This window comes from Embleya sp. NPDC005971 (genome assembly GCF_040629175.1).
Taxonomy (GTDB): Bacteria; Actinomycetota; Actinomycetes; order Streptomycetales; family Streptomycetaceae; genus Embleya.
Window position 1 is genome coordinate 1 of the sequence record NZ_JBEXUX010000074.1, and the last position, 48,067, is coordinate 48,067.

Genomic DNA, 48,067 nt, shown 5'->3' on the forward strand with positions numbered 1-48,067 from the left:
CCGACGCATCCGAACGACGACGCGCCTGGGGCACCGCCGGCGTCGTCGCCATCATCGCCCTGATCGCCTGGAACTTCCTGTACTTCTATCCGATCCTCGCCGGTGAGACCATCGGTCGAAGCGCTTGGCTGGACCGCCTGTGGTTCAGCACCTGGATCTGAACCGGGGAAGTGGTCGCTTCGACCGAGACGGGGCAGCGGCAGCAGCAGGGCAGCGCCCCGGCCGGCAACGCCGGGGCGGGGCAGGGCGGGATCAGCCGTTGCCGGCCTCCCGCGCCACCCGCTCCAGTCGGCTCCGGTGGTTCTCCCACCACGTGCGATCTCCCGGTGGCAGGCCGTTGTTGTCTTTCAGACGCCCGACGGTTCCGTCGATGAGCTCGCGCACGATGTCGGCGTGGCCGGCATGCCGCTGGGTATCGGAGATCACCCGGACCAGGATGTGATGCAGCGTCACCGCCCGCCGCTCCTCGGGCCACCACGGGACATGACCGATCGCGTCGAGCGCCAGCGTCGCGATCGTACGGTCGGAGTGTTGCCACGCCCGGTGGTACAAGCCGACGATTTCCTCGCGCGACTCGTCGGCGGTGGCCCACATGTCCGCGTTGGGTTCCGCGTCCTCCGTGTACCACCAGGGCGGCGGCTCCGCGTCGAAGAACGGTCGCCCGAACGTGTCGCCGAAGTAACCCAGTTCCACGCCGGCGACATGTTTGATCAGGCCGAGCAGGTTCGTGCCGGTCCCGGTCAGCGGGCGGCGGATGTCGTAGTCCGAAAGCCCGTCGAGCTTCCACACCAGGGCGTCACGCCCGTCCTGGAGGTAACGCAGCAGGTCCGCTTTCGGGTTCGGTTCGATCATGTCGACCACTCTTCCACCCGGCACCGACAGCCGGGCTCGCACACCCGGCCGCCGGCCGGGAAATCACCGGGCTCGCAGGCATGCCCTCCCGAGGCGTCCCGCCCCGATCCTCCCGCCGTCAGGCGGCCGTTCCGCCCGCGTTGTGGATCAGCCGTCGGAGCACCTTCAGCGCGGTGACGTAGTCCGCATCGTCGATGCCCTCGTGCAGGACGGCGCGGATCGCCGGGGCGTTGCGGGAGAAGTCGACACGGGCCCGCTCCCCCTCCTCGGTCAGCCACAACCGGTCCTCGGTGTCCCGGGTCAGCCAACCACGCCCCACGAGCACCTCGGCCTCCGCCGCCAGATCGTCCTCGGGCCGGATGTACAAGGTCATCGCCTCCTGCAGCTCGGGCACCGTCATCCCACCGCCGTCGGGGGAGATGTCGTTCGCCGACAGGTTGCGCAGCAACCAGAACTGGGGCTGGGTGTAACCCTTTTCGACCTGCCGGGCCCGGATGTACGCGATGAGCGCCTCATAGGCGACACCCGTCCAGTAGGCGGCGGGCTGTCCGGCGAGTTCGGCGTCGGAGATCTGCTCGGTCGTCATGGGAAGTTCCTCACTCGGTCGGTCGGCGGAGCCCGTTCACCGTTCGGCGCGGGTCATGCCGAAACCATAGAACTTGAAGTCAACTTGAAGTCAAGGAGGTGATCCTCCGGACACCACCCCCACGAACAGCCGCCGCACGACGCCGAGTCGGCCTCGGCGCGGCACCGCCTCGACGTCAAAACCCGGCTCGCATCCGACGCCGCGCCCGGCGCAGCCGCGCCCGCCCCACACACCCACCGCCCACCGCCCACCCCACCGGAGGCCGCCCCCGGAAATCGTTGTCCCGCCCGCCCCGTCACCCCACCGAGCCACCGCAACCCGCCCACCGCCGATCTAAGTTGTTGCTCGAAACATAATCCCTCCACCCACCCCACTCACCCCGCCCACCAGCACCCATGCCTTCCCGCCATCCGAACCCGGGCCATCCCACCCGTACTTCGCGATCCCGGGCCCCGACACCCCTTCCCTCTCCGAACAACCGGTTTTTGGTTCGCCTACGTTTCCCAACCGTTACCGAAGTCGGCATTCATCGGGGGTTCCAGGGTCTGGCGGACGCCCGATCCGGCTATTACGTTGTCGCCCACAACATTTAAGGCGCGGCCGCCTTCCCTTGTTGACCGTGCCGACCGCTTTACCCGTCCGTCCTGCGCAGCTCCGCACGCCGCACCATCCCGCGACGCCTCCACGTCTCCCGCCGGCCCCCACCGGCGCGTGCCCGAAGGGATCCACCATGCGCAAGAGGTTCCTCGTGTCCGTCTCCGCCTGCGCCGTACTGGCCGCCGGCACCCTCTCCGCCTGCTCGGACGACTCCGGCACCGGCTCGTCCGGCGCCACGAACGGCGGTGGCAAGAAGGCGAAGATCGGCGTGATCCTGCCCGACAGCAAGACGTCGGGCCGGTGGGAGACCAACGACCGCAAGTACCTCACCGACGCGTTCAAGGCCGCCGGCGTCGACTACGACATCCAGAACGCGCAGGGCGACAAGTCCCAGTTCCAGACCCTCGCCGACCAGATGATCACCAACGGCGCGACCGTCCTGATCATCGTCAACCTGGACAGCGGCACCGGAAAGGCCGTGCTGGACAAGGCCAAGTCCCAGGGCGTCGCGACCATCGACTACGACCGACTGACCCTGGGCGGCAGCGCGCAGTACTACGTCAGCTTCGACAACGTGAAGGTCGGCACGCTGATGGGCCAGGGCATCGAGAAGTGCCTGTCCGCCGCGAAGGCGCAAAAGCCCACCGTCGCGATGCTCAACGGCTCGGCCACCGACAACAACGCGACGCTGCTCAAGCAGGGCTACGACGCGGTACTCAAGCCGAAGTTCGACTCCGGCGAGTACGTCAAGGGCCCGGACCAGGCCGTCCCGGACTGGAACAACACCGAGGGCGCCAACATGTTCGAGCAGATGCTCACCCAGTCGCCGAACATCTCCGGCGTCGTGGCAGCCAACGACGGCCTGGGCAACGCCGCGATCTCGATCCTGAAGAAGCAGAAGCTCAACGGCAAGGTCCCGGTCACCGGGCAGGACGCGGAGACCACCGCGTTGCAGAACATCCTGGTCGGCGACCAGTGCATGACCGTCTACAAGGCGATCAAGAAGGAGGCCGACGCGGTCTCCGGACTGGCCGTCGCGCTCGCCAAGGGCCAGAAGCCGGCCGTGCCCGCCACCGTCCGCGACCCCGAGGGCAAGCGCGACGTGCCGTCCGTACTGCTGGAGCCGCTGGCCATCTACAAGGAGAACGTCAAGGACGTGGTCGCCGACGGGTACGTCACCAAGGACACCCTGTGCACCGGCGCCTACGCCGCCAAGTGCACCGAGTTCGGCATCAACTAGCCGCCCAGACGCCGCAGTTGCGCCGGAACCGCACCCACGAGGCCGGTTCCGGCCGGCGCGTACCCTGCCGCCACCCCCACGCGAGGAGCCCGCACCGTGGCCCTGTCCCCCACCCCCGCCCCGCCGCCCGCGTCCGATCCCGTGCTCGAACTGCGCGGCATCAACAAGAGCTTCGGCGCCGTGCACGTCCTGCGCGACGTGGACCTGTCCGTCTACGAGGGCCAGGTGACCGCGCTCGTCGGCGACAACGGCGCGGGCAAGTCGACCCTGGTCAAGTGCATCGGCGGCATCCACACCGCCGACTCCGGCGAGTACTTCTTCGACGGTGCGCCGGTCACCGTCAACAGCCCGCGCGACGCGTCCGACCTGGGTGTCGAGATCGTGTACCAGGACCTCGCGCTGTGCGACAACCTCGACATCGTGCAGAACATGTTCCTCGGCCGCGAACGCCGGCGCGGCTGGGTGCTGGACGAGGACAGCATGGAACAGATCGCCGAGGAGACCCTGGCCGGCCTGTCCGTACGCACCGTCTCCTCGATCCGCCAACGCGTCTCCAGCCTCTCCGGCGGCCAGCGCCAGACGGTCGCGATCGCCAAGGCGGTGTTGTGGAACAGCAAGGTCGTGGTGCTCGACGAACCCACCGCGGCGCTCGGCGTCTCGCAGACCGCGCAGGTGCTCGAACTGGTGCGCCGGCTCGCCGACAACGGCCTGGCCGTCGTACTCATCTCGCACAACATGAACGACGTGTTCGCGGTCGCCGACCGGATCGCCGTGCTCTACCTGGGCCGCACCGCCGCACAGGTCAGCACCAGCGAGATCACCCATTCCCAGATCGTCGAACTCATCACGTCGGGGCAGACCGAGGCACTCGGTCCCGGCGCGGGTCGAAACGGAGTGAACCGATGACGAGCAGCGTCCTGCCTCTCGCCGACAAGAGCGAGTCCGATGCGCCCGAGTCGCCGGTGGTCACGCACGTCAAGGACTACCTCGCCCGACTGCGCGGCGGCGACACCGGCGCGATGCCCGCCGTGCTCGGCCTGGTGGTGCTGTGCACCGTCTTCGCGATCATGCGCCCGCGGTTCCTGAGCGCGGGCAACTTCGCCAACCTGTTCACCCAGGGCGCCGCGGTCACCGTGATCGCGATGGGGTTGATCTTCGTCCTGGTGCTGGGCGAGATCGACCTGTCCGCGGGCTTCGCCAGCGGGGTGTGCGCGGCGGTGCTGGCGGTGTTGCTGACCGAACACGGCTGGCCCTGGTATCTGGGCGTACTCGCCGCCCTGGTCGTCGGCATGGTGATCGGGCTGCTGCTCGGGGTCCTGGTGGCCAAGGTCGGCATCCCCTCCTTCGTGGTCACCCTCGGCGCGTTCCTGGCCTTCCAGGGCGTGTCGCTGCTCCTGGTCAAGGGCGGCACCAACGTGCCGGTGCGCGACTCGACCATCCTGGCCATCTCCAACCGCAACCTCGCCCCGATCGTCGGCTGGCTGCTGGCCGCCGCCACCGTGGGCGGCTACGCGGCGCTGCAACTGCGCCGCAACCGCAACCGGTCGCGGCGCGGGCTGAGCGCCGAACCGATCGCGATCACCGGGATCCGGGTCGGCACGCTGGCGATCCTGGTCGGCCTCGCGGTGTACGTGCTCAACCAGGAGCGCAGCCGCAACGTGGTGATCTCCTCGCTGCGCGGCGTGCCGATCGTGGTGCCGGTCCTGGTGGTGCTGCTCCTGCTGGGCACCTTCGTACTGCGCCGCACGCCGTACGGGCTGAGCCTGTACGCGGTCGGCGGCAACCGCGAGGCGGCCCGCCGGGCCGGGATCAACGTGGACCGGGTGCGGATCTCGGCCTTCGTGATCTGTTCCACGATGGCCGCCATCGGCGGCATCGTCGCCGCCTCGCGAGCCAACTCGGTGGACTCCAACACCGGTGGCAGCAATGTGCTGTTGTATGCGGTGGGCGCCGCGGTGATCGGCGGCACCAGCTTGTTCGGCGGCAAGGGTCGGGTGTTGGACGCGGTGCTCGGCGGCGCCGTGGTCGCGGTGATCGACAACGGCATGGGGCTCATGGGGTACAGCGCGGGCGTCAAGTACGTTGTGACCGGCGTCGTGCTGCTCCTCGCCGCCGGGGTCGACGCCCTGTCACGGCGGCGGGCCGAAGCCGCCGGGCTGCGGTGACGCCGCCCTCCCCCTCGATCGACGCCACGGATGAGAAAGGCAGGGTCCGCAGTCCGATGCGCGCAGCGCCCACCCAGGAGGACATCCGCAGGCAGAACCTGGGGGCGCTGCTTCGCCACGTGCACGTACTCGGCCCCACCTCGCGGGCCCGGTTGACCGCGGGCATGGGCCTCAACCGCAGCACCATCGGCGCGCTCACCGCCGACCTGGCGGCGGCCGGCCTGGTCGTGGAGGAGGCCCCGCGGGACACCTCCGGCGGCGGGCGGGGCCGGCCCTCGCTCGTGGTCCGGGCGCAGTCGCAGCGGGTGTACGTGTACGCCTTCACGATCGGCGTGGACCGGGTGGTCGCGGCCCGGGTCGGGCTCGGCGGGGTGATCCTGGATCGCCGCGAAATCCAACGCCCCGGCAGCGGGTTCTCGCCCAAGGAGGTGGCCGAGGCACTCGGCGGGTTCGTCGCGCAGATGCGGCTGAGCGCGCCCCGCGACGGCGTGTGCGTGGGCGCCGGGGTCGCGGTGTGCGCGATGGTGCGCGGGTCGGACGGCACGATCCCCGAGGGGCACACCCCGGATTGGCGCGACGAGCCGCTGGGCGAGCGGTTGTCGACCGCGATCGGCACGGTGGTCATGGTCGGCAACGACGCCGACCTGGGCGTGGTCGCCGAGCACACCCGGGGCGCGGCGGTGGGCTGCGACGACGTGATCTACCTACACGGCGACGTGTGCATCGGCGGCGGCATCCTCTCCGCCGGGCGACCGGTGACCGGCGGCGACGGCTACGCGGGCGAGGTCGGGCACATGGTGGTCAACCCGGACGGCCGGCCGTGTCGGTGCGGGTCGCGCGGATGCTGGGAGACCGAGATCGGCGAGTTCGCGCTCACCCGCGGCACCGCCAAGCACGCGATCGGCGGTCTGGCCGACTCGGCGGCGCGCGGCGATCAGGACGCGGAGGAGGGGCTGCGTCGGGTCGGGGACTGGCTCGGGCTCGGCGTGGCCAACCTGGTCAACATCCTCAACCCGCAGATGGTGGTGTTCGGCGGGACGTTGCGCGAGGTGTATCTGGCCACCGCCGCCCAGGTGCGCAGTCGGCTCAACCGCACCTCGCTGGCGGTCACCCGCGAACACCTCAAACTGCGCACGGCCGCGCTCGGCGACGACGCCCCGCTGTACGGCGCCGCCGAGTTGGCCTTCGCCCGGCTGTTGGACAACCCGTTGGAACCCGGGGTGGAACCGGTGGGTTGAGCGGGCCCGGCCCGCCTCCCGGCGCGCACGACGCAGCGCGATGGGGGCGCGCGGGTGCGCGATCGGGTGGACTCGGCCGTCCGGGTCGGCCGGATGGGTGAGTGGTCGGGCCGATCGGCGCGGCGTTGCGTGTTTCATGGACCGCGTCGGCCGCCGCGTTCGGCAGGTGCATCGCGCCCGAGCACCTGCCGAACGGGGCGGCCGACGCATCGAAGGGGGCAACCACATGTCGACGAGCACCCTCCGGGGCCGCGTCGCCCTCGTCGCCGGCGCCACCCGAGGTGCCGGGCGCGGGGTCGCGGTGCAACTCGGCGCGGCGGGCGCGACCGTGTACGTGAGTGGGCGCAGCACCCGCGAGCGGCGCTCGGAGTACAACCGGCCGGAGACCATCGAGGAGACCGCCGAGTTGGTCACCGCGGCGGGCGGACGGGGCATCGCGGTGCCCACGGACCATCTGGATTCGGACCGGGTACGGGCCCTGGTCGCCCGGATCGAGGCCGAGCAGGGTCGGCTGGACGTGCTCGTCAACGACATCTGGGGCGGCGAGAAGTTGTTCGCGTGGGACACCCCGGTGTGGGAGCACGACCTGGACGACGGATTGCGCCTGCTGCGGCTCGCGGTGGACACGCACGCGATCACCAACCACCACGCGTTGCCCCTGTTGTTGCGTACGCCCGGCGGCCTGGTGGTGGAGATGACCGACGGCACCGAGGAGTACAACCGGGACAACTACCGGGTGTCCTTCTTCTACGACCTGGCCAAGTCGGCGGTGTTGCGGATGGCCTTCGCGCTCGGCCACGAACTGGGTCCGCGCGGCGCCACCGCCGTCGCGCTGACTCCCGGGTGGCTGCGCTCGGAGATGATGCTCGACAACTACGGGGTGACCGAGCGGAATTGGCGGGAGGCGACGCGGATCCAACCGCACTTCGGCATCTCCGAATCCCCCGCCTACGTCGGCCGGGCCGTGGTGGCGCTGGCGGCCGATCCCGAAGTGGCCCGCTGGAACGGCCGATCCCTGTCCAGTGGACAACTCGCGGGCGTGTACGGCTTCACCGACCTGGACGGCAGCCGACCCGACGCGTGGCGCTACCTGGTCGAGGTCCAGGACCCGGGCCTGCCCGCCGACCAGACCGGCTACCGCTGACCCGCATCGGCGCGACCGGCCCGGCGATACCCCCGGCCTCGAACGCCGACTCGCCCGACTCGGGCGGTGGCGTGGCATCGGCCCGCCTGCACCCACGGCGGCTCACGGGTGTGGGCCCGCGACACCGATGCGGTGCAGCGGGCCCACGTCTGCGCGGGGATGTCAGCGCCGGGACTCCAACTCGTCCTCGACGTCGTCGATGTTCCGTCGACCCGACCGGCGGGCCTCTTCCGCGCGCTGCCGCAGCCGCTCCTGTTCGCTCGCCCCGTCCTGCCGGGGCCGTACCCCGTCCGCCCGCTGCCGCAGCCGCTCCTGCTCGCCGGCCCCGTTCAGCCTGGGCTGCGCCGCGTCCGCGCGCTGCCGCAGCCGCTCCTGCTCGCTCGCCCCGTCCTGCCGCGGCTGCGCCTTCTGCTTGGTCTGCCGGGCCTTCGCCTGAATCTCGTCCTTGATGCCCATGAGGGAACTCCGTTCCGAGGGGGGATGGGTTCCCGGCCACGATGGCACGGCGGCGGGCAGGACACCTCGCGGTACGTGTCGATCGGGTGACGCCCCGTGTGGCGTCGAGTGGCGCCCCTGCCCTCCGGGCGGGCCCGGCGTGTCGACCGGGGCCGGGGCGCCCGCGCTACCGCGTGCCCGCCTCCGGGGCGATCGCCGCCAGGTCGTCGACGGTGCCGGACATGATGGTCCGTACGTGTCGGGTGATGTGTTCGATGGGCCAGTCCCACCAGGCCAGTTCGAGCAGGCGGGCGATGTCCTCCGGGCTGTGTCGGGGGCGGATCGGGCGGGCCGGATTGCCGCCGACGATCGTGTAGTCCGGGACGTCGTCCACCACGACCGCGCCGGACGCGATGATCGCGCCGTGGCCGATCCGGACGCCGGGCATCACGGTGGACCGATAGCCGAACCACACGTCGTGGCCGACCACCGTGTCGCCACGCCCCGGCAAGCCGGCGATCAGGTCGAAGTGTTCGGCCCAGGATCCGCCCATGATCGGGAACGGGAACGTCGAGGGCCCGTCCATCCGGTGGTTGGCACCGTTCATGATGAACCGCACGCCCTCGCCCAACGCGCAGAACCGGCCGATCACCAGCCGCTCCGGGCCGTAGTGGTAGAGCACGTTGCGGGTCTCGAACGCGGTCGGATCGTCCGGGTCGTCGTAGTAGGAGAATTCGCCGACCTCGATCAGCGGCGAGGTCACCAACGGCTTGAGCAGGACCACGCGCGGCTGCTCGGGCATCGGGTGCAGCACCGTGGGGTCGGCGGGCGGCAGGGCATTCACAGGTGCGTACTCCAGGAATCTCGGCGGCATTTCACCGGTTCGCCGGCGTCACGAACCCGGTGGTCCGCTGCGCCGGATCGCATCGCCTCGGCTATTCGTAGCGGTACTTGATCGACTCCTCCTCCGCCCGCCGGATGTCGTCGATGGTCAGCCCCGGCATCCGCAACTGGGCCAGCGTCACCTCGGCCGAACTCGGCTGCGCGTCGGCGGGCAGCCAGCCCTCGGGCTTCCAGGCCGAGCTGCGCAGCAGGGCCTTGGGGCAGTGCGGGTAGACCTCGTCCAGCTCCACCACGAGCGCGCTCACCGGCGGCTTGCCCACGGCGGTCAGTTGCGCCAACAACTCGGGTCGCGCGGACACGCACGCGCGGCCGTTCGCGCGCAGCGTCGTGGTCCGGCCGGGGATCACGAACAACAGCCCGACCCGGCCCGTCTCCAGCACGTTGCGCAACGTGTCCAGGCGCTTGTTGCCGGTGGCGTCCGGGATGACCAGCGTGCGATCGTCCAGCACGGTGACGAAGCCGGCCGGCCCGCCGCGCGGGGTCACGTCGCAGCGGCCCCGAGCGTCCACACTGGCCACGAAGACCAGCGACGCACAGCCGACCAGGGCCCGGGTCTGCTCGGTGAGCCGGTCCATCTCCTTGGCGGCCGCCGCCGCGCCGGGTTGCTCGTACAGTTCGCCCAGGCCCGTGAGATCGGTTATCGCGTCCGCGCGCAGCGCGTCGAACAGGCCGGGGTCGAGGGGGTCGTCGATATCGCCGACGTTGCCCGTACCGCCGTTTTCCGTGCTCGTCATGACGCCACCCTAGGAGACGGCATGATCGCCACCGCGGCGCAGTCCCACGAGTCGTAGGGTCGAGGCATGCGCGACGACCTCGACCTCACCGTGTCCGTGCCGGCCGACGTGCGCCGGGTGGTCTCGCTCGTCCCCTCGCTCACCGAGGCGGTCGCGGCGACTGCGCCCGGTCTGCTGGTCGGTGCCACCGACTGGTGCTCGCACCCCGCCGACCTGGACGTGGTCCGGGTCCGCGGCACCAAGAATCCGGACCCGGACACGATCCGCGCGCTCGCCCCGGACCTGGTGCTGGCCAACGAGGAGGAGAATCGCGCGGTCGACCTGGCCGCCCTGCGCGCCGCCGGAATCGCCGTGTGGGTGACCCGGGTTCGTGGTCTGGACGAGGCGTTCACGGCGCTGGAGCGCATGCTCGTGCTCGGTTGCCGGCTGCCCGCCCCGCCGTGGCTCGACCGGTGCCGGGCCGCGTGGACCGCGTTGCCGCCGGCCCGGCCGAGACGGGCGATCATCCCGGTGTGGCGGCGGCCGTGGATGGCGGCGGGTCGGGACACCTTCGCCGCCGACGTCCTCTCCCGCTTCGGCGTCGAGAACGTGCTCGGCACCCACGCGGAGCGCTGGCCCAAGCTCTCCCTGGACGAACTCCTGGCCACCGAGCCGGACTTGGTGGTCCTCCCGGACGAGCCCTACGCGTTCACCGCCGAGGACGGCCCCGAGGCGTTCCCGGGCATCGCGACCGCCCTCGTCAGCGGACGCCACCTCACCTGGTACGGCCCGTCGCTGGCCGAGGCCCCCGCCCTGCTGGCCGCGCAACTGGCCCGCTGACCGGGGCAGTCGCCGAGGGTGGCGGCGATCCGGGAGGGCGCCGGTCAGAGACCGATCTGGTACAGCACGAAGCCCCGATTCAGCCCCACCCGGTCGTAGAGCCGACGGGCGGTGGTGTTGTCCTGGTGCGTCGACCAGTACACCCGCGAGCACTCCCGTTCGCGGGCCCAGTCGGCCACCGCGGCGATCAGTGCCCCGGCCACGCCCCGACCCCGGGCCTCCGGCGCGGTGAACAGGTCCTGGAGGTAGCACACGTCGGGCGTCGTGGTGCTGGCATGGACCAGGAAGTGGGTGATGCCGACCAGTCGGCCGTCCACCTTCGCGCCCAACGCGTGCATCCGGGTGTCCTCCTGGAACGCGGTCCACGCCCGGTCGAACAACTCCGGGGCCAGGGTACGCTCGTAGAAGGTGTTGTAGCCCTCGAACAGAAGCTGCCAGTCCGCCCGGTCCGCCGGTGTGAGCCTGCCGATGTCGACCACGTGCCGCCTCCTTGGATGAGCCGAAAGCCGCACCCTATCCGGGCGTTCGCCCGCGCCGACGGCTCGACCCACACGCCCCCGAACGCACCGCGGCCCGCAGGCGGGTGGGCCTGCGGGCCGGGGCGGCGGCCGAGGCCGCTCGTCGGGTCGTGCGTCGCCGCGTCAGCGCAGTCGAAGCGCCGTGCGCAGCGTGGTGAACAGCTCCGTCTGGTCGGTGACGCCCAGCACCCGGAACGCCTGCGGGCCCTGCGCCGCGATCCTTACCTCGGTGCCGGTGTGCTCCTGCGACTTGCCGGGGGTGTTGGTCGAGTAGTTGACCTTCAACTGCCCACCCTCGTTGGTGACCAGCGTCGAGGACAGGCCCGGCGGGGTGGCCTCCAGCGGCACGATCTGGCTGGTGTGGCCGTGGTCCGCGGTGGTCACCACGAGCGTGTCGGGGTGCTTGGCCGCGTACTCGCGGGCCAGCTTGACCGCCTGGTCGAACGCGACGGTCTCGCCGATCTGGCCGCACGGATCGGCGGCGTGGTCCTGCTTGTCGATCGAGGCACCCTCGACCTGGAGGAAGAAGCCCTTGTCGCGGTCGTGACCGCGGCCGGACTGCCTGGCTTCCAACAGCTCCAGCGCCTTGGTGGTGGACTGCACCAGGCTCGGCGTGCCGGCGGGCCGCGCCGGGTTGGCGGTCACGCAGCGCTGCGGCTCGGTACCGCCCACGGCAGCCGCCTTGCCGGTCCACTCGACCGGCACGTTGACCGGCGCGAACAGGCCGAGTACCGGCTTGCCGGCCTTGGCGGCCTTGAGCGAGTCGGCGTCGGTGACCACCTGGTAGCCCTGGGCCTGGGCCTGCTGGGTGACCGTCTTCCCCGCGAACGGGCCCTGCGTGATCGTCTGGTCGAAGCGCGCCTTGCCGCCGCCCAGGAGCACGTCCACCTTGTGCGCGACGCTTTGCTCGGCGATCGAACCGGGGCCGCCGGCGCCGATCGTGTCGGTGGGGCACTTGGCCATGTCCGCCGGACCCGCGCAGCTTCGGTCCGTGGCGTGCGCGGCCAGCACCGCCGGGGTCGCGTCGGTCAGCTCCGCCGTGGTGACACTGCCGGTGGCGTAGCCGTTGCGCTGGGCCAGTTCCAGGATGGTCGGTATGGCCCGGTCGGTGTCCGGGGTCTTGGAAATGCGCCCGTTGACCGTCTTGCGGCCGGTCGCCCACCCGGTGCCGCTCGCGGCCGAGTCGGTGACGTAGTCGGGGCGGTTCTCCTTGTCCACCGCGTACGTCGTGTACGCGCCGGTCAGCGGGAAGCGGTCCATGTTCAGCCGGCCGGCCGCGCCGACCGAGTAGTTCCGCGCCAGGGTGATCTCGGAGTCGCCCATGCCGTCACCGATGAGCAGGATGACGTTCCTGGCCGGCCCGTCCTTGATCGCGTGCCGTGCTTGATCCGCCTGACCGAACGCCGACGCCGCGCCGGGTACGGCGACGCCGACGGCCAGGACGGCGGCCGCACCCCACACGAGATGACGGCGGGACAAACGCAGATCCGGCATTTCTCCTCCTTCTGGGTCGACGCCTTGCCGACGGAGCAGAGTTCATCAGCCCTGCGCGAACCAGGGGGCGAAGAACGGATGACGTGTCGTGTACGACCGGATGTCCGTTCAACACCCGCGCAGATGCCGAAAAACGCCTCGAATCACCACGCCGATGATCGCCGATGGTAACGGACTCGCCACCGTCCGCCGCCCATTCGGCGCCCGTCGCCGTCCTCGGCCGCCCGACGTCGACGTCAGTCGAGTTCGCGCGGGCCGTACAGGGCGGCCTCCGCGCCGGTGGCCAGCGCCCAGTAGCGGTCGCCGTAGGACCAGTGCCACCACTCGGTGGGGTAGTTGACCAGACCGGCGGCGGTCAGCGCGGCGCCCAGCACGTCGCGGTTGGCCCGCGCGGTGGCGGTGATGTTCGCGGCGCCGGTGTAGCACGCACCGTCGCTCTGCTCGGGGCTGGCGTTCATCGGGGTGCCGAGGTCGAGTTCGCGCCCGTCCGGGTCCACCAGGGTCAGGTCGACCGCCGCCCCGGCGCTGTGCGGGGCGATCTCGGGCGGCGAGACGTAGCGGCTGGCCGCGACGTGGACGCGGTCGGCGGACCAGTCGGGGTTGGCGGCGCGCAGCTCGGCCGCATACTCCTCGAAGTAGTGCCGTTGCAGGGACGGTTTCCGATACCCCTCGACGAACAGCAGTCGCAGCCCGTGCGGCAGCGCCGTCTGGGCCTTGATCAACCGGTCGAGCACGCCCACGCGCAGAAACGAGAACGCCGCGCTGCCTTCCGCCTCGCGCAGGTCCACCGGCAGCGAGCCGTCCGCACGGACGTCCACGAGAGCCTCGGCACAGTCGCGCACCGGGATGGCCGCCACGCGCGGATCGCTCATCAGAATAATCTGGTTCATGCGGTGATCATCTCGCGTCGGGCCCACCGCACTTGCGCGCCCCACCCGTGCCCGGGATCGGCGACGCGACGGCCGAGGAAGGGTTGACTTCAAGTCGGCTTGAAGTTCGATAGTGGTCCCCGTACCCGGCGCTCGCGGACCGTCCGGCCCGCCACCGCCCACCGTCGAACTCGGGAGACACCGTCATGCGCGCGATCCGACTGCACACCTTCGGTCCGGCCGAAAACCTCCGCCTGGAGGAGGTCGCCGACCCGGTGCCCGCCGAGGGGCAGGTACGCATCGACGTTCGGGTGAGCGGCGTGCACCTGATCGAGGCCCGACTCCGGCGCGGGATCGCGGTCGGCCCGCATCGACCGCCGCCGTTGCCGATCACACCCGGTGCCGAAGTGGCCGGTGTGGTGGGGGCGGTCGGCCCCGGGGTGGCCGCGGACTGGCTGGGCCGCCGGGTCGTCGCCCAGGTGGGTGAGGGCGGGTACGCCGAACAGGCGCTCGCCGACGTGGGCGCGCTGTACCCGCTGTCCGAGGAATTGGCCGACGAGGTCGCGGTGGCGGCGATCACCACCGGTGCCACGGCGCAGGGCATCCTCGGCGTGGCCGGGTTGACCGAGCGGGACGTGGTGCTGGTGATGGCCGCCGCCGGCGGCCTGGGCAGCCTGTTCGTGCAGGCCGGGCGGGCCGCGGGCGCGCTGGTGGTGGGGGTCGCGGGCGGCCGGGCGAAGGTGGATCGGGTGCGGACGCTGGGCGCCGATGTCGCGGTGGACTACCGCGTGCCGAACTGGCCCGAGCGGGTGCGCGAGGCCCTGGCCGGGCACGAGGTCGGCGTCGTCCTGGACGGCGTCGGCGGTGCCTTGGGCCGGCAGGCGCTGGAACTGCTCGGGCCCGGCGGGCGGTTCCTGATGTACGGGTGGGCGTCCGGCGAGCCGACCGAGATCGGCACCCGCGACCTGGTCGAGCGGCAACTGAGCGCGACCTGGGCGATCGGCCCGAACATGGTGCCGCCGGGCGGTCGGCGCGCGTTGATCACCCGGGCGCTGGACGAGGCGGCCTCGGGTCGGCTGGTCCCGACCATCACCCGCTTCCCGCTGGCCCGGGCGGCGGACGCGCATGCCGCGCTGGAGAATCGCACGGCGGAGGGGAAGGTGGTGTTGACCGTGTAGCCGGGGCGAAACGCGGCCTGGTCCGCCCGCTCGGCCTCCGGCACCCGGCCCCTGGGCCTGCCCGGCCGTTGCGAGTGGGGAGCGGCGGGTGGACGGGACGGTGGTCCGGGCGTCGATTTCTCGGGTGCGGTCCGGCCCGGCGGCCGTGCGACCGGGGGGTGAAAACGGGCACAATGGTGATATGTCCAATGTTGCGCAAGGCGATATTTCCTGGCTCGGGCCCGGGCTCGCGTCCAGGCTTGCGAGGGGCGACGTCGGGAACGTCCGCGACGACGACGGCACCGTGACGGGGTCGGCGTCGGCGGACCACCCCGTCGGGCGTGAACTCCCCTCGCGGTGGCGGTTGGACTGGGTGACCGGCCCGTGGGCGGCGGCCGACCGTCCCATCGTGTCGGCGGGTGCGTACCCGACCGCTGTCGGCGACCCGGATGCCGTGCCGAGGGTGCGAGCGCTGGTGCCCGAGCAGCCGATCGGCGCGCCGCTGGTCGGACACGACGGGCGGGTGGGCGCGGTGACCACGGCGCGGGTCGGCGGCCGTACGGTCGTGGTCGCGGGCACCGCCGGGTGGGGTGCGACGGTGCGCGTGTTCGACCTCGACGGTGGGCACCAGTTGTGCCGCCCCCTGGTCGGCCGGACCGCGTGGGTGGGCGCGGCCCGGGCCGTGGTGGCGGGCCGCCCGGTCGCGGTGACCGGCGACGCGGCCGGCGTCCGGGTGTGGGATCCGGCCACCGGCCTGCCGGTCGGCGAACCGCTGACCGACGCGGTGTGGGCGGTGGCGACGGCCGTCCTGGACGGGCGCCCGGTCGTGGTGGCCGGCGCGGACGCGGTACGGGTGTTCGACCTGACCACCGGGGCCGAACTCGGCGCACCCCTGACCGGGCACACCGGCGCGGTCACGGGGGTGGCCACGGCCGTCGTGCGGGACCGCCCGGTCGCGGTGACCGGCGGCCGGGACGCGGCGCGGGTGTGGGACCTGGCCACGCGCGAGCCGATCGGCGAACCCCTCGCCGGCCGGGCCTCCGCGGTGGCCACCGGACTGCTCGACGGTCGGCCGGTCGCGGCGATCGGCGGCTCCACCGGCGCCACCGACGAGCGCGGCACGGTCCGCGTGTGGGACCTGGCCGCCCGCGCCCCGCTCGGCCCCTGCCTGCTCTTCCCGCTGCCCGTGGACGCCCTGACCGTGGCCCCCGGCAACCGCCTGGTGACCGCCTTCGGCCGCGAACTCGCCACCCTGCACCACACCTGATCCCCCGGCGGCGACGTGGACCGCGACGGGGCCGTGCCACCGGCTCGGCAGCCGCCGCGGGCCGGTCGGTCACCGGATCCGCAACACCAGCTTTCCGGTGTTCGCGCCGGAGAACAGTCGCAACAACGTCTGGGGAAACGCGGTCACATCGCCCTCGACGACGTCCTCGCGCGAGCGCAACCGACCGTCCGCGAGCCACCCGGCCAGTTCGGCACTCGCCTCGGCGTAGCGATCGGCGTAGTCGAACACCACCATCCCGGTCATCGACGCCCGATTCACCAGCAGGGAAAGGTAGTTGGCCGGCCCCGGAGCGGGTTCGGTGTTGTTGTACTGCGAGATGGCGCCGCAGATCACCACCCGGGCGCCCCGGGCCAACCGGGCGAGCGCCGCGTCCAGGATCTCGCCGCCGACGTTGTCGAAGTAGACGTCCACGCCGTCCGGGCAATGCTTGCGCAGCGCCGCCCCGACGTCCTCGTTCCGATAGTCGATGGCCGCGTCGAAGCCGAACTCCTCGACCAGGACCCGGCATTTGTCCGGGCCGCCCGCGATGCCGACGGTACGGCAACCCTTGAGCGCGGCGAGTTGCCCGACCACGCTGCCCACCGCGCCGGCCGCGCCGGACACCAGCACGGTCTGTCCCGGCTGCGGGTCGCCGATGTCGAACAGCCCGAAGTACGCGGTCAGTCCGGTGACGCCCAGGGCGCCCAGGTAGGTCGACAACGGCGCCACCTGCGGATCCACCCGGCGCAGCCCCTGCCCGTCCGAGTCGGCGTATTCCTGCACGCCGAACGGACCGTACACATGCTCGCCGACGGCGAAGTCCGGATGCCGGGAGGCGAGCACCCGGCCGATCGCGCCGGCTCGCATCACCTCGCCGATCCGCACCGGCGGGATGTACGAACGCACGTCGTTCATCCATCCGCGCATCGCCGGATCGAGCGAGATGTGCGAGACCTCCACCAGCAGCCGGCCGTCCGCCGGTTCGCCCACCGGTTCCGTGACCAGCTCCCAGTCGGTGGGCTTGGGCAGGCCGAACGGGCGTGCGGCCAGCCGGATCTGTCGGTTGCTCAGGTCGGCGGGCAGCGGCTCGCCGGCGGCCATCGTCATTCGGAACGCAACTCCTTCTTGATGATCTTGCCGGATAGGCCCTTGGGCAGTTCGTCCAGGATGCGTACCACGCGCGGGTACTTGTACGCGGCCATGCGTTCGCGGCAGAACGCGATGATCTCCTCCGGCTCGGCCGCCCGGCCGGGACGCAGGGCCACCACCGCGACCACCTCCTCGCCGAGCCGCTCGTCCGCCTTGCCGATCACCGCGGCCTCGGCGATCGCCGGGTGCGTGTACAGCACTTCCTCCACCTCGCGCGGATACACGTTGTAGCCGCCCCGGATCACCAGATCCTTCTTGCGGTCCACGACGAACAGGAAGCCGTCCTCGTCCAGGTACCCGAGGTCGCCGGTGTGGAACCAGCCGTTGCGGAACGCCTCGGTGGTGGCCTCGGGGTTGTCGCGGTAGCGGGTGATGATGTTGTGCCCGCGCAGCAGGATCTCGCCCACGTGCTCGGCGCCGGGCGGCAGCGGCAGGTCGTCCGGGTCCCCGATCCGCAGTTCGACGCCCCAGATCGGCTTGCCCACCGACAACACCCGCCGGTCGTCGACGCTGCGATTGAACGTCGCGGTACTCGCGCTCTCGGAGAGGCCGTAGCCCTCCAGGATCACTATGTCGAACTCCTTCTCGAACTCGCGGATCACCTCGCCGGGCATCGACGCCCCGCCCGAACTGCCCACCCGCAGCCTGGACAGATCCCGCCCGGTGCGGTCGGCGGCCAGCAGCGCGACATACATCGTGGGCACGCCCACGATCACGCTCACCCGGTCGCGGACCATCTGGTCCAGCACCTCCTGCGCCTCGAAGCGCAGCACCAGGGAGACCGTTCCGCCGTAGCGCACACACACGTTCAGCACACTGGACAGGCCGTAGACGTGAAAGAACGGCAGCGCGCCGAGCGAGACGTCGCCGGGCAGCACGTCGAACAGGTCGCCCGAGGTGGTGCAGTTCAAGTAGAGCTGGAAGTGCGTCAGTTCGGCGCCCTTGGGACGGCCGGTGGTGCCGCTCGTGTACAGCAGGACCGCGGTGTCGTCGCCGGCCGTCGGCTCGATGTCGCCCCGGATCGACTCGGCCCGATCCGGCGGGCCGTCCGGCAGCAGCAGGCCGAACGCGTGGGTGTCCTGCGGCACCGGGCCGTCCTCGGCCAGGGTGACGATGTGGACGGTGGTGCCGGGTACGGCTGCCGCGGCGCCCTGGGCCTCGGCGGCGAACACGTCGAAGGCGATCAGCGTCCGGGCGCCGGAGTCGGTGAGGTGGAACTCGATCTCGGTCGCCTTGAGCAGCGGGCTCAGCGGCATCACCGTGACGCCGGCCTTGAGCGCGCCGAAGTAGGCCACCACGAACTCGGGCACGTTGGGCAGGCAGATCGCCACCACGTCGTCGCGACCGAGCCCGCTCGCCCGCAACCCTCGGGCGAACCGGGTGCTGAGGTCGTCGAGTTCGCGGTAGGTGATCGGCCTGCCCTGGTAGATCAGACATGCCGTGTCGGGGGTCGCGAGGCGGGACTCGCGCAGCATGACGGCGAGGTTGAAGCTCACTCGTGATCCTTACCTGGTCGAGGTGCCGGGGTGGCCGGCCGTCGGGGAACGGCGGCCCGGGGACAAGCAGGAAACAACGTTCCGGGGACGAGCGGGAAACGGGTGTTCAGGGAACGAGCAGGGAGAGGGTGTCCGCGACGCACGCGGGCTTGGCGACGCCCTCGATCTCGACGGTGTGCCGCACCGTCAACCGCACACCCTGCGCGGTCTCCGCCACGTCGATCAGCACGGCGTGGTCGCGCACGCGGGCGCCGGCCGGGACCGGCGCGGGGAAACGCACCTTGTCCGAGCCGTAGTTGACGCCCATCCGCACTCCGCGCACGGTGAACAGGTCGGCGGACAACACCGGGATCAGCGACAGGGTCAGGTAGCCGTGCGCGATGGTGGTGCCGAACGGCCCGGCCTTGGCCCGCTCGACGTCCACGTGGATCCACTGGTGGTCCCCGGTGGCCTGGGCGAACGTGTCGATCCGGTCCTGGTCGACGGTCAACCAGGCGCTGGTGCCCAGCGGTTCGCCCCGGGCGGCGAACACCTCGGGGATGGTCTCGAAGACGCGCATGATGCTCCTTCGTGGTGGCGTCGGCGGGATCCGGGGGCGGGTGCGCCGCCCCCGGGCCGGGTCAGGCGGGCAGGTCGACCAACCGGGCGAGGATCGTGCGGTGCCGGTCGGGGGTGCCGAACGCGAGCGCGTCGGCCTTGGCGCGCTTGAGGTAGAGGTGCGGGTGGTGTTCCCAGGTGAAGCCGATGCCGCCGTGCAGTTGCACGCATTCCTCCGCGGCCCGGACGGCGATCTCCGAGCAGTGCGCCTGCGCGACGGCGACGGCGATCGCGCTGTCCGGGTCGTCGGCGGCCACACAGGCCGCAGCGTGCCGGGCCACCGCGCGGGCCTGGGTGATCGACACCCACAGCGCGGCCAGCCGATGCTTGGGCCCCTGGAACGAGCCGACCGGGCGGCCGAACTGTTGCCGGGTCTTCAGGTAGGCGACGGTGCTCTCCAGGCAGTGTTCGGCGAGGCCGAGCTGCTCGGACGCCAACAGCGCGGCGCCGGTGGTGAGCGCCGTCGCGTACGCCGCCGCGGCCCGCTCGCCGCGAGCCAGCACGGTGCCGATCGCGCCGGTGAACACCAGGTCGGTCAGCGGCCGGGTCAGGTCGAGCGAGACCACCGGGCGTCGTTCCACGCCGGCCTGCTCGGCCTCGACCGCGTAGAGCACCGGCCCGTGCGCGGTATCGGCCGGGACGACGAGCACGTCGGCGCCGCCGGCGTCCACGACCGAGGTCGTGGTGCCGGTCAGCACGTTCGCGTCGGCCCGCACCGGGTACGGGAGTTCCGCACCGGGCACGGCGGCGAAGGAGACCGCCAGGGTCGCGCTGCGCCGGCCGCCGGCCAGGTCGGCGAGCAACGCGTCGGCAGGCACCGCCCGCAGCGCCGCGGTCGCCAACACCGCGCTGCCCAGGAACGGGGTCGGCGCGACCGAGCGGCCCAACTCCTCCATGACCACCGCGGCTTCCCGCCAGGAGGCGCCGCTGCCGCCGTGCGCCTCGTCGATCGCGAGCCCGGCGACGCCGATCTGCTCGGTCAACACGCGCCACAACTTCGGGTCGTACGGCTCGTTCGTCTCGATCCGCGCGAGCAGCGCGGTCAGCGTCACCCGCTCGGTGAGCAGATCCCGGACGGCGGAGCGCAGTTCGTTCTCGTCCTCGGTGTAGAGGAGGTGCTCGGTGACGCTCATCGGGGCAGGTCCTTCCACGCGGTGTCCTTGTCCACCCGAGGTTCCGCGGGCAGACCCAGGACGCGCTCGGCGATCACATTGAGCAGGATCTCCGAGGTGCCGCCCTCGATCGAGTTGCCCTTGGCGCGCAGGTAGCGGTAGCCGGGCGAGCGGGTGGTGAAGTCCACCGACGCGGGGCGGCGCATGGTCCACTCGTCGTGGCGCAGGCCCTCCTCGGCCAACAGGTCCAGTTCCAGGCCGGAGATGTCCTGGTTGAGCCGGGCGAAGGCGAGCTTGGCCGCCGAGCCCTCGGGGCCGGGTTCGCCCGCCGCCGACTGCAAACGCAGCCGCTCGCCGGTGAGTCGGGCCGCCTCGGCCTCCACCCACAGCCGCAACAGCCGGTCGTGCAGCCCGGCGCCGCGCAGTTCCGGGCGGGTGCGCCAGGTGTCGGCGACGATGCCGATCATGCCGCCCTCGCGCGGTCCGGCCGCGCCGCCGATGGCCACCCGTTCGTTCATCAGCGTGGTGCGCGCCACGCTCCACCCGTCGCCGACCTCGCCCAGCCGGTGCGCGTCGGGGATGCGCACGCCGGTCAGGAAGACCTCGTTGAACTCGGCTTCGCCGGTGGCCTGGCGCAGCGGACGCACCTCGACGCCGGGCGCGCTCATGTCGCAGACGAAGTAGGTCATCCCCTGGTGCTTGGGCAGTTCGGGGTGGGTTCGGGTGATCAGGATGGCCCAGCGCGCCTCGTGCGCCATCGACGTCCACACCTTCTGGCCGTCCACCACCCACTCGTCGCCGTCCCGGATCGCGCGGGTGCCCAGCGCGGCCAGGTCGGAGCCGGCCCCGGGCTCGCTGAACAGCTGGCACCACACCTCCTCGCCGGTCCACAACGGCCGCAACCAGCGCGCGCGTTGCTCCTCGGTGCCGTACGCGAGCACGGTCGGCGCGGCCATGCCCAGCCCGATGCCGATCCGCCCCGGGTCGTTGCTCGGCGCACCGGCGGCGACGAACCGCGCGTCCACGGCGGCCTGCAAGGCTCGCGGCGCGTCCAGCCCACCCAGCCCGACCGGGTGGTGCACCCAGGCCAGTCCGGCGTCGAAGCGCGCCCGCAAATAGCCGAGCGCGTCGTCGGTGTCCGGGTGAGCTTCGATGAACTCGCCCACCCTCGCGTCCAGTTCGGCCGCCGTCAGCACAGCGGGCCGCCGGCCACGTAGATGACCTGGCCGGACACGAAGCCCGCGCCCTCGCTCGTCAGGAACGCGATGGTGTGCGCGATGTCCTCCGGCCGGCCGACCCGGCGGACCGGAATCTGCTCGGCCGCGGCCTGCTGGAAGGCCTCGAACTCCATACCGACCCGGGCCGCGGTGGCGGCGGTCATGTCGGTGACGATGAACCCGGGTGCCACCGCGTTCGCGGTCACGCCGAACCTGCCCAGCTCGAAGGCCAGCGTCTTGGTGAAGCCCTGGAGTCCGGCCTTGGCCGCCGAGTAGTTCGCCTGGCCGCGGTTGCCCAGCGCGGACGAACTGGAGAGGTTGACGATCCGGCCCCAGCCGGCCGCGGTCATGTGCGCCTGGACCGCACGGCTCATCAGGAACGCGCCGCGCAGGTGTACGTCGATGACCGTGTCCCAGTCGCCGTCGGACATCTTGAACAGCAGGTTGTCGCGGATCACGCCCGCGTTGTTGACGAGCACGGTCGGCGCGCCGAGCGTGTCGGCCACGCGCGCGACGGCGGCGTCCACCTGCTCGCCGACGGTGACGTCCGCGCCGACGGCGAGCGCGTTGCCGCCGGCCGCGACGATCGCGGCCACGGTGTCGGCGCAGGCGGCCTCGTCCAGGTCGAGCACGGCCACGGCCATGCCCTCGGCGGCGAGCCGGCGCGCGGTGGCGGCACCGATGCCGCGCGCGGCGCCGGTCACCACGGCCACTCGCGGTGTGGTCGCGGGCGCGGGGGTTGTCTCGGTCATGGGTGCTGGATCCTCCGGGTCGTCACTGGTCACGAGGTCGGCCGGCGAATACCGCGCCCCACCGTCCGAGGAGCCGACCCGCGCGTCCGATCGACGAAGTGCCGACCGGTCGGTATGTGCATTGCGGCGGAAGCGGCGGAGCGGGATTCTTACTGTGCCTGTCACGGTACCGACCGGTCGGTATCAAGGCTAGAGCGCAACGCGAACTCGTTCGAGTGGTCGCGGCGGGACCGGGGCTACCGCCGCGAGCGAAACGGTGCGGAACCGGGCGGAAGGCTCACAGAACGGCTGCGCGCGACGGCATGGCGCAGCGGCTCTGCGCAGCGCCTTTGCGCGGCGCTCACCGACCCGCCGCGCACCACCCCCTGCTCGGCCTCGGGCGGGCGGCGGGCAACCAGACACCGATTCCCGCCGGAGTCAGACCCTGAGCTTCGCCAACGTCGCCTTGGCACTGGCCACCAGCATGTCGCCGGCCTGCTTGGGCGTGGTTCTCGGTGCGCCGTCGCCTCCGGTGCCGGTACTCACCCACGTGGTCTGGTAGGTCATGCCGCCCTCGCGCACCGCCAGCAACACCCACACCAACCCGGTGTCCCCCTTGCCCGGTTCGGGGACCTGGACCACCAGGTACGCCTCGCTGCCCAGGTTGCGCACCCGGTCGATCGTGTAGTGCGTCTGTTCCGTCTTCTGCGCCTCGAAGGAGCGCAGGGACGGGCCGAACTCGGCCTTGGGATCGGTCTTCTTGTGCAGCGTCACCGTCTCGGTGATCCAAGCCGTCGGGCTGGAGGCGCCGACCGCGTCCTTCGGATCGAACGGAAGGCTGCAGCCCATGGTTTCGAGGTTGGGCTCCCGTATGCCAGTGGCCTTCGGCTTGGGATCGTCGGTCACCACGTAACCGGTGAAGACCTCCGCATCGGTCGCCGCGCACAGGTCCGCGGTATAGCGGTAGCCGGCCTGACCGGGCCCGTCGTCCCCACCCCCGAATCCACCGGTGGCGAACAGCGTGCCCGCCCACACCGCCGACGCGACCCCCGCTCCGGCCAGGGCCCACAACCACCCTCGGCCGCGCCCATCCACGGATCCCGGCGGGCGACCATAGGGTCCACCCGCCGGTCCGAACCCCGGCCCGACGTCGGCCGACGAGGGGAACGAGCCGGGTTGGTAGGGCCCCAGCGGCGCCGACGCCGGACCGTACGGACCGGGCGGCGGGGCCGACTGCGGATATCCGTGCGATGGGACCGGCCGAGGCGGTTCTCCCGGAATCGACATGCTGCGAACATAGCGGAGCGGAAAGGGAGTTCGACCCCTTCCGCAACCCCTATCCCGACGACCCGGCGCCGGCCGGGGCCGCCGGCTCCGGGCGCAGCACCATCAGCGCGGCGTCGTCGGTGAGTCGGCCGCCGCCATGCGCCAGCAGCGCCCGTTGCAGCAGGCCGAGCAGCTCGGCTCCGGACATCCTCGGATCGGCATGCCGGGCGAGCCATTCGCGCAGCGGGAAGAACCGCCCCTCGGCGTCCCGGGCCTCGGTGGTGCCGTCCGTGTACAGCAGCAACAACTCGTCCGGTGCCATCCGAAAACGATGGGCCGGCGCCCGCTCCTCGGCGGGGAGCAACCCGGCCAACCCGAGCGGCAACTCGGGCGGTACGTCGATCCAGCGCACCCCGGACGGGCCGATCAGGGCGGGCGCCTCGTGGCCGTGGTTGACCAATTCGACCAGCCCGTCCGGGCCGAACCGGGCGAGCAGCGCCGTGGCGAACCAGTCCGTGTCCGGCCCACCGAGCAGCACCTGGTTGCGGCCGAACCGCTCCAGGGCCTCGCCCATACGATCCCCGACCCGGTGCAACTCCGGCTCGGTGAACGCGGCCTCGTCGAAGGTGCCGACCAACGCCGCACCGGCGCCGACGGCGGTCATGCCCTTGCCCTGCACGTCGGCGATGAACGCGCGCGTCCCGTACCGCGTGGCCACCACGTCGTACACGTCCCCGCCCACCTCGGCGTCGCGCTCGGCCGCCAGGTAGCTGCGGTCGACCCGGACCCCGCCCACCACCGGCGGCGCCGGCGGCAACAACGCGCGCTGCACGTGCTCGACCACATTGCCCAGCCGCGACACCCGATCCTGCAATCGGGTCCGCAACAACACCGTGGCCACCGCGATCGCGCCGCCCAACACCACCACCACGAACCCGGCCCAGTCGTGCGTGTAGCCGCTCGGCGCCAGCCACGGATCCAATACCAGGAACGTCAACGTCGCCAGCACCGCGTAGACGGTGGTCGCGCGCACCGTGGTCAGGCTCGACGCGGTCATCGGCACCAGACACAACATCGTGTCGGTCCGAAACTCGTCGGGTGTGCCGAAGTCGACCGCCACGATCACGATGTACAGCAGCGCCGGCAACAGCGGGATCAGCCGCCGCATCGGCCGGCCACCGCCCCCGACGACCGCCGGGGTCTCGCTCATCGGGAAGCCACCACCCTGGTTCACCCGCAAGGGGCCGTGCAGATCGGCCCTCCCACCCCTTTCCCGATCCACCCTCCGTCCAGCTACGCCACACGGCTGACCATCGCAAACGCCCGTCCCCGGCACCGGACGACCGTCCCCATGCGGCGCCGGCGACCGGCAACGGCGCGGCCGGGCGGGTTCAGGCGGTGGAACCGGCCGCCGCGAGCAGGGTTTCGGCCAGCCGGCGGGCTCGTTCGGCCGGGGCGGCGGTGCGCTCGCGCAGGGCGGTGACCACGGCGCCGTCCATCAGAAGGACGAACTGCCTTGCGAGTAGGGCCGGTTCGGCGACCTCGGCGGCGGTCAGGAGCTGTTCGAGGTAGCCGACCACGGATTCCTTGTGCGCCGCCGCGACCCGATGCGCGGGACTGTCCGGGTCGGCGGACTCGATCATCGTGTTGATGAACGCGCAGCCCCGGAAGTCGTTGCGGACGAAGCGCTCGGCAAGCGCGTCGAAGACGGCGAGCGGCCGGCCACCGAGCGCCTCGACCCGCTCGGCGAGCCAACTCCGCCAGCGCCGGTCGCGCGCCTCCAGCACGGCGACCACGAGGTCGTCCTTGCTCGGGAAGTGCCGATACAACGACGCCCGACCGACGCCCGACTCGGCCAGGATGCGCTCGATGCCGACGGCGCGGATCCCCTCGGCGTAGAAGAGTTCCTCGGCGGTGGCGAGCAGGCGGTCTCGGGCTTTGACGGGCACGTTCGGAATCCTAACCCCCCTTGACCGGAAACGGTACCGATCAGTACCGTCTGGAAAACGGCACCGATCGGTACCGTTTCTGTTTCCGCGCCACACCCACGGGGGTCCGCATGTCGTCCACACCCGCCCCGGCCACCGCTCCGGCGGTCGCCCCCGCCCAGCCCGACACCGAGGACCTCCTCGCCCGGGTCGCCAGGCAACTCGGCCGGGTGCCCAACCTCTACGCGGCGCTCGCGAGCGGCCCGGCCGCCCTGGAGGGCTACCTCGCGATGCGCGACCGGCTCACCCGGGGTGTGCTGCGCGCGCGTCTGCGCGAGCAACTCGCGTTGCTGATCGCACAGGAGAACGAGTGCACCTACTGCGTCAGCGCGCACTCCCTCCGCGGCGGCCTGATCGGGCTGACCGAGGAGCAGCTCCGGGCCACCCGCGAGGGCCACGACACGGACCCGCACACGGACGGGGTCCTGCGCCTGGCCCTCGCGATCATGCGCACCGGCGGCCGGGTCACCGACGCGGACCGGGCGGCGGCCCACACCGCCGGCGTCACCGACGCCGAGCAGGCCGAGATCGTCGCGCACATCGCGCTGAACACGCTCTCCAACTACTACAACCACCTGGCCCGACCGGAGCTGGACTTCCCGGAGGTACCGGCGTGACCGAAGGCACGGGCCCGACCGAAGGCAGCCGAAGAGCCACGGGCACGGACCCGGCCACCGAAAGCCCCCGAGCCACCACCGACGGCGAACAAGCCGCCTCGGCCCAACGCACCACCACGATCGGAGCCCCCGCATGAACCGCACCTGGCACGACGCGTCCGTCGAACTCGTGGACGGCTATTCGGTGATCGACGCCGACGGCACGGCCACCGCTTCGGTGCCGGCCGTCCGAGTGGCCGTCGAGGGCGGCTTCGCGCACCTGGACATCCCCGGTACCGGTGTCGTCCAGATCGTCTCGGCGCCGGCCGTACGGCTGATCACCTACCGCACGGAGCGTGCCTCGGACTGAACGGGCCCGGGTGCGCCGGCCGGTACGGGGGTCCGGCCGGCGCACCCGGTCCACATCGCGTCCCGCATGCGCGCCGTCGAGGTCGGGTAGTCCCGATGAGTTTTCCGGCCCGCCGCAGTCCACCCCTCATGGACCGCGACGACGACGCGCAAAGGAATCACCCCATGACACCGGATCTGCAACCGCCCGCCACGACCATCGCCGCGCTCGTGGTCGGACTCGACGACTCCCGGCTCGACGATCCGACTCCGTGCACGCACTACACGATCCGCGATCTGCTCTCCCACCTGGTCGGCCTGACCGCCGCCTTCCGCGCCGCGGGGCGCAAGGAACTCGGCGCGCTGACCGAGACCGCCCCCGGCGCCGAGATGCCCCCGCTCGGCGCGGACTGGCGCACGGTCCTGCCCCGACAACTGGACGAGCTGGTGGAGACCTGGCACGAGCCGGACGCGTGGACGGGCGTCACCCAGGCCGGTGGGGTGACCCTGCCGGCCGAGATCATGGGGCTGGTGGCCCACAACGAGCTGGTGCTGCACGGTTGGGACCTGGCCCGCGCGCTGGGCCGCGACTACACGGTGGACCCGGCGAATCTGGAGACCTCGCTGGCGTTCCTGACCCCGGCGCCGGATGCCGAGGACACCCCCGACGAGCAGACCCTGTTCGCCCGCCCGCTGCCTGTGCCCGCCGACGCCCCGCTGCTCGACCGGGTGGTGGCCCTGGCCGGCCGGGCGCCGACCTGGCAGCCGTCGAAGGCGTAGCCCGGGCGGCCGGGTACGGTGCACGGACGTACCGAATCCGATCGCACCGCGAAGGGAACGAGCGGCCCATGACCTCGCAACCGGAGCAGCCCGAGCAGCCGCAGCAACCGGAGCGGGCGCAGCCACCGCACGAGGACACCGTGCTGCTCGACCGGGTCGGCCCGGGCGGCCGACTCGGCCGGATCACGCTCAACCGCCCACGCGCGATCAACGCGCTCGACCACCCGATGGTGCGCCGGATGCGGGCCGCGCTCGTCGACTGGGCGGACGACGACGAGGTCGCGGCGGTGTTGGTGACCGGCGCGGGCGAGCGTGGGTTGTGTGCGGGCGGCGACATCCGGGCGATTCGCGCGGACGCGCTCCGGGGCGGGCAGGCGGCGCGCGCGTTCTGGCGCGACGAATATCTGCTCAACGCGCGGATCGCGGCCTATCCGAAGCCGTACGTGGCGATCATGGACGGCGTGGTGATGGGCGGCGGGGTCGGCATCTCCGCCCACGGCGACGTCCGCATCGTCACCGAGCGCTCGACCGTCGCGATGCCGGAGACCGGAATCGGCTTCGTACCCGATGTCGGCGGCACGTACCTGCTCTCCCGCGCCCCCGGCGAACTGGGCACCCACCTGGCCCTGACCGCCGGGGCGATCGGCGCCGCCGACTCGATCCTGTGCGGGCTCGCCGACCATTTCGTACCGGCCGACCGCCTGCCGGCCCTGCTCGACGCGCTCGCCGTCGAGGCCCCGGCCGACGCCGCCGCACGCTTCGCCCAGGCCGCGCCTGCGGGCGAACTCGCCGAGCGGCGTGGGTGGATCGACGCGTGCTACGCGGCGGACACCGTCGAGGAGATCGTGGATCGGCTGCTCGGCAGCGGCGAACCGGCGGCGAAGGAGGCCGCCGAACTGATCGCGGCGAAGTCGCCGACCTCGCTCAAGGTCACCCTGGCCGCGCTGCGTCGGGCTCGGGCGCTGGATTCGCTCGCGCTCGTGCTGGACCAGGAATACCGGGTCTCGTGCGCGTCGTTGGCCACGGCCGACCTGGTCGAGGGCATCCGGGCACAGGTGGTCGACAAGGATCGCGATCCGCGCTGGTCGCCCGCGACGTTGGCACAGGTCGGCGCGGCCGAGGTCGAGGCGTTCTTCGCGCCGCTGGGCGAGCGGGAGTTGGGGTTGGCACCGGGGTCGGGGACGGGAGCGGGCTCGACGGCGCGCTGAGCGGGTGGCGGCTCAGTGGTGGAAGCCCGGCGCCCGGGCCTCGGTCGGCATCGGTCCGCCGAGCCGGTCCAGGAAGGTGGTCGCCTCGCGGATGTCGTCCAGGAGGTCGCGGGCCAGGTCCATGCCGAGGCCGTTGCGGACCACGATCCGCTGCACCGTCAGGTCGGCGAGGTCGTCGGGCATCGGGTAGGCCGGTACCTGCCAACCCTTCATCCGCAGCCGGTCGGACAGGTCGTACAGGTTCCAGTTCTCGGTGTGGCCGGCCTTGAGTCGCCAGGCGAACACCGGGATGTCCGAGCCGTCGCTCCACAGTTCGAACGCGTCCATCCCGGCAATGCCCTCGGCGAGCCGGCGGGCCACGTCCTGGGACGACTTCTGCACGGCGCGGTAGCCGCTGCGGCCCAGTCGCAGGAATTGGTAGTACTGGAGCAGGACCTGGGCGCCGGGGCGGGAGAAGTTCAGCGCCAGGCTGGGGGTGACCCCGCCGAGGTAGCTGACCCGGAAGATCAGATCCTCGGGAAGCAGATCCGCGCTGCGCCACACCACCCAGCCCAGACCGGGGTAGACCAGTCCGTACTTGTGCCCGGACGTGTTGATCGAGTGCACCCGCTCCAGCCGGAAGTCCCATTCCAGGTCGGAGTGCAGGAACGGCGCGATCATCGCACCGGAGGCACCGTCGACGTGGATCGGCACGTCCAGCCCGGTGTCGCGCTGGATCTCGTCCAGGGCTCGGGCGATCCGCGCCACCGGCTCGTAGGCCCCGGTGTAGGTGACGCCCAGGATCGCGACCACGCCGATCGTGTTCTCGTCCACGTAGGAGGCCAGGTCGTGGCCGTCCAGCGTGCGGTGCTCCTCGCTGATCGGCACCAGTCGCGCCTCGACGTCCCAGTAGTTGCAGAACTTCTCCCACACCACCTGGACGGCCGAGCTCATCACCAGGTTCGGCCGATCGGTGGGCTTGCCGGCCGCACGGCGGGCGTGCTGCCAGCGGCGCTTGAAGGCGAGCCCGGCGAGCATGCACGCCTCGGACGAGCCGATCGCGGAGGTGCCGATCGTGTGCTGCGGGTCGGGCGCGTTCCACAGTTCGGCCAGGATCTTCCAGCAGCGGTCCTCGATGGCCGCGGTGTGCGGGTACTCGTCCTTGTCGATCATGTTCTTGTCGACCGATTCGGCGTACAGCCGGCCCGCGTAGTCGTCCATCCAGGTGCCGACGAAGGTGGCCAGATTCATCCGGGCGTTGCCGTCGAGCATCATCTCGTCGTGCACGATCCGGTAGGCGGCCTCCGGCAACATCTCGCCGATCGGCATCCGATATCGCTCGACGGCGACCGTCTCGCCGGGACGGGCGAAGATCGGATTCAGCGCGACGACGTGCTCCTGCGACATGAACCGCCCCTTAGTTGCCGTATGGGTTGCCGTATGTCGTACCTCTCCACGCTCGACGCGCCCACCGCGAGCCACAAGCGGGGCGACCCGAAAGGGTGGACCGCCCGACGTCGACGGGCGGGGCGGGGAAAGAAGGCGTCAGGGCGTGGGTTCGGGGGTGCGCGGATCGCGACGGGGGAGCACTCGGGCGGTGCCGGTGGGCAGGATCGGGGGCGGCTCGGTGGGCTCCGGCAGCGGCTGGGGCAGCGGACGCGGGGACCGACCCGGGCCGAACTCCAGGGCGACCACGTGTTCGCGCAGGGTGCGGTCGAGCAGGACGACCGAGGCCGCCTCCGGCACCACCGCGCCGCCCTGTACGGACAGCGCCAACAACAACTGGGCGAGACCGCGCCGGTGTCGGTCGAAGACCCGTCCGGGCACCCAGCGCCCGCGCTTCTCCTGGCCCGCCAGCGCGTCGGCCGGATCCACCGCGAGCAGCACCAGGTGCAGTTCGCGCCGCTGCCGACCGGCGGATCGGGCCAGCCACCGGCGCATCCACGGCCGACTGCCGCAGTCGTGCACCAGCACCGGTCCCCCGTCGCGCACGTGCGCGCGCAGCCGCCGCACGTGTTGCAGCCGCACCCACGGGCGATACACCGCGTACGGCAACCAGCGCGGCATCCGCGCCTGATACTCGACGTGCGCCGTGCGCGGGTCGACCACCGTCGCCGAGCGGGACCAGCGGTCGATCAGCGTGCTCTTGCCGCTGCCGGGCAGGCCGGAGACCACCACGACGGCACCGCTGGGATAGCCCAACACGGCGGGCCCGCGCTCGCGTCCGCGCAGGTCAACGAGCCCGCGCGGGTGCAGCGGCAGGCCGAAGTCGGCCGCCGGGTCCCCCTCGGCGTACGTGCGTTCCGGCTCGTGCGTCTCGCCCACTGTCGACTCCCCCACAAGCGCACATCCTCACAGGTCGCGCCGCCCGCGAGGCGGCCGGGGCCGCCGACGACAATCATCGTCGACACCCGCCGCCCCCGGGTACGAACGCGCCGAGGGCCGCCCGGGTGGGTGAAGCAACTCCCGGCGGCTAGCGCGTCGTGGCCTCCGCCGCCTCGTGCCGGTCGCCGTCCCGGATCAGCCATGTACACAACACGGCCGCCACGAACGCCAGTACGGACATCAGCAGGCACACCTGCGCCAACCCCGAGGTGAACGCCTCCCGGGCATCGGCCAGCGCGGCCGGATGCTCGGCCAACGGCGCGAACCGGCCGGAGACCACGCCGTCCCGGACCTGATCGACGGCCTCCGACGGCACCCCGCCGCGCGCCAACACGTCACCGCCCAGGTCGTCGCCGACCCGCGCGGTCAACAACGCGCCGCCGGCCGCGATCCCGATCGACGTACCCAGGGGGAAGAACATGTTGGTCGCCCCGGACGCCATCCCGGCCCGCTCGGCCGGCACCACGCCCACCGCCACGCCCATCAGCGGCGGGAAGCTCAATCCCCCGGAGATGCCCAGCAGCACGAAGCCGGGCAACATGACCGTCCACGAACTGTCCGCGTCCACCCGGGTCATGGTCAACACGCCGACGCCGGCCACCGCGAAGCCCAGACCGATCGCCTGCCCCGGCATCAGCACCCGCAGCACCAGTCCGCTCAGCGGCGCGATCAGCAGGATCGGCCCGGTGAGCGCCAACATCTTCACGCCGGTCTGGAACGGCGAGTTGCCGAGCATGCCCTGCAACCACAGGATCAGGAAGGGCAACAGCCCGAACGAGGTGATCCGGGCGAACAGGGAGGCCAGGATGGCCCCGCTGAACGACGGGATGCGAAACAGCCGCAGATCCAGCAGCGCCATCCGCGGCCGGAGCATCTCCACCACGACGAACGCGATCACCAGGACCGCCCCGCCGACGAGCGTGCCGAGCACGATCGTGTCCGTCCAACCCTGTTCGGGCGCCCTGAGCACCGCGTAGTTGAGCGCGAACAGGCCGGTGATCGCGAGCAGTACACCGGCCAGGTCGATCCGGCCGCGACCGGCCGAGGCGGTGGCGTCGTCCGGCAACCGGAACCGCGCCCCGAGCACGACCAGGGCGCCCACCGGGAGGTTGATCAGGAAGATCCACCGCCAGCCGAGCCCGTCCACCAGCGCGCCGCCGACCAGTGGACCCAGCGCCGCGGCGGCGCCGCTCAGGCCCGAGTAGACGCCGATCGCGGTCTGTCGGGCGGCACCCGCGTAGGCGGACGCCAACAGCGCCAACGAGGTGGCCATCACCATCGCCGCGCCGACGCCCTGCACACCGCGGAAGGTGACGAGCAGGCCGACGTTCGGCGCGATCGCACACGCCGCCGAGGCGAGGGTGAACAGTGCGACGCCCGCGCCGAACACCCGGCGCCGACCGATCCGGTCGGACACCGAACCGGCCGCGAGCAGCAGCGCGGCGAAGGCCAACGTGTAGGCGCTGACCACCCATTGCAGGCCGCCCAGACGTGCGCCGAGATCGTCGGCGATGTCGGGCAGCGCGACGTTGACGATGGTCACGTCGAGGGTCATCAGGATGCCGGCGCCGCTGACCAGGACGGTCGGCCAGCGGCCTCCGGGCGCGGAGCCGGGCGCTGCCGGGTCCGACGGCGTCGCGTCGGCGGGCGACGGGAGGGGGGATATGGGCTTGGCCATGTGGACGAACGACCTCACGCGTCGGGGATGGACGACCTGCTATCGGGTGTGCCCGGGTCATTGCCGAGCGAGTCGCCGACCATGGGCACGTTCCGCTCGGCTCCGATATTTGATCAGTGATCAAGTAGGCTAGCCTCACCTAAGCATCCACGCCAGGGGTACGCCGAAATCACCGCACGGCGGCGACCGCCCGGCGTGCGGTGGTGAGGTGCGCGGTCGGCGGTCGGGGTCAGCGGTCCTTGACGATCAGGCCGAGCAACTGGGCCAGGGCCGGGGCCAGGTCCAGGAGTTGGGCGGAATCGATGGTCGCGCCGCGCAGGGCGTCGATGCCCGAGGCGATGTCCAGGGCGCCCGCGTCGCGGAGGTCGACCCTGCTCAGTTGCGCGTTGTCGAGCCGGATCCGCTCCAGGGTCGAGCCCGGGAAGGTCACGTCGGTCAGCGTCGCGCCGGCGAGGTCCACGTCACGCAGCAGGCAGTCCACGAAGGAGACCTCGCGGAGCCTGGTCTTGCGCAGGTTGACCGAGTCGAACTTGCAGTGGTGGAAGACCACTCGTCGCATCGTCGCGCCGAACGCCTCGATCCCGGCCAGCACGCTCGCGGCGAACTCGGCGTCCATCCACGAGGTGTCCACCAGGTCGCTTCCCACGACACGCACGCTGTGCAGCCATACGTCGTCGAACCGGGCGCGCCGATACCGGCCCCCGGTGAACGTCACCGACGAGAACGCCGACGACGTGAAGGCGGACCCGCCGGCCACCGACTCCACGAACGCGTCGCCGTCGAAGTGTGCGAACTCGTGGTCGCCGTCCCGTTCGAGTTCGCCCTCGAAAGCCACGAGCCGGTGGGCGTACGGCAGTTGGGTCAGTTCACGAGAGTTGTGCACACGCATCGCAATCCTCCACGGACGCATCGTCGGGCCCCGGTCCCACGGGGAATTCCCGTCCGCGATCGTGAACCGGTCGGCGAAGCGCGGACGGACCCATGCCTATCGCGCGACCCGACCTTCGGCCGAATCGGCGTTGCGCAAAAGGGCCGTCGGAGCCCACTTCCCCCGGCTCCCCGCGCACCGTCGTCCGTTCCGTACGTCAGCCGGCGAAGGGGGCCACCGGTTCGGCGCCGGCGGCCAGCGCCTCGATCCGGGCGGCGATGCCGTCGAGGCTGCGATCGAGGCTGTATGTATAGATGTGCAGGGCGTACGCCTCGCGCTGGTCGGGGCCCTCGCGCAGGTGCGCGAGCGTGTCGGCGAAGGTGCGCAATCCCTCGCCGCCGGCGGCCGGTTGCTCGGAGAGAGCGCCCGTGTCCATCACGAAGACACCGGCGGCGGCCCGGTCGTCCTCGATCACGATCGGCGACATCGCCCCGGCGAACAACACGTGATAGGCGGCCATCGCCTCGATGCCCAACCCGCTCCGGGCCAGCAGCGCGATGCCGTGGTCGATGATCGGCAACGCGGCCGGCACATCGGGCCCACGCAGCGCGAGTCGACGCGCGACGCCGGGATGGGCACGCAGGATCGGCCGGGCGGCCAACAACAGTTCGCGGAACCAGGGCCGCCACGGCAACTCCGGGTCGGGCACCGGGAAACGCGCCACCACCTCCTGCACGACCGCGTGCGCGACCGCGTCCCGATCACCGACATGGTGATAGAGCACCTGCGGCCACGAGTCGAGCGCGGTGGCCAGGCTCCGGATCGTCCAGCCCTCCAGCCCCACCTCGGCGGTCAACGCGGTCGCCGTCCGCACGATCCGCGCCCGCGTCACGGGCTGCTTGGCGCGCACCGACGTCAGCCTGGCCTTGGGCACCCGCTCCACCCTCCTCACGCTCCGAAACCATTCACCCGACCCACCCAACCTACTGGAGCCCCTGCGGACCCCGAGCCGCCCGTGCGGGGAGCCGGTCGCGGGCCCGCGCACATCCCTGCGCGCGCTCCCGTCCTCAAGAACGCGCTTGCCCGCCCCTGCGAGGATTTCCGCATGCCGATCGAGCAGTGGGACCACGACGACCTGGTGTACGAGCACATCCTGATGTACGCGCTTCCCGACGACGCCTGGTCGGTCGAGCTCTACGCAGGCCGCATCCCGGACCGCCGACACCTGATCACCGTGCTCGTGCACGACGAGGATCCGACCCGGGCGAACCACGTACTGCTGAGCAGGGGCGAGTTGCCGCTGCCACTGCTGCGCCGCTTCCTGGACGTGGTCGAGCGCGAGGAGAGCGTGCGGGACGGACCGTGGGCGACCGAGCCGACCGAGGAACGGCACTACGGGTTCCAGACGGGATACGTCCTGCCGCATCGGGCGTGGTCGCTCGAACTCGCCGCGATCCGACCCGCGTTGCACACGCTGGTGATCGCCGAGGTCTTCGACGAGGAACCAAGGCCGACCCGCGTGCTGTTCGGCGACGGTGAACTGCCGCTCGCGGACCTGCGCCGCTTCCTCGAATCGGTCGACGAGGAGGAGCAGCGGCGGGGGTTCGCGCGCGTGTCATAGGATAGTGAGTATCGAATGGATACCGAGGGGTGTGAGTGGTTGTGCACGGTACGGTGACGGCGGTGAGTCGGAGCTCGGAGCATCTGTTCACGAAACCGAACCAGAGCACCATCCGGCTGCTGGCCGGACTCGGCGTCGAGGGTGACGCCCATCTCGGGGTGACCGTGCAACACCGCTCGCGCGTCGCGGTCGATCCCACCCGACCCAACCTGCGCCAGGTGCACCTGATCCACGCCGAGTTGCACGAGGAGTTGGCCGCAGCCGGCTTCACCGTCGCGGCGGGCGAGTTGGGCGAGAACGTCACCACCCGCGGCATCGACCTGCTCGGCCTGCCCACCGGGACGCTGCTGCACCTGGGCGCGGAAGCGGTGGTCGAGGTGACCGGCCTGCGCAACCCGTGCCCGCAGATCAACGCCTTCCGGGACGGCCTGTTGAAGGCCGTCGTCGGGCGCGACGCGGCGGGCAACGTGGTACGCAAAGCGGGCATCATGGGCATCGTCCGAACCGGCGGCCAGCTCCGCCCGGGCGACCGGATCCGGGTCGAACTCCCCGCACCACCACACCGCGCGCTCGAACGCGTCTGAGCTCGAACGCGTCCGAGGCCGAGGGCACCGCGCGCCGCCGCGAGGGCTCGCGGTGGGTGGTCCGCGGTCGTCCCGGGCGACCGGTCGGGCGTGGGTGGGTCAGGATTGTTGCTTGTGTCGCTCCGCGAACATGGTGGCGAGTGTGGCGACGACGTACTCGTCGGTGCCGGTCTTGTCGATTCCCAGGCCGGAGAGCACACCCGCGCCGTCCTCCGACTCCAGGAGCGCGAGCAGGATGTGCTCGGTGCCCACGTAATTGTGGCCGAGCCGCAGCGCCTCGCGGAAGGTGAGCTCCAGGACCTTGCGCGCCGACTGGTCGTACGGAATCAGCTCGGGCACCGTGTCGATCGGCGGCGGCAGCACGCCGAGCACCGCCTCGCGCACGGCTTCCGGGGTCACCCCCTGGGCGACGATCGCCCGTACCGCCAGGCCCTCGGGCTCCCCCAGCAACCCCAGCGCCAGGTGCGCCGGCCCGATCTCCGGGTTGCCCACGGCGCGGGCCTCGTTCTGCGCCGTCATCACCACGTTGCGGGCCCGGTCGGTGAAGCGACCGAAGCCCTGCCCGGGGTCGAGGTCCGCCTCGCCGAACGGCTTGGCGACGAAGCGCTTCTGCGCGGCCTGCTTGGTCACGCCCATGCTGGTGCCGATGTCCTTCCAGGACGCCCCCGACCGGCGCGCCTGGTCCACGAAGTGGCCGATCAGGTGGTCGGCGAGTTCGCCGAGGTGGTCCGAGACGATCACCGCGTCGGACAGTTGGTGGAGGGCGTCGGAATGGGTCTTCTTGATGGTCTCGATGAGGTCGTCGAGCCGAACCGGATTCGTCATGCGCACAGGGTTCTCCATGCGTCAACCGTAGGTTGACGATCAAGGTTCGTCAACCACAAGTTGACGAATTTTACCGAGCGTGGATGCCGCGTCGCCCGGCAACCGCGCGTCGGTCGCGCCGAATCGGCCGGGTCAGGACCGGCTCGCGTCCTCCGCGCCCGCCGGCCCGTCCAGCATCGTCCGCGCCGACCGCACCTCCCGACGCACGTCGGTCAGCGCGTCGACCGGGTCCTCGACCGGCTCCGCCGACCGGGCGGGCGGCTCGCCGGTCCGCATCGAGGCCGCCAGGACGCGCAGTTCGGCGGCCATGTGCGCGGCCGCCTCCGGCGAGGGCGGCGGCGCGCCGTGCGCGGTGCGTACCGCCGCCGCCGTGCCGGTGTCGATCACCCGCTCGACCGCGACGATCAGCGGCCACCACGCCGCGGCCCGGGCGCCGGCCGGCGGCGGCTCGCCCAACGCGCGCTGGAACTCGGTGCGGACATCGGACAGATCGCGATAGATCCGCCGCCGGGTCCGGGCCCGCGCGGCCTGATCGGTCCGCTCGTCGAACGCGCACTCGATGTATTGCGCGGTGTCCTCGATCGCGGTGGCCAACCGGGCCCCCACCCGGGTGTGCCAACTCTCCGGCCACAACACATATCCCGCGACCAACACGATCGCGCAGCCGATCAGGCTGTCCACCAGGCGCGGCGCGAGCAGCCCGACGCCCTGGTGCCCGAGCAGGTCGGACAGGATCAGGATCAGCGGTGTGATCACCGCGGTCTGATAGCCGTAGCCGCGCCGGGAGAGTATCGGCAGCGCCGCCGCGAGCACGACCACGACCGGCACCTCCCACCACCCACGCGGCACGAACTCCAGGATCACCCCCGCGACCACCAACCCCGCCGCCGTACCCAAGGCACGCAACAACGCCCGGGAGAAGACCGAGCCGAAGTCGGGCTTGAGCACGAAGGTGACGGTCAACGGCACCCAGTACGAGCGTGGTACGTCCACTACGGACACCAGTGCCTGTGCCACCCCGATGCACAACGTCAACCGCAGCCCGTACCGCCAGGACTCCGCCGACACCAGCAGGTTGCGCGCGCCGGCGGCCACCCGCTCGGGCAACGCGCCGGGCCGGCCGATGCGATCGGGGGTGCGATAGGCACCGGCGAGCGTCTCCCGCGCGTGCGCGATCGCGGCGACGACCGCGCGGTCGGCCGGGTCGGTCGCGGCGGCCGGCGCCGGCACGTCGGCCGGCACCGTGCCGGCGCGTACCGCCGCCGCGATCTCGCGCACCGCGGCCACATCGCGCTCGCCCACCGACCGGTCCTCGGCCTGCACCGCGGTGGCCGCCTCGACCAGCGGGCCGACCGAGTTCAACAGCGCCACCAGGCGGGACATACCGCGACTGCGCCCCGGCGCCACCGCCCGCCGGCCGAGCAGCAGGTCGTACGCGTGGTTGAGGGTCAGCGTCACCTCGGCCCGAGCCGTCTCCCACTCGGCGGTACCGGCCGAGGCCAGCAGGTCCGCGGTCGCGTCGTACGCGTCGGCCACCGCGACCCGCTCCGGAATGCGCGAACGCGCGGGCCACGCGAGCAGCGCGAGCAGCAGTACGAACCCGGCACCCAGCAGGGTCAGCATCGGCGCCCGCCACCACGGCGAGGGCATCGGCAGGCCCGCCCCGATCACCGCCATCAACAACAGGTTCAGGCCGGACGCGGAGGCCACCGCGCCGATCGTGCTGATCATCCCGGCGACCAGGGCGACCACCGTCAACAGCGCGACGGCCGACCAACCGTGGCCGAACTGCCAACTGCCGAGCGCGAGTCCGATCGCGCCGACGATCTGCGGTACGGCGATGTTGAGCACCCGCAGCCGGTAGGCGTCGGCGGTGTCCCCGAACACCGCGCCGAGCGCGCCGATGGCCACCAACGCGCCGGAGGCGCTGTCCCCGATCGCCACCCCGACCGCGAGCGGCGTCGCGATACCGATCGCCGCGCGCACCGCGGCCGCCTTCGGCACCGGGCCGGGGTTGGCCCGCAGCGTCAGGGTGAGCCACTCGGGCGGCGCGAGCCGGCCCGATCGGGCGGCACCGTCGGCGCGCTCGCCGTCGTCGGGATCGTCGTGTTCGGTCATGGTCATCACAGGATCCCGAACGAGACGAGGGGAACGGACAAGGCACGCGGGGCCGGACGAGTACGGCATTCCGCTTCGCGGACCACGTTACCGAGGCCGCAGCGGACACGAGCGGCCGGCCCGCCCGGACCGGTCGCCCGGAGGGCTCCTTGGCCGGCCCGCGTGCTCAGCCCGTCACGGACTTGCGTGCGTGTACGAAGAGTTGCTCCTCGGGGCCCGCAGCCGGGTGGTTCGGCTGGAACACGCTGACGCCGTGGTGGACGATCTCCAGGCCCGCCGCGCGCAGCCGCACGAGCAGTTCCTCGGTGCTGTGGCTGGTCACCCGGGCCCGGTGGCCCAACCATTCGATCTCCACGCCGTCCGCCTCGGCCGGCACCGTCGCGAACGCGAGCAGGCCGCCCGGCGCCAGGCGCGCGCCGAGCCGGTCCAGTTGGGCGTCCAGATCGACCCTGGGCAGCTGAAGGAACGGGAAGAACGCGCACACCGCGTCCCACGCGCCGTCGTCGTCGAGCAGATCGCGTACGTCCAACTGCTCGAACGTGGCGCCCGCCACCCGTTCCCGAGCCAGCTCGACCATGGTTGCCGAAACGTCGATCCCGGTGACCCGATGACCGGCCGCGACCAGCCTTTCGGCGGTCGGCCGGCCGGTGCCGGACCCGATGTCGAGCACCTTCGAGCCGGGCCGGAGTTCGGCGATCAGCCAGTCCAGCGCGGCCAGTTGCTCGGGCAAGTCCGCGAACGCGGTCTCGTACGCGGCGCCGACGGCATCGAACAGGGCGGCGGCCGGGGACTCCGAGCCGTGTGCCAGCGGAGAGTGCGAGGCGGATTCGGGGCTCATGGAGGAGGGCGTCCTTTCACCGGCGGAACACGAAACGGTGGCACGGGAAACGATGGAGCACGGAGCGGGGGCGGGGCTTGGGCCGGGGAGCGGAGAACCGAAACAGGCGGCTAGACCCCGGAACGGGCAACGGAAGCGGGCCGGCGGCGGCTACCGACGCAGCAGGATGCCCCGGATGAACGCCGCCTGCCCCGCGTGTTGCAGGTCGTCGGCGATCACACTGACCAGCCGTGCGCCCAGGGTGACCGCCGGCGTCCAGTTCTCGTCGACCACCCGATCCAGGTCGGCGGCCGACAGTTCACGGACGAAGGCGATGGTCTGCTCGTGGACCGCGTCGTAGTAGTCGGTGAGCAGCGCCGCCGAGTCGACCCGGACCGCGCCCACCGCCTCGGCGTCCTGCCCGTATCCGATCGCCCGGACCGGGAAGGGCAGTTCGAAGCGGCCGTGCCAGTCCTGCGCCGTCCACACCTGCTCCAGCGCCGCGACGTCCGACACGTGGTCGTCCTGGACCCGGGCCAGATGCCAGATCAGCCAGGCGATCGAGTTCGCGTCGTCGTCGAGTCGCTCGGCCAGTTGTGCGGGGGTCAGCCCCTCGACCGCCTCGTGCACCACCTCGCGCACCCGGCCGAACGCGTCGACCAGTAGCTCCGCGCTGTTCATCGAACAACCCCTCGTTTCGTTGCGCTCGTCCGCTCGATGTCCGGTACGCCCGCCCATCGACCCTGCTACTCCTGCCCAGCCTGCTCCCGGTCGTACACCTGCCGAGCCGCCTCGATGGTCGGGCCGTGTCGCTCGGCCCAACGGACCAGGCCGGTGAGCGACGCGGTCAACTCGCGCGCCACGTCGGTGAGCGTGTACTCGACCTTCGGCGGCACGGTCGGATACACGGTGCGCGTCAACAGCCCGTCACGCTCCAGCCGGCGCAGGTTGAGGGTGAGCACGCGTCGGCTGATCCCGGGTACCGCGCGTTCCAACTCGGTGAACCGGATCGGGCCCTCGGCGACCGACACCAGGATGCCGATGCTCCACTTGCCCGCGACGTGGTCGAGCGTGCCGACCACCTGACACGCGTTCGCCCACGTGACGCGTCCCGAATCGGCGTCGGGCTCCCGCTCCCCGTCGCCCTCGGCAACATTCGGGCCGGCCGGAACGCCGCCGACCTGGACGGGTACATCGGTGTTACTGCGGAACGTCAAGGTGCCTCCTTACGCGAACCGCCATGGTCACAAAGAATCGACCCAGCGAACAACGAGGCACCCACGAAGGCGAGAACGAGACACCATGAACACCGACGAAACGCCCCGTGACGAAGCCGCGCCGACCGATGCCGCAACGACTCCGGTCGATCCCGCGGAGCCCGCCGGCCCCGCCGAGGAGGCCCCCGCCGGTCCCCCGCCCCGACCGCTCACCGAGGACGAGGTGCTGGAGATCCTGGCCCGCGAACGCATCGGCACGCTCGCGACGATCAAGCGGGACGGTCGGCCGCACCTGTCCAACATGCTCTTCGCGTGGGATCCGGCCGCCCGGGTGATCCGCTTCTCCACCACCGCCGACCGCGCCAAGCCGCACCACGTCCGGCGCAACGCCAACGCCGCGCTGCACGTGTCCGGCGGCAACGTCTGGTCGTTCGCGGTGGCCGAGGGGGACGCCGAGGTCACCGAGCCGACCACGATCCCCGGCGACGCCACGGGCCGCGAGTTGCTGGCCATGGTCCCGGCCGAGTTCCGGCCGGCCGACGAGGCGACGTTCCTCGCGGGCGCCGTCGCGGAGCGCCGGGTGGTGATCCGACTGGCCGTCACCCGCCTGTACGGCACGGCACTGGACGTCCCCGACGCCTGAACCGACGCCGGCGAGATCCTCACCCGGAGGCTTCCGTCGGTGCGCACAGGGTCCGGCGCACGGTGTCGCGGAGCCAACGGTGGGCTCCGTCGGCCGTGTGCCGCGGGTGCCAGGCCATCCCGATGGTCACGGGCGGCAGTGCCAGGGGGATCTCCAGGAGGTGCAGTCCGAGGGCCCCGGCATCGTGGGTGAGGGGCGAGGGGGCGGCGCCGGGGAGTGCGGCGGGTACGAGGCAGACGATGTCGCTGCGGGCGGCGAGGGTCATCGCGGCCAGATGGCTGGGCAGAACGACGCTGACCCGCCGCTGGAGGTTGTGCTCGGCCAGGGCGGTGTCGAGGGGGCCGGTGAACCGGCCGCGACGGCTGACCGAGACGTGTTCGGCGGCGGCGAGCCGGGCCGGGGTCAGCGTGCCTTCGGTGAGCGGATGGCCGGGCCGGACGGCGGCCACCATGCGGAGGTCGACCAGTTCGTCGACCCGGGTTTCGGGGTCGACGTGGTCGATGGATCCGATCTCCAGGTCGATCCGGCCGTCGCGCAGGGCGGGTCCGGCCTCGAACTCCTCGGCCCGGATCCGGAACGAGACCCCCGGCGCCTCCCGCCGGGCCAGTTGCAACAGTCCGGGGGCCAGTGCCGCGCCGACCAGGTCGGCGGCCTGGATGGTGAAGGTGCTGCGCAGACCGGCGGGGTCGACGCTGGCACCGGGGCTCAGCAAGGCGCCGAGGCTGCGGACCACGGAGACGGCCTCCTCGCGCAGGGCCTGGGCGCGTGGAGTGGGGACCATGGTCTGGCCGGCCCGGACCAGCAGGGGGTCCTGGAGGATGCGGCGCAGGCGGGCGAGATTGCGGCTCATCGCGGCGGGCGAGGTGTGCAGACGCGCCGCGGCACGAGTCACGCTGTGCTCGGTCAGCAGGGCCTCGAGCGCGATGGCGAGATTGGCGTCGATGACCGGATCCGGGCTGCTCACCAGCATTATTCCATTTCAGTCAATGATTCCGTGCCGAAGTTCCCATTGTGGCAGTACGCGGACCCCGAGCAGGATCGGGGACGTACCCAATCGGCACGACCCCATGAGGTTTTCATGATCGTCATCACTGCTCCCACCGGGAACATCGGCCGTCACCTGCTCGCCCGGCTCCTGGAATCCGCCCCCGCCGCGGGCGAGGAACTGCGCGTGATCGTGCGCGATCCGGCCCGGCTCCCGGACGCGGCGCGCGGACGCGTCGACGTGGTCACCGGCTCGCACTCGAACGCCGAGGTCCTCGACCGGGCCTTCGAGGGCGCGGACGCCGTCTTCTGGCTCGTCCCCCCGGACGCCGCCCTGACCCCGCAGGACGCCTACCTCGGTTTCAGCCGCCCCGCCGTCGAGGCGCTCGCCGCCCACCGCGTCGGCCACGTCGTCGGCGTCTCCGCACTCGGCCGCGGCACCCCGCTCGCCGACCGGGCCGGCGTGGTCACCACCTCCCTCGCCATGGACGACCTGATCGCCGACAGCGGCGTCGCCTACCGGGCCCTGGCCTGCCCGTCCTTCTTCGAGAACTTCCTGGAGGAGGCCGACTCGATCCGCGAGAACGGCTTCTTCACCGACTCCGTCGACGCCGACCGCAAGGCCCCCCTCGTCGCCGTCGCCGACATCGCGGCCGCCGCGGCCGGCCTACTGCTGGACCGCTCGTGGACCGGCACCGGCAGCGTCCCGGTCCTCGGGCCGCAGGACCTGTCTCCCAACGACCTGGCCCGGATCATGACCGAACAGTTCGGCCGCCCCGTGCGCTACGAACGTCAGCCGCTCGACGAGATGTACACCACCCTTGTCGGCTACGGCCTCAACGAGGCATTCGTGCAGGGCATCGTCGACATGAAGCGGGCCAAGGACGAGGGCCTGGACGCCGGCGTCGCCCGCACCCCGGAGACCGCCTCCCCCACCGACTTCGAGCAGTGGTGCGCGCAGCACCTCAAGCCCGCCGTCCTGTCCTGAAGTCCCGTACCCGGCGCCGGAACACCGAGCCCGGCGCATCCGAACCACCCGCCACCTTGGAGGCACCCCGATGTCCACTGCCACGACCGAACCGCCGGTCACCGCGTTCATGCTGGTCAAGACCACGCCCGAGTGGCTCGCCCTGACCGTCGAGGAACGCGTGCACGCCTTCACCACCCAGGTCCTGCCCGCCATCGAGGCCAAGACCACCGGCGTCCGGTCACGCTTCTACGACACGGAGTTCTACTCCGTGCGCGTCACCGACGTCTGGGTGTGGGAGGCCGAAGGCCACCACTCCTACCAGCTCCTGATCGACGCACTGCGCGAAACCCCGTTCTGGGACCGCTACTTCGAGATCGTCGACCTCCTGGTCGGCACCGAAAACGGCTACGCCCGAACCTACGGCCTCGAACCTGTGGCCACGATCGCCACCTGATCCAGCGGCCGGGCGGGCGGGCGGGCGACCGGCGACGCGGGTGGCCGGGTGCGCCGGGTGAGCGGGAAACCGGGCCGATGCCTCCGGCTGATTGCCACCGGAGGGCATCGGCCCGGAGGCCGGAGATGTCGGCGCTAACCGCGATGCGCTCGGCGGTAGGCGCGGGGGGTGGTGTCGGTGAAGGCGCGGAAGTGTCGACGCAGGGCGGCGGGTGAGTTGAATCCGGTGCGGGCGGCGATGCGCTCGACGGGGACGTCCGTTTCGGTCAACAGGCGGCGGGCCTCGTGGAGACGGGCGCGGAGCAGGTACTGGAGCGGGCTGAGACCGGTGTGGGCGTGGAAGCGGCGGGTGATGCTGCTGACGCTGGTTCGCGCGTGGTCCGCGATGGCGGCCGGGGTCAGCGGGTGCTGCAGGTTGGCCTCCACCCAGCGCAGGGTGGGTTCGAGGCCCACACTTTCGGTGACTTCCCGATCGATGGTGTCCCGGACGTCGTCGGCATACGTGTGCAGCGGCGTGATCAGTTCGCGGCCGGTCTCCTCGGCCACCCGGCGGCCGTGGTCGCTGCGCAGCAGGTACAGGCAGAGGTCCAGGCCGCCGAACACGCCCGCAGCCGTCAGGAAGTGCCCGTCCTCGACCACTGTGCCGAGCGGGTCCACCTCGATCTCGGGATACCGGTCCGCCAGTTCCTCCAGGTACCGCCATCCGGTGGTGGCGCGGCACCCGTCGAGAAGTCCGCTCGCGGCGAGGGTGAACGTCCCGGTGCCGACGGCGGCGATCCGGCTCCCGCGCGCCGCCGCCGCCCGCAGCGCGGCCGAGACGCCGGGCGGCGGCTCGTCGCGATGGCCGTCGTGGCCGGGAACCAGGACGACGTCCGCGTCCGCGAGGCCGTCGAGATCGAACGGCGTGTCGATCCGGAGCACGGCCGGAGCGCCGGTGTCCCGCAGACCGCGAGCCGCGCAGATCCTGATCTCGTAGGCCAAGCCCGGGTTGTCGCGGCAGGCGGCCCCGAACACCAGCCCGGGAGTGGTGAGTTGATGCCCCGGGACTCCGTCGAGGGCGAGGACGGCGATCACTGACATATCCGGAATCTAGTACCGCCTTGCCGGAATCCCCTACTGGGTGACGGCCGGCATCGGCGCGCCGCGTCCGCCGGGACCGCATCGAGGTGTGCGGTGGCGCGTGGTGCCGGTACCGGCCGTGCGCTCGCTTGCGCCGAGCCGGTGCGGGCTCTGCACCGGGCCACCGGGTGCGCTGGGCCGGATCGCAGTCGCGTCGGGCCTCTCGGGCGGGGCGGTCCCGGGACACGCAGGCCGAGCGGTTCCGGGCCACCGGGTCGGGTCGGTCCTGGGACACCCGGGTCGGGGCGGGGCGGTGCCGCCCACTCGCGTCACGTCCGCTCGGGCCGAGCCGGTAGCCGTGGGCGTTGCGGGCGAAGGGGGCGCCGGGGTGGGCAGGGACGGGTGTGGGTGCGGGTGGGGCCGTCCTGCTTGCGGCCCGGGTGCATCACAATCCTGTCGACTCTGCGGACCGTGCCGCCGGGGCCGGTGCGGTTCGGGCTGCCGATCCGCACCATCCCGTCCGGCACGATCGGCAGACCGGCGGTGTCGGCGCCGTGCGCCGCGCTGCCGGCCGTCGCAGTGGTACCGAGCACGATCGCCGCGCCGACCGCAGCGATCGATTTCGCGAGCAGGCGGCGAGCGCGGGCGCTCGGGGCGGGCATCGAGGGCCGGACGCCCCCGTGTCCGTCCCCGTCCCAGCCATCCTCCGCGCCGCGCCACACGCGGAAATGGCCGTTCCAGTGGCTTCCTCGGCTAGATTCCGGTCATGCCAGTGATCGCCGTCCTCGTTCTCGACGGGGTCCCCGGGCACCAGCTCACCGCACCCGGCCTCGCGTTCGGCACCGCCGCCCGGCATCATCCTCCGGTCGCCTACGACGTGCGGATCTGTACCGCTCCGGGCTTCGAGGCGACCGGCGGCCTCGCCTCCTTCCGGGTCGAAACCCCTTGGGGATTGGACGGATTGGCCGATCTCGACGACACGGACACGGTGCTGCTGCCGGGACACGAGCGTTTCCGGGACCCACCGCCACCGGACGTCGCCGCCGCCCTCCGCGCCGCCGCCGCGCGTGGCTGCCGGATCGGCGCCGTCGGCACCGGCACGTTCACCCTCGCGGCCACCGGCCTGCTCGACGGCCGGCGCGCCGCGACCAGCCGCCGCAACACCGCGGAACTGGCCCGGCTCCACCCGCGGATCGATGTCGACCCCGAGGGTTCGGTGGTCGCGGACGGTCCCTTCCACAGCGCCGCGGGCGTCCTCGGCGGCATCGACCTCTGCCTCGACCTGATCACCCTGGACCACGGCATGGCCGTGGCCATCGAAACCGAACGCCAGCTGTTCCTACAACTCCACGACCCCACGACCCCCGCCACGACCTGCGCCGCCTACACCCCACCCGGCAGCAGCCTCGCCCCCACCACCGCATGGATGGAGGCCAACCTCCGCCACCCGCTGACCCTCGACGACATCGCCGCCCACGCCGGCCTCGGCGCCCGCCACCTCACCCGCCGCTTCCACGCCGAAACCGGCCTCACTCCCCTCCAATACCTCCTGCGCGCCCGAATCCAACGAGCCCAATGGCTCCTGGAACGCACCGAGGACCCGGTGGAACGCATCGCCACCCTCACCGGCCTCGGCACCCCCGCCAACCTCCGCCGGCACTTCCAACGCCAAACCGGCACCACCCCCACCACCTACCGCACCGCCTTCCGCACCTTCGTCACCAACCTCACACCCCGAGAATGAGCCGACAAGAACACCGGCCCGGGAACCGGCCCAACCCAGCCGACGGCAAACCCACCAACCACCAACCGAAGCCCCCGCGCACATCGCGGCGAGCCCAGCCCCCTCGCCCTCACACGAGCAGGCGAAGTCCACACACAGGTGAGCCAAAACCCGGCCCGAGCGTCGGAACCCGGGCCTCTCCGAAGGAAGTTCCTACGCGTGGGGCGTGACCCAGGCCGCCGGGCTGCCACCACCGAATCGGGATGAAGCCCCCACGCAGGTCGGGTGCCATACCGGCGCCTCGGCAACCGGGGTGTTGCCGAGGCCGCCCCCGTGTGGCCATGGCGCCCGGACGGCCCACCCGGCACATTCCCGGGTCGGAGCGACGGGTCCTCGGCAAAATACGAGGCCATCCGGTCGGTTCTTCGTGCACTCGCCAATCCAACAGACACGCGGGCACCGACGGCCATGTCTTCGGAGGCCTCCAGCTCACCGGTGTCACGACCCCACGCGTTCGGCCTGTCACGGGCACGGTCGTGTTCGCAGCCATCGGTGCCGGTTGTCGGCAAACGCCTGCCACAGCCCAACTCCCGAAGCACCACATGTCCGGGTGACCGTCGAGGAATCCCTATCCATCACCCCAGGTGCCCTCACGAACCGCGACATGCTTTTCACCAACGTCGTGGACGGGGTCGCCGAGCCGGCCCAAGAGTGCCGCAAGTGCGCAATGGCATCCCACTCCTACGACGCCCGGGTCGCCCGCACCCGTTGTGATCACCCAATGGTCGAGAACTACCGCGTGATGTGGAGGCCAACGGGCACGGCGGGCCGCCCATGCTGTTCAGGTTCAGGCAGGTCACCCCGCCAAGCACCTCGGCGCCGGCGGCAGCTCGGATAACGAGGCCGCCGTCCTGGAGGCACGTCGGCGCCGCCGGCAGGAACGGGCTCGGCGCTGGCCCGTCGAGCTTTCGAACGAGGCTCCCAACGGCGTCCAACAGTGCCTGGAAGCAGGTCAGGGTGTTTTCGTCGGGTCCGCCGGGGAGCCTTTTCGAGTGGGTCGGGCGTGCGCAGCCGGCGGTCGCGTCTTGGTCGGGTCGGGCGCGGGTGGCTTTGTGCTGAACGGTCGGCGTGGACCGGTGGAGATGGGCCCGGTCCCGGGGTCGCCGGCGGCCGGGAGCCCTGGGTTCCCCGGCGAGATGTGGGTGTTGCTCGGCGGGAAAGGCGCCGGCAACGGCGGAGCGGGAGGGCGGCTCGGTGAGGTCCGCCGGGGAGCCTTTTCGAGTGGGCCGGGCGTGCGCAGCCGGCGGTCGCGTCTTGGTCGGGTCGGGCGCGGGTGGCTTTGTGCTAAACGGTCGGCGTGGACCGGCGGAGATCGGCCCGGTCCCGGGGTCACCGGCGGCCGGGAGCCCTGGACTCCCCGGCGAGATGTGGGTGTTGCTCGCCGGGAAAGGCGCTGGCAACGGCGGAGCGGGAGGGTGCTTTCGTCGGGTCCGCCGGGGAGCCTTCCCGAGTGGGCCGGGCGTTCACGGCCGGCGGTCGCGCCTTGGTCGGGTCGGGCGCGGGTGGCTTTGTGCTAAACGGTCGGCGTGGGCTGGTGGAGATCGACCCGGTCCCGGGGTCACCGGCGGCCGGGAGCC

47 protein-coding genes are annotated in these 48,067 nt (G+C 71.9%); 18 read left to right on the forward strand and 29 right to left on the reverse strand.

The genetic code is table 11. The features are described 5' to 3' along the window. Positions 1–252: 252 nt before the first annotated feature. Positions 253–852: a DinB family protein gene (locus tag ABZ374_RS40325; protein ID WP_360321783.1), complete on the reverse strand. Its 600-nt coding sequence runs from the start codon at positions 850–852 to the stop codon at positions 253–255. A 118-nt stretch (positions 853–970) separates the two neighbouring features. After that, positions 971–1,438, reverse strand: a complete 468-nt coding sequence (locus ABZ374_RS40330) for a MarR family winged helix-turn-helix transcriptional regulator (protein ID WP_360321786.1) — start codon at positions 1,436–1,438, stop codon at positions 971–973. Positions 1,439–2,168: 730 nt separating this feature from the next. Here ABZ374_RS40330 and ABZ374_RS40335 point away from each other — a divergent pair. From ABZ374_RS40335 to ABZ374_RS40355, 5 genes are all read left to right on the forward strand, one after another. Then, positions 2,169–3,275, forward strand: coding sequence for a substrate-binding domain-containing protein (locus tag ABZ374_RS40335; protein ID WP_360321789.1), 1,107 nt, complete (start codon positions 2,169–2,171; stop codon positions 3,273–3,275). A 96-nt stretch (positions 3,276–3,371) separates the two neighbouring features. After that, entirely contained in the window at positions 3,372–4,181 is an 810-nt protein-coding gene (locus tag ABZ374_RS40340) for an ATP-binding cassette domain-containing protein (RefSeq protein WP_360321792.1), read from the forward strand. After that, the gene (locus ABZ374_RS40345) at positions 4,178–5,440 is read left to right on the forward strand and encodes an ABC transporter permease (RefSeq protein ID WP_360321795.1); all 1,263 of its coding nucleotides are present in this window, start codon (positions 4,178–4,180) and stop codon (positions 5,438–5,440) included. The genes ABZ374_RS40340 and ABZ374_RS40345 overlap by 4 nt, the downstream gene beginning before the upstream one ends. Positions 5,441–5,496: 56 nt before the next feature. After that, entirely contained in the window at positions 5,497–6,678 is a 1,182-nt protein-coding gene (locus tag ABZ374_RS40350; protein WP_360321798.1) for an ROK family protein, read from the forward strand. 226 nt (positions 6,679–6,904) lie between these two features. After that, positions 6,905–7,822, forward strand: a complete 918-nt coding sequence (locus ABZ374_RS40355; RefSeq protein ID WP_360321801.1) for an SDR family oxidoreductase — start codon at positions 6,905–6,907, stop codon at positions 7,820–7,822. A gap of 162 nt (positions 7,823–7,984) precedes the next feature. Here ABZ374_RS40355 and ABZ374_RS40360 read toward each other — a convergent pair whose 3' ends face one another. The 3 genes from ABZ374_RS40360 to ABZ374_RS40370 form a co-directional block, all read right to left on the reverse strand. Next, complete coding sequence (locus tag ABZ374_RS40360) at positions 7,985–8,278, reverse strand: hypothetical protein (RefSeq protein ID WP_360321804.1); 294 nt, start codon at positions 8,276–8,278, stop codon at positions 7,985–7,987. A 166-nt stretch (positions 8,279–8,444) separates the two neighbouring features. Next, a complete protein-coding gene (locus ABZ374_RS40365; protein ID WP_360321807.1) occupies positions 8,445–9,131 on the reverse strand; it encodes a CatB-related O-acetyltransferase in 687 nt (228 codons plus the stop codon). Positions 9,132–9,192: 61 nt separating this feature from the next. Then, entirely contained in the window at positions 9,193–9,894 is a 702-nt protein-coding gene (locus ABZ374_RS40370) for an MSMEG_1061 family FMN-dependent PPOX-type flavoprotein (RefSeq protein ID WP_360321810.1), read from the reverse strand. Positions 9,895–9,960: 66 nt separating this feature from the next. On the opposite strand from ABZ374_RS40370, the gene ABZ374_RS40375 reads away from it, so the two are divergent. Beyond that, positions 9,961–10,713, forward strand: a complete 753-nt coding sequence (locus tag ABZ374_RS40375) for a helical backbone metal receptor (protein WP_360321813.1) — start codon at positions 9,961–9,963, stop codon at positions 10,711–10,713. Between the two features lie 44 nt (positions 10,714–10,757). On the opposite strand, the gene ABZ374_RS40380 is transcribed toward ABZ374_RS40375, so the two are convergent. From ABZ374_RS40380 to ABZ374_RS40390, 3 genes are all read right to left on the reverse strand, one after another. Then, entirely contained in the window at positions 10,758–11,192 is a 435-nt protein-coding gene (locus ABZ374_RS40380; protein WP_360321816.1) for a GNAT family N-acetyltransferase, read from the reverse strand. A gap of 162 nt (positions 11,193–11,354) precedes the next feature. Then, a complete protein-coding gene (locus ABZ374_RS40385; protein ID WP_360321819.1) occupies positions 11,355–12,725 on the reverse strand; it encodes an alkaline phosphatase in 1,371 nt (456 codons plus the stop codon). A 236-nt stretch (positions 12,726–12,961) separates the two neighbouring features. Further along, positions 12,962–13,615, reverse strand: coding sequence for a M15 family metallopeptidase (locus tag ABZ374_RS40390; RefSeq protein WP_360321822.1), 654 nt, complete (start codon positions 13,613–13,615; stop codon positions 12,962–12,964). A gap of 185 nt (positions 13,616–13,800) precedes the next feature. On the opposite strand from ABZ374_RS40390, the gene ABZ374_RS40395 reads away from it, so the two are divergent. Together ABZ374_RS40395 and ABZ374_RS40400 are read left to right on the forward strand one after the other, a co-directional pair. Further along, positions 13,801–14,772, forward strand: coding sequence for a zinc-binding dehydrogenase (locus tag ABZ374_RS40395; RefSeq protein ID WP_360321825.1), 972 nt, complete (start codon positions 13,801–13,803; stop codon positions 14,770–14,772). Positions 14,773–14,953: 181 nt separating this feature from the next. After that, positions 14,954–16,018: a hypothetical protein gene (locus ABZ374_RS40400; RefSeq protein WP_360321828.1), complete on the forward strand. Its 1,065-nt coding sequence runs from the start codon at positions 14,954–14,956 to the stop codon at positions 16,016–16,018. Positions 16,019–16,087: 69 nt separating this feature from the next. Here the strand turns inward: ABZ374_RS40400 and ABZ374_RS40405 are convergent, their stop codons facing one another. From ABZ374_RS40405 to ABZ374_RS40445, 9 genes are all read right to left on the reverse strand, one after another. Then, a complete protein-coding gene (locus tag ABZ374_RS40405; protein WP_360321831.1) occupies positions 16,088–17,125 on the reverse strand; it encodes an NADP-dependent oxidoreductase in 1,038 nt (345 codons plus the stop codon). Then, the gene (locus ABZ374_RS40410; protein WP_360321834.1) at positions 17,122–18,663 is read right to left on the reverse strand and encodes a long-chain fatty acid--CoA ligase; all 1,542 of its coding nucleotides are present in this window, start codon (positions 18,661–18,663) and stop codon (positions 17,122–17,124) included. Before ABZ374_RS40410 ends, ABZ374_RS40405 begins: the two co-directional genes overlap by 4 nt. A gap of 106 nt (positions 18,664–18,769) precedes the next feature. Continuing rightward, positions 18,770–19,222 carry a MaoC family dehydratase gene (locus ABZ374_RS40415; RefSeq protein ID WP_360321837.1) on the reverse strand — a complete coding sequence of 151 codons (453 nt, stop codon included), beginning with the start codon at positions 19,220–19,222 and terminating at the stop codon, positions 18,770–18,772. A gap of 61 nt (positions 19,223–19,283) precedes the next feature. Next, positions 19,284–20,393 (reverse strand): acyl-CoA dehydrogenase family protein, encoded by a 1,110-nt coding sequence (locus ABZ374_RS40420; RefSeq protein WP_360321840.1) that lies wholly within the window; start codon positions 20,391–20,393, stop codon positions 19,284–19,286. Continuing rightward, complete coding sequence (locus ABZ374_RS40425; protein WP_360321843.1) at positions 20,390–21,538, reverse strand: acyl-CoA dehydrogenase family protein; 1,149 nt, start codon at positions 21,536–21,538, stop codon at positions 20,390–20,392. Before ABZ374_RS40425 ends, ABZ374_RS40420 begins: the two co-directional genes overlap by 4 nt. Before the next feature lie 23 nt (positions 21,539–21,561). Continuing rightward, on the reverse strand, positions 21,562–22,341 hold the full coding sequence (gene fabG, locus ABZ374_RS40430; RefSeq protein WP_360321846.1) for a 3-oxoacyl-ACP reductase FabG: 780 nt from the start codon (positions 22,339–22,341) through the stop codon (positions 21,562–21,564). 417 nt (positions 22,342–22,758) lie between these two features. Next, a complete protein-coding gene (locus tag ABZ374_RS40435; protein ID WP_360321849.1) occupies positions 22,759–23,415 on the reverse strand; it encodes a hypothetical protein in 657 nt (218 codons plus the stop codon). A gap of 241 nt (positions 23,416–23,656) precedes the next feature. Continuing rightward, the gene (locus tag ABZ374_RS40440; protein WP_360321852.1) at positions 23,657–24,796 is read right to left on the reverse strand and encodes a PP2C family protein-serine/threonine phosphatase; all 1,140 of its coding nucleotides are present in this window, start codon (positions 24,794–24,796) and stop codon (positions 23,657–23,659) included. A gap of 181 nt (positions 24,797–24,977) precedes the next feature. After that, entirely contained in the window at positions 24,978–25,535 is a 558-nt protein-coding gene (locus ABZ374_RS40445) for a TetR family transcriptional regulator (protein ID WP_360321855.1), read from the reverse strand. Between the two features lie 110 nt (positions 25,536–25,645). Here ABZ374_RS40445 and ABZ374_RS40450 point away from each other — a divergent pair, with 110 nt between their 5' ends. From ABZ374_RS40450 to ABZ374_RS40465, 4 genes are all read left to right on the forward strand, one after another. Further along, a complete protein-coding gene (locus ABZ374_RS40450; RefSeq protein ID WP_360321858.1) occupies positions 25,646–26,191 on the forward strand; it encodes a carboxymuconolactone decarboxylase family protein in 546 nt (181 codons plus the stop codon). 133 nt (positions 26,192–26,324) lie between these two features. After that, a complete protein-coding gene (locus ABZ374_RS40455; RefSeq protein ID WP_360321861.1) occupies positions 26,325–26,540 on the forward strand; it encodes a hypothetical protein in 216 nt (71 codons plus the stop codon). A gap of 164 nt (positions 26,541–26,704) precedes the next feature. Beyond that, positions 26,705–27,298, forward strand: coding sequence for a TIGR03086 family metal-binding protein (locus ABZ374_RS40460; RefSeq protein ID WP_360321864.1), 594 nt, complete (start codon positions 26,705–26,707; stop codon positions 27,296–27,298). A 68-nt stretch (positions 27,299–27,366) separates the two neighbouring features. Beyond that, the gene (locus ABZ374_RS40465) at positions 27,367–28,506 is read left to right on the forward strand and encodes an enoyl-CoA hydratase/isomerase family protein (protein WP_360321867.1); all 1,140 of its coding nucleotides are present in this window, start codon (positions 27,367–27,369) and stop codon (positions 28,504–28,506) included. Between the two features lie 12 nt (positions 28,507–28,518). Here the strand turns inward: ABZ374_RS40465 and ABZ374_RS40470 are convergent, their stop codons facing one another. The 5 genes from ABZ374_RS40470 to ABZ374_RS40490 form a co-directional block, all read right to left on the reverse strand. Next, on the reverse strand, positions 28,519–29,892 hold the full coding sequence (locus tag ABZ374_RS40470; RefSeq protein ID WP_360321870.1) for a glutamate decarboxylase: 1,374 nt from the start codon (positions 29,890–29,892) through the stop codon (positions 28,519–28,521). A 138-nt stretch (positions 29,893–30,030) separates the two neighbouring features. Continuing rightward, entirely contained in the window at positions 30,031–30,810 is a 780-nt protein-coding gene (locus ABZ374_RS40475) for an AAA family ATPase (protein ID WP_360321873.1), read from the reverse strand. A gap of 148 nt (positions 30,811–30,958) precedes the next feature. Next, on the reverse strand, positions 30,959–32,548 hold the full coding sequence (locus ABZ374_RS40480; RefSeq protein ID WP_360321876.1) for an MFS transporter: 1,590 nt from the start codon (positions 32,546–32,548) through the stop codon (positions 30,959–30,961). 229 nt (positions 32,549–32,777) lie between these two features. After that, positions 32,778–33,437 (reverse strand): pentapeptide repeat-containing protein, encoded by a 660-nt coding sequence (locus ABZ374_RS40485; RefSeq protein ID WP_360321879.1) that lies wholly within the window; start codon positions 33,435–33,437, stop codon positions 32,778–32,780. A gap of 196 nt (positions 33,438–33,633) precedes the next feature. Beyond that, positions 33,634–34,368 carry a TetR family transcriptional regulator gene (locus ABZ374_RS40490; RefSeq protein ID WP_360321882.1) on the reverse strand — a complete coding sequence of 245 codons (735 nt, stop codon included), beginning with the start codon at positions 34,366–34,368 and terminating at the stop codon, positions 33,634–33,636. A 153-nt stretch (positions 34,369–34,521) separates the two neighbouring features. On the opposite strand from ABZ374_RS40490, the gene ABZ374_RS40495 reads away from it, so the two are divergent. Beyond that, positions 34,522–35,037: a hypothetical protein gene (locus tag ABZ374_RS40495; RefSeq protein WP_360321885.1), complete on the forward strand. Its 516-nt coding sequence runs from the start codon at positions 34,522–34,524 to the stop codon at positions 35,035–35,037. A gap of 53 nt (positions 35,038–35,090) precedes the next feature. After that, entirely contained in the window at positions 35,091–35,621 is a 531-nt protein-coding gene (locus ABZ374_RS40500; protein ID WP_360321916.1) for an MOSC domain-containing protein, read from the forward strand. 99 nt (positions 35,622–35,720) lie between these two features. On the opposite strand, the gene ABZ374_RS40505 is transcribed toward ABZ374_RS40500, so the two are convergent. The 5 genes from ABZ374_RS40505 to ABZ374_RS40525 all read right to left on the reverse strand — a co-directional run bounded on the left by ABZ374_RS40505 (position 35,721) and on the right by ABZ374_RS40525 (position 40,463). Beyond that, positions 35,721–36,464, reverse strand: coding sequence for a Clp protease N-terminal domain-containing protein (locus ABZ374_RS40505; protein WP_360321888.1), 744 nt, complete (start codon positions 36,462–36,464; stop codon positions 35,721–35,723). 114 nt (positions 36,465–36,578) lie between these two features. Beyond that, positions 36,579–38,570, reverse strand: coding sequence for an FUSC family protein (locus tag ABZ374_RS40510; protein WP_360321891.1), 1,992 nt, complete (start codon positions 38,568–38,570; stop codon positions 36,579–36,581). Positions 38,571–38,730: 160 nt separating this feature from the next. Next, positions 38,731–39,402 carry a class I SAM-dependent methyltransferase gene (locus ABZ374_RS40515; protein WP_360321894.1) on the reverse strand — a complete coding sequence of 224 codons (672 nt, stop codon included), beginning with the start codon at positions 39,400–39,402 and terminating at the stop codon, positions 38,731–38,733. Between the two features lie 150 nt (positions 39,403–39,552). Then, on the reverse strand, positions 39,553–40,062 hold the full coding sequence (locus tag ABZ374_RS40520; protein ID WP_360321897.1) for a DUF664 domain-containing protein: 510 nt from the start codon (positions 40,060–40,062) through the stop codon (positions 39,553–39,555). 65 nt (positions 40,063–40,127) lie between these two features. After that, positions 40,128–40,463, reverse strand: a complete 336-nt coding sequence (locus ABZ374_RS40525) for a helix-turn-helix domain-containing protein (RefSeq protein WP_360321919.1) — start codon at positions 40,461–40,463, stop codon at positions 40,128–40,130. Positions 40,464–40,683: 220 nt separating this feature from the next. Between ABZ374_RS40525 and ABZ374_RS40530 the strand changes: the two genes are divergently transcribed. Then, on the forward strand, positions 40,684–41,241 hold the full coding sequence (locus ABZ374_RS40530) for a TIGR03618 family F420-dependent PPOX class oxidoreductase (protein WP_360321900.1): 558 nt from the start codon (positions 40,684–40,686) through the stop codon (positions 41,239–41,241). A gap of 19 nt (positions 41,242–41,260) precedes the next feature. Here ABZ374_RS40530 and ABZ374_RS40535 read toward each other — a convergent pair whose 3' ends face one another. After that, positions 41,261–42,211: a LysR family transcriptional regulator gene (locus tag ABZ374_RS40535; protein WP_360321903.1), complete on the reverse strand. Its 951-nt coding sequence runs from the start codon at positions 42,209–42,211 to the stop codon at positions 41,261–41,263. 108 nt (positions 42,212–42,319) lie between these two features. Here ABZ374_RS40535 and ABZ374_RS40540 point away from each other — a divergent pair, with 108 nt between their 5' ends. Further along, a complete protein-coding gene (locus ABZ374_RS40540) occupies positions 42,320–43,213 on the forward strand; it encodes an NAD(P)H-binding protein (RefSeq protein WP_360321906.1) in 894 nt (297 codons plus the stop codon). Positions 43,214–43,283: 70 nt separating this feature from the next. Next, positions 43,284–43,649, forward strand: coding sequence for a darcynin family protein (locus tag ABZ374_RS40545; RefSeq protein ID WP_360321909.1), 366 nt, complete (start codon positions 43,284–43,286; stop codon positions 43,647–43,649). A gap of 134 nt (positions 43,650–43,783) precedes the next feature. On the opposite strand, the gene ABZ374_RS40550 is transcribed toward ABZ374_RS40545, so the two are convergent. Continuing rightward, positions 43,784–44,728: a helix-turn-helix domain-containing protein gene (locus tag ABZ374_RS40550; protein ID WP_360321912.1), complete on the reverse strand. Its 945-nt coding sequence runs from the start codon at positions 44,726–44,728 to the stop codon at positions 43,784–43,786. Between the two features lie 745 nt (positions 44,729–45,473). Between ABZ374_RS40550 and ABZ374_RS40555 the strand changes: the two genes are divergently transcribed. Further along, positions 45,474–46,451 carry a helix-turn-helix domain-containing protein gene (locus tag ABZ374_RS40555; RefSeq protein ID WP_360321914.1) on the forward strand — a complete coding sequence of 326 codons (978 nt, stop codon included), beginning with the start codon at positions 45,474–45,476 and terminating at the stop codon, positions 46,449–46,451. The last annotated feature ends 1,616 nt before the right edge of the window (positions 46,452–48,067 follow it).

Coding starts and splice junctions, on each gene's coding strand:
- ABZ374_RS40325 (WP_360321783.1), bottom strand. CDS start 852: ATGATCGAACCGAACCCGAAAGCGGACCTGCTGCGTTACCTCCAGGAC.
- ABZ374_RS40330 (WP_360321786.1), bottom strand. CDS start 1,438: ATGACGACCGAGCAGATCTCCGACGCCGAACTCGCCGGACAGCCCGCC.
- ABZ374_RS40335 (WP_360321789.1), top strand. CDS start 2,169: ATGCGCAAGAGGTTCCTCGTGTCCGTCTCCGCCTGCGCCGTACTGGCC.
- ABZ374_RS40345 (WP_360321795.1), top strand. CDS start 4,178: ATGACGAGCAGCGTCCTGCCTCTCGCCGACAAGAGCGAGTCCGATGCG.
- ABZ374_RS40350 (WP_360321798.1), top strand. CDS start 5,497: ATGCGCGCAGCGCCCACCCAGGAGGACATCCGCAGGCAGAACCTGGGG.
- ABZ374_RS40355 (WP_360321801.1), top strand. CDS start 6,905: ATGTCGACGAGCACCCTCCGGGGCCGCGTCGCCCTCGTCGCCGGCGCC.
- ABZ374_RS40360 (WP_360321804.1), bottom strand. CDS start 8,278: ATGGGCATCAAGGACGAGATTCAGGCGAAGGCCCGGCAGACCAAGCAG.
- ABZ374_RS40365 (WP_360321807.1), bottom strand. CDS start 9,131: ATGCCGCCGAGATTCCTGGAGTACGCACCTGTGAATGCCCTGCCGCCC.
- ABZ374_RS40370 (WP_360321810.1), bottom strand. CDS start 9,894: ATGACGAGCACGGAAAACGGCGGTACGGGCAACGTCGGCGATATCGAC.
- ABZ374_RS40375 (WP_360321813.1), top strand. CDS start 9,961: ATGCGCGACGACCTCGACCTCACCGTGTCCGTGCCGGCCGACGTGCGC.
- ABZ374_RS40385 (WP_360321819.1), bottom strand. CDS start 12,725: ATGCCGGATCTGCGTTTGTCCCGCCGTCATCTCGTGTGGGGTGCGGCC.
- ABZ374_RS40390 (WP_360321822.1), bottom strand. CDS start 13,615: ATGAACCAGATTATTCTGATGAGCGATCCGCGCGTGGCGGCCATCCCG.
- ABZ374_RS40395 (WP_360321825.1), top strand. CDS start 13,801: ATGCGCGCGATCCGACTGCACACCTTCGGTCCGGCCGAAAACCTCCGC.
- ABZ374_RS40400 (WP_360321828.1), top strand. CDS start 14,954: ATGTCCAATGTTGCGCAAGGCGATATTTCCTGGCTCGGGCCCGGGCTC.
- ABZ374_RS40405 (WP_360321831.1), bottom strand. CDS start 17,125: ATGACGATGGCCGCCGGCGAGCCGCTGCCCGCCGACCTGAGCAACCGA.
- ABZ374_RS40415 (WP_360321837.1), bottom strand. CDS start 19,222: ATGCGCGTCTTCGAGACCATCCCCGAGGTGTTCGCCGCCCGGGGCGAA.
- ABZ374_RS40420 (WP_360321840.1), bottom strand. CDS start 20,393: ATGAGCGTCACCGAGCACCTCCTCTACACCGAGGACGAGAACGAACTG.
- fabG (WP_360321846.1), bottom strand. CDS start 22,341: ATGACCGAGACAACCCCCGCGCCCGCGACCACACCGCGAGTGGCCGTG.
- ABZ374_RS40440 (WP_360321852.1), bottom strand. CDS start 24,796: ATGAGCGAGACCCCGGCGGTCGTCGGGGGCGGTGGCCGGCCGATGCGG.
- ABZ374_RS40450 (WP_360321858.1), top strand. CDS start 25,646: ATGTCGTCCACACCCGCCCCGGCCACCGCTCCGGCGGTCGCCCCCGCC.
- ABZ374_RS40455 (WP_360321861.1), top strand. CDS start 26,325: ATGAACCGCACCTGGCACGACGCGTCCGTCGAACTCGTGGACGGCTAT.
- ABZ374_RS40460 (WP_360321864.1), top strand. CDS start 26,705: ATGACACCGGATCTGCAACCGCCCGCCACGACCATCGCCGCGCTCGTG.
- ABZ374_RS40465 (WP_360321867.1), top strand. CDS start 27,367: ATGACCTCGCAACCGGAGCAGCCCGAGCAGCCGCAGCAACCGGAGCGG.
- ABZ374_RS40470 (WP_360321870.1), bottom strand. CDS start 29,892: ATGTCGCAGGAGCACGTCGTCGCGCTGAATCCGATCTTCGCCCGTCCC.
- ABZ374_RS40480 (WP_360321876.1), bottom strand. CDS start 32,548: ATGGCCAAGCCCATATCCCCCCTCCCGTCGCCCGCCGACGCGACGCCG.
- ABZ374_RS40485 (WP_360321879.1), bottom strand. CDS start 33,437: ATGCGTGTGCACAACTCTCGTGAACTGACCCAACTGCCGTACGCCCAC.
- ABZ374_RS40495 (WP_360321885.1), top strand. CDS start 34,522: ATGCCGATCGAGCAGTGGGACCACGACGACCTGGTGTACGAGCACATC.
- ABZ374_RS40505 (WP_360321888.1), bottom strand. CDS start 36,464: ATGGAGAACCCTGTGCGCATGACGAATCCGGTTCGGCTCGACGACCTC.
- ABZ374_RS40510 (WP_360321891.1), bottom strand. CDS start 38,570: ATGACCATGACCGAACACGACGATCCCGACGACGGCGAGCGCGCCGAC.
- ABZ374_RS40515 (WP_360321894.1), bottom strand. CDS start 39,402: ATGAGCCCCGAATCCGCCTCGCACTCTCCGCTGGCACACGGCTCGGAG.
- ABZ374_RS40520 (WP_360321897.1), bottom strand. CDS start 40,062: ATGAACAGCGCGGAGCTACTGGTCGACGCGTTCGGCCGGGTGCGCGAG.
- ABZ374_RS40530 (WP_360321900.1), top strand. CDS start 40,684: ATGAACACCGACGAAACGCCCCGTGACGAAGCCGCGCCGACCGATGCC.
- ABZ374_RS40535 (WP_360321903.1), bottom strand. CDS start 42,211: ATGCTGGTGAGCAGCCCGGATCCGGTCATCGACGCCAATCTCGCCATC.
- ABZ374_RS40540 (WP_360321906.1), top strand. CDS start 42,320: ATGATCGTCATCACTGCTCCCACCGGGAACATCGGCCGTCACCTGCTC.
- ABZ374_RS40545 (WP_360321909.1), top strand. CDS start 43,284: ATGTCCACTGCCACGACCGAACCGCCGGTCACCGCGTTCATGCTGGTC.
- ABZ374_RS40550 (WP_360321912.1), bottom strand. CDS start 44,728: ATGTCAGTGATCGCCGTCCTCGCCCTCGACGGAGTCCCGGGGCATCAA.
- ABZ374_RS40555 (WP_360321914.1), top strand. CDS start 45,474: ATGCCAGTGATCGCCGTCCTCGTTCTCGACGGGGTCCCCGGGCACCAG.